Origin of the sequence: Thioalkalivibrio sp. ALE30, assembly GCF_000377465.1 — a bacterium.
Lineage (GTDB): Bacteria > Pseudomonadota > Gammaproteobacteria > Ectothiorhodospirales > Ectothiorhodospiraceae > Thioalkalivibrio.
On record NZ_KB898169.1, the window covers coordinates 162501 to 217170 of the forward strand.

General features: G+C 67.9%; 56 protein-coding genes and 1 tRNA gene (2 of these 57 only partly in view). 20 read left to right on the top strand and 37 right to left on the bottom strand.

The features are described from left to right. Positions 1-765: the 5' portion of a tyrosine--tRNA ligase gene (tyrS, locus tag D107_RS0103840; protein ID WP_018880815.1), read on the bottom strand. It extends 450 nt beyond the left edge of the window; 765 of the gene's 1215 nt are visible here — the first part of the coding sequence; its start codon is at positions 763-765; its stop codon lies beyond the left edge, outside the window. 131 nt (positions 766-896) lie between these two features. Between tyrS and D107_RS0103845 the strand changes: the two genes are divergently transcribed. Then, positions 897-2045, top strand: a complete 1149-nt coding sequence (locus D107_RS0103845) for an anhydro-N-acetylmuramic acid kinase (RefSeq protein WP_018880816.1) — start codon at positions 897-899, stop codon at positions 2043-2045. Between the two features lie 56 nt (positions 2046-2101). Here the strand turns inward: D107_RS0103845 and erpA are convergent, their stop codons facing one another. From erpA to argC, 4 genes are read right to left on the bottom strand one after another with little or no spacing between them, the layout of a single operon-like run. Then, on the bottom strand, positions 2102-2476 hold the full coding sequence (gene erpA / locus D107_RS0103850; RefSeq protein ID WP_018865815.1) for an iron-sulfur cluster insertion protein ErpA: 375 nt from the start codon (positions 2474-2476) through the stop codon (positions 2102-2104). A gap of 57 nt (positions 2477-2533) precedes the next feature. Continuing rightward, positions 2534-2968 (bottom strand): polymer-forming cytoskeletal protein, encoded by a 435-nt coding sequence (locus D107_RS0103855; RefSeq protein WP_018876065.1) that lies wholly within the window; start codon positions 2966-2968, stop codon positions 2534-2536. After that, complete coding sequence (locus D107_RS0103860; protein ID WP_018880817.1) at positions 2965-3720, bottom strand: DUF6776 family protein; 756 nt, start codon at positions 3718-3720, stop codon at positions 2965-2967. The genes D107_RS0103855 and D107_RS0103860 overlap by 4 nt, the downstream gene beginning before the upstream one ends. A gap of 28 nt (positions 3721-3748) precedes the next feature. After that, entirely contained in the window at positions 3749-4804 is a 1056-nt protein-coding gene (gene argC / locus D107_RS0103865) for an N-acetyl-gamma-glutamyl-phosphate reductase (protein WP_018880818.1), read from the bottom strand. Between the two features lie 95 nt (positions 4805-4899). Between argC and D107_RS0103870 the strand changes: the two genes are divergently transcribed. Continuing rightward, positions 4900-5415: a peroxiredoxin gene (locus D107_RS0103870; RefSeq protein WP_018865819.1), complete on the top strand. Its 516-nt coding sequence runs from the start codon at positions 4900-4902 to the stop codon at positions 5413-5415. A 30-nt stretch (positions 5416-5445) separates the two neighbouring features. Next, positions 5446-5961 (top strand): CopD family protein, encoded by a 516-nt coding sequence (locus tag D107_RS0103875; protein ID WP_018865820.1) that lies wholly within the window; start codon positions 5446-5448, stop codon positions 5959-5961. A gap of 46 nt (positions 5962-6007) precedes the next feature. On the opposite strand, the gene ptsP is transcribed toward D107_RS0103875, so the two are convergent. Both ptsP and D107_RS0103885 read right to left on the bottom strand, forming a co-directional pair. Further along, complete coding sequence (ptsP, locus tag D107_RS0103880) at positions 6008-8275, bottom strand: phosphoenolpyruvate--protein phosphotransferase (protein WP_018865821.1); 2268 nt, start codon at positions 8273-8275, stop codon at positions 6008-6010. 20 nt (positions 8276-8295) lie between these two features. Further along, positions 8296-8856: an RNA pyrophosphohydrolase gene (locus tag D107_RS0103885; RefSeq protein WP_018865822.1), complete on the bottom strand. Its 561-nt coding sequence runs from the start codon at positions 8854-8856 to the stop codon at positions 8296-8298. 164 nt (positions 8857-9020) lie between these two features. Between D107_RS0103885 and D107_RS0103890 the strand changes: the two genes are divergently transcribed. Beyond that, a complete protein-coding gene (locus tag D107_RS0103890; protein WP_018880819.1) occupies positions 9021-9698 on the top strand; it encodes an HAD family phosphatase in 678 nt (225 codons plus the stop codon). Between the two features lie 293 nt (positions 9699-9991). On the opposite strand, the gene D107_RS0103900 is transcribed toward D107_RS0103890, so the two are convergent. Further along, the gene (locus D107_RS0103900) at positions 9992-10438 is read right to left on the bottom strand and encodes a hypothetical protein (RefSeq protein ID WP_018880821.1); all 447 of its coding nucleotides are present in this window, start codon (positions 10436-10438) and stop codon (positions 9992-9994) included. Between the two features lie 83 nt (positions 10439-10521). Here D107_RS0103900 and thiD point away from each other — a divergent pair, with 83 nt between their 5' ends. From thiD to D107_RS14160, 5 genes are all read left to right on the top strand, one after another. Continuing rightward, positions 10522-11310, top strand: coding sequence for a bifunctional hydroxymethylpyrimidine kinase/phosphomethylpyrimidine kinase (thiD, locus tag D107_RS0103905; RefSeq protein WP_018876058.1), 789 nt, complete (start codon positions 10522-10524; stop codon positions 11308-11310). Continuing rightward, entirely contained in the window at positions 11300-11944 is a 645-nt protein-coding gene (gene thiE / locus D107_RS0103910; protein ID WP_018880822.1) for a thiamine phosphate synthase, read from the top strand. Before thiD ends, thiE begins: the two co-directional genes overlap by 11 nt. 75 nt (positions 11945-12019) lie before the next feature. After that, the gene (gene hemL, locus D107_RS0103915) at positions 12020-13297 is read left to right on the top strand and encodes a glutamate-1-semialdehyde 2,1-aminomutase (protein ID WP_018880823.1); all 1278 of its coding nucleotides are present in this window, start codon (positions 12020-12022) and stop codon (positions 13295-13297) included. A gap of 91 nt (positions 13298-13388) precedes the next feature. Further along, positions 13389-14207 (top strand): sulfite exporter TauE/SafE family protein, encoded by an 819-nt coding sequence (locus D107_RS0103920; RefSeq protein WP_018880824.1) that lies wholly within the window; start codon positions 13389-13391, stop codon positions 14205-14207. Between the two features lie 444 nt (positions 14208-14651). Beyond that, a complete protein-coding gene (locus D107_RS14160; RefSeq protein WP_026280736.1) occupies positions 14652-14858 on the top strand; it encodes a hypothetical protein in 207 nt (68 codons plus the stop codon). 274 nt (positions 14859-15132) lie between these two features. On the opposite strand, the gene D107_RS0103930 is transcribed toward D107_RS14160, so the two are convergent. The 13 genes from D107_RS0103930 to aceE all read right to left on the bottom strand — a co-directional run bounded on the left by D107_RS0103930 (position 15133) and on the right by aceE (position 30839). Beyond that, entirely contained in the window at positions 15133-16074 is a 942-nt protein-coding gene (locus D107_RS0103930) for an AEC family transporter (RefSeq protein WP_018880825.1), read from the bottom strand. 193 nt (positions 16075-16267) lie between these two features. After that, positions 16268-16654 carry a thioredoxin gene (gene trxA, locus D107_RS0103935; RefSeq protein ID WP_018865831.1) on the bottom strand — a complete coding sequence of 129 codons (387 nt, stop codon included), beginning with the start codon at positions 16652-16654 and terminating at the stop codon, positions 16268-16270. A 57-nt stretch (positions 16655-16711) separates the two neighbouring features. After that, positions 16712-17314, bottom strand: coding sequence for an LON peptidase substrate-binding domain-containing protein (locus tag D107_RS0103940; RefSeq protein WP_018865832.1), 603 nt, complete (start codon positions 17312-17314; stop codon positions 16712-16714). After that, positions 17311-17946: a flavin prenyltransferase UbiX gene (locus D107_RS0103945; RefSeq protein ID WP_018880826.1), complete on the bottom strand. Its 636-nt coding sequence runs from the start codon at positions 17944-17946 to the stop codon at positions 17311-17313. The genes D107_RS0103940 and D107_RS0103945 overlap by 4 nt, the downstream gene beginning before the upstream one ends. Continuing rightward, positions 17943-19331 (bottom strand): UDP-N-acetylmuramate:L-alanyl-gamma-D-glutamyl-meso-diaminopimelate ligase, encoded by a 1389-nt coding sequence (gene mpl / locus D107_RS0103950; protein ID WP_018880827.1) that lies wholly within the window; start codon positions 19329-19331, stop codon positions 17943-17945. The genes D107_RS0103945 and mpl overlap by 4 nt, the downstream gene beginning before the upstream one ends. After that, positions 19328-19852: a hypothetical protein gene (locus tag D107_RS0103955; protein ID WP_026280737.1), complete on the bottom strand. Its 525-nt coding sequence runs from the start codon at positions 19850-19852 to the stop codon at positions 19328-19330. Before D107_RS0103955 ends, mpl begins: the two co-directional genes overlap by 4 nt. Next, positions 19849-20637: a VacJ family lipoprotein gene (locus D107_RS0103960; protein WP_018880829.1), complete on the bottom strand. Its 789-nt coding sequence runs from the start codon at positions 20635-20637 to the stop codon at positions 19849-19851. The genes D107_RS0103955 and D107_RS0103960 overlap by 4 nt, the downstream gene beginning before the upstream one ends. A 92-nt stretch (positions 20638-20729) precedes the next feature. Then, positions 20730-22646 carry a diguanylate cyclase gene (locus D107_RS0103965; protein ID WP_018880830.1) on the bottom strand — a complete coding sequence of 639 codons (1917 nt, stop codon included), beginning with the start codon at positions 22644-22646 and terminating at the stop codon, positions 20730-20732. A 118-nt stretch (positions 22647-22764) separates the two neighbouring features. Continuing rightward, a complete protein-coding gene (locus tag D107_RS0103970; protein ID WP_018865838.1) occupies positions 22765-23988 on the bottom strand; it encodes an argininosuccinate synthase in 1224 nt (407 codons plus the stop codon). 57 nt (positions 23989-24045) lie between these two features. Then, positions 24046-25017 (bottom strand): OmpA family protein, encoded by a 972-nt coding sequence (locus tag D107_RS0103975; protein ID WP_018880831.1) that lies wholly within the window; start codon positions 25015-25017, stop codon positions 24046-24048. A 6-nt stretch (positions 25018-25023) separates the two neighbouring features. Then, positions 25024-26808, bottom strand: a complete 1785-nt coding sequence (gene lpdA, locus D107_RS0103980; RefSeq protein ID WP_018880832.1) for a dihydrolipoyl dehydrogenase — start codon at positions 26806-26808, stop codon at positions 25024-25026. 19 nt (positions 26809-26827) lie between these two features. Continuing rightward, positions 26828-28234, bottom strand: a complete 1407-nt coding sequence (aceF, locus tag D107_RS0103985) for a dihydrolipoyllysine-residue acetyltransferase (RefSeq protein WP_081619353.1) — start codon at positions 28232-28234, stop codon at positions 26828-26830. Further along, entirely contained in the window at positions 28176-30839 is a 2664-nt protein-coding gene (gene aceE / locus D107_RS0103990) for a pyruvate dehydrogenase (acetyl-transferring), homodimeric type (protein WP_018865842.1), read from the bottom strand. Before aceE ends, aceF begins: the two co-directional genes overlap by 59 nt. A 297-nt stretch (positions 30840-31136) precedes the next feature. Between aceE and rnt the strand changes: the two genes are divergently transcribed. Further along, positions 31137-31823 (top strand): ribonuclease T, encoded by a 687-nt coding sequence (rnt, locus tag D107_RS0103995; RefSeq protein WP_018876042.1) that lies wholly within the window; start codon positions 31137-31139, stop codon positions 31821-31823. 294 nt (positions 31824-32117) lie between these two features. Here the strand turns inward: rnt and grxD are convergent, their stop codons facing one another. From grxD to D107_RS0104045, 9 genes are all read right to left on the bottom strand, one after another. Next, on the bottom strand, positions 32118-32447 hold the full coding sequence (grxD, locus tag D107_RS0104000; protein WP_018876041.1) for a Grx4 family monothiol glutaredoxin: 330 nt from the start codon (positions 32445-32447) through the stop codon (positions 32118-32120). Positions 32448-32528: 81 nt separating this feature from the next. Further along, positions 32529-33623 (bottom strand): redox-regulated ATPase YchF, encoded by a 1095-nt coding sequence (gene ychF, locus D107_RS0104005; RefSeq protein ID WP_026280739.1) that lies wholly within the window; start codon positions 33621-33623, stop codon positions 32529-32531. Next, positions 33620-34243 (bottom strand): aminoacyl-tRNA hydrolase, encoded by a 624-nt coding sequence (pth, locus tag D107_RS0104010; protein ID WP_018880835.1) that lies wholly within the window; start codon positions 34241-34243, stop codon positions 33620-33622. Before pth ends, ychF begins: the two co-directional genes overlap by 4 nt. 25 nt (positions 34244-34268) lie before the next feature. Next, the gene (locus D107_RS0104015; protein ID WP_018877276.1) at positions 34269-34970 is read right to left on the bottom strand and encodes a 50S ribosomal protein L25/general stress protein Ctc; all 702 of its coding nucleotides are present in this window, start codon (positions 34968-34970) and stop codon (positions 34269-34271) included. Between the two features lie 123 nt (positions 34971-35093). Next, complete coding sequence (locus tag D107_RS0104020; protein ID WP_196799341.1) at positions 35094-36032, bottom strand: ribose-phosphate diphosphokinase; 939 nt, start codon at positions 36030-36032, stop codon at positions 35094-35096. Between the two features lie 298 nt (positions 36033-36330). After that, positions 36331-36405, bottom strand: a tRNA-Gln gene (locus tag D107_RS0104025). Between the two features lie 229 nt (positions 36406-36634). Continuing rightward, positions 36635-37516 carry a 4-(cytidine 5'-diphospho)-2-C-methyl-D-erythritol kinase gene (gene ispE, locus D107_RS0104035; RefSeq protein ID WP_018876038.1) on the bottom strand — a complete coding sequence of 294 codons (882 nt, stop codon included), beginning with the start codon at positions 37514-37516 and terminating at the stop codon, positions 36635-36637. Further along, a complete protein-coding gene (gene lolB, locus D107_RS0104040; protein ID WP_018876037.1) occupies positions 37513-38157 on the bottom strand; it encodes a lipoprotein insertase outer membrane protein LolB in 645 nt (214 codons plus the stop codon). The genes ispE and lolB overlap by 4 nt, the downstream gene beginning before the upstream one ends. 14 nt (positions 38158-38171) lie before the next feature. Then, positions 38172-39887: a tetratricopeptide repeat protein gene (locus tag D107_RS0104045; RefSeq protein WP_369772230.1), complete on the bottom strand. Its 1716-nt coding sequence runs from the start codon at positions 39885-39887 to the stop codon at positions 38172-38174. A gap of 158 nt (positions 39888-40045) precedes the next feature. Here D107_RS0104045 and hemA point away from each other — a divergent pair, with 158 nt between their 5' ends. From hemA to prmC, 3 genes are read left to right on the top strand one after another with little or no spacing between them, the layout of a single operon-like run. Next, positions 40046-41344, top strand: a complete 1299-nt coding sequence (gene hemA / locus D107_RS0104050; RefSeq protein WP_018876035.1) for a glutamyl-tRNA reductase — start codon at positions 40046-40048, stop codon at positions 41342-41344. Further along, entirely contained in the window at positions 41341-42426 is a 1086-nt protein-coding gene (prfA, locus tag D107_RS0104055) for a peptide chain release factor 1 (protein ID WP_018876034.1), read from the top strand. Before hemA ends, prfA begins: the two co-directional genes overlap by 4 nt. Further along, positions 42426-43280, top strand: a complete 855-nt coding sequence (gene prmC, locus D107_RS0104060; RefSeq protein ID WP_018880837.1) for a peptide chain release factor N(5)-glutamine methyltransferase — start codon at positions 42426-42428, stop codon at positions 43278-43280. Before prfA ends, prmC begins: the two co-directional genes overlap by 1 nt. A 95-nt stretch (positions 43281-43375) precedes the next feature. Here prmC and D107_RS0104065 read toward each other — a convergent pair whose 3' ends face one another. Beyond that, positions 43376-43738: a hypothetical protein gene (locus D107_RS0104065; RefSeq protein WP_018865854.1), complete on the bottom strand. Its 363-nt coding sequence runs from the start codon at positions 43736-43738 to the stop codon at positions 43376-43378. Between the two features lie 179 nt (positions 43739-43917). Here D107_RS0104065 and D107_RS0104070 point away from each other — a divergent pair, with 179 nt between their 5' ends. After that, on the top strand, positions 43918-44673 hold the full coding sequence (locus D107_RS0104070; protein WP_018865855.1) for a molybdopterin-synthase adenylyltransferase MoeB: 756 nt from the start codon (positions 43918-43920) through the stop codon (positions 44671-44673). Positions 44674-44691: 18 nt separating this feature from the next. On the opposite strand, the gene D107_RS0104075 is transcribed toward D107_RS0104070, so the two are convergent. From D107_RS0104075 to gatC, 5 genes are all read right to left on the bottom strand, one after another. Next, entirely contained in the window at positions 44692-45108 is a 417-nt protein-coding gene (locus D107_RS0104075) for a hypothetical protein (protein ID WP_018865856.1), read from the bottom strand. A 147-nt stretch (positions 45109-45255) separates the two neighbouring features. Next, the gene (gene hslO, locus D107_RS0104080; RefSeq protein WP_018877270.1) at positions 45256-46152 is read right to left on the bottom strand and encodes an Hsp33 family molecular chaperone HslO; all 897 of its coding nucleotides are present in this window, start codon (positions 46150-46152) and stop codon (positions 45256-45258) included. A gap of 18 nt (positions 46153-46170) precedes the next feature. Next, complete coding sequence (gene gatB, locus D107_RS0104085; protein WP_018876030.1) at positions 46171-47604, bottom strand: Asp-tRNA(Asn)/Glu-tRNA(Gln) amidotransferase subunit GatB; 1434 nt, start codon at positions 47602-47604, stop codon at positions 46171-46173. A 10-nt stretch (positions 47605-47614) separates the two neighbouring features. Beyond that, a complete protein-coding gene (gatA, locus tag D107_RS0104090; protein WP_018865859.1) occupies positions 47615-49069 on the bottom strand; it encodes an Asp-tRNA(Asn)/Glu-tRNA(Gln) amidotransferase subunit GatA in 1455 nt (484 codons plus the stop codon). Between the two features lie 81 nt (positions 49070-49150). After that, entirely contained in the window at positions 49151-49438 is a 288-nt protein-coding gene (gene gatC / locus D107_RS0104095; protein WP_018865860.1) for an Asp-tRNA(Asn)/Glu-tRNA(Gln) amidotransferase subunit GatC, read from the bottom strand. Positions 49439-49578: 140 nt separating this feature from the next. On the opposite strand from gatC, the gene D107_RS0104100 reads away from it, so the two are divergent. From D107_RS0104100 to rnd, 5 genes are all read left to right on the top strand, one after another. After that, positions 49579-50625, top strand: coding sequence for a rod shape-determining protein (locus tag D107_RS0104100; protein ID WP_018865861.1), 1047 nt, complete (start codon positions 49579-49581; stop codon positions 50623-50625). A 222-nt stretch (positions 50626-50847) separates the two neighbouring features. After that, positions 50848-51699, top strand: coding sequence for a rod shape-determining protein MreC (mreC, locus tag D107_RS0104105; RefSeq protein WP_018865862.1), 852 nt, complete (start codon positions 50848-50850; stop codon positions 51697-51699). After that, on the top strand, positions 51696-52187 hold the full coding sequence (gene mreD / locus D107_RS0104110) for a rod shape-determining protein MreD (protein WP_018865863.1): 492 nt from the start codon (positions 51696-51698) through the stop codon (positions 52185-52187). Before mreC ends, mreD begins: the two co-directional genes overlap by 4 nt. A 98-nt stretch (positions 52188-52285) precedes the next feature. Beyond that, entirely contained in the window at positions 52286-52588 is a 303-nt protein-coding gene (locus D107_RS0104115) for a DUF1244 domain-containing protein (RefSeq protein ID WP_018865864.1), read from the top strand. Beyond that, positions 52581-53729 (top strand): ribonuclease D, encoded by a 1149-nt coding sequence (rnd, locus tag D107_RS0104120; protein ID WP_018865865.1) that lies wholly within the window; start codon positions 52581-52583, stop codon positions 53727-53729. The genes D107_RS0104115 and rnd overlap by 8 nt, the downstream gene beginning before the upstream one ends. A 28-nt stretch (positions 53730-53757) precedes the next feature. Here rnd and D107_RS0104125 read toward each other — a convergent pair whose 3' ends face one another. Beyond that, a complete protein-coding gene (locus D107_RS0104125) occupies positions 53758-54204 on the bottom strand; it encodes a hypothetical protein (RefSeq protein WP_018876027.1) in 447 nt (148 codons plus the stop codon). A 109-nt stretch (positions 54205-54313) separates the two neighbouring features. Between D107_RS0104125 and D107_RS13615 the strand changes: the two genes are divergently transcribed. After that, positions 54314-54670: the 5' portion of a SprT-like domain-containing protein gene (locus D107_RS13615; RefSeq protein ID WP_231373766.1), read on the top strand. 207 nt of this gene lie beyond the right edge of the window; the window shows 357 of its 564 coding nt (coding positions 1-357); the start codon lies at positions 54314-54316; its stop codon lies beyond the right edge, outside the window.

The window sequence follows — 54670 nt, forward strand, 5'->3', positions numbered from 1 at the left end:
CATCAGGTCATCGGAGATCGACATCAGCTTGCCGAACATGTCGTCAGGAGAATCCTGGACGCCGATATAGTTGTTCAGGGACTTGCTCATCTTCTGGACGCCGTCGAGTCCCTCCAGGATCGGCATGGTGAGGATGACCTGGGGTGGCTGCCCTTCCTGCTTCTGCAGTTCGCGGCCCACCAGGAGATTGAACTTCTGGTCAGTCCCCCCGAGCTCCATGTCCGCCTTCAACGCCACGGAGTCGTAGCCCTGGATGAGGGGGTACAGGAACTCGTGGATCGCGATCGGCTGGTGTTCGGTGTAGCGCTTGTGGAAGTCGTCGCGCTCGAGCATGCGCGCCACGGTCTGGCGCGAGGCAAGCTGGACCATGCCTGCGGCGCCCAGCGGTTCCATCCAGGTGGAATTGAATACGACCTCCGTACGCTCGGGATCGAGGATGCGGAACACCTGCTCGCGATAGGTCGCGGCATTGCGCTCGATATCCTCGCTGGACAGCGGCGGGCGCGTGGCGTTCTTGCCCGAGGGATCGCCAATGCGGCCGGTGAAATCGCCGATCAGGAACAGGATATGGTGCCCCAGATCCTGCAGCTGGCGCAGCTTGTTGATCAGCACCGTATGGCCCAGGTGCAAGTCCGGGGCGGTGGGGTCGAATCCCGCCTTGATCCGCAAGGGGCGGCCCGTCTTGAGACGCTCGACGAGATCGTCCTCGAGCAGGATTTCATCGGCGCCGCGACGAATCACGGCCAGCTGGTCTTCGAGTTCCATGTCGCCCCTTGTTCGAGATCGGAGAACCGGCCGGGCGGGCCGGACGCGCGCAAGGATACCGCGAGGCCCGGACAGACGCGAAACACGGCCGTGGTCCAGAATGGGTCCAACACGGCCTAAGGAACACGCGCATGACACAACGCTTTATCGGATTGATGTCCGGCACCAGCCGGGACGGCGTGGACGCCGTCCTCACCGAGATCCGCGAGGACGGGGCCGTCACCGTCGTGGATCACTGCCAGCTGGACTACCCCGACGACCTGGCCCTGGAACTGGCGACCGCCGCCACCAGCGAGGCCCTGCAATACCGGCACCTCGGGATGCTGGACGCACGTCTGGGGATGCTGTTCGCCCGCGCGGTCCAGACCCTGCTCGACCAGACCGGCCTGGCACCCGGCGCTATTCGCGCGATCGGCAGTCACGGACAGACCGTTCACCACGCCCCGGACGCCGAACCGCCCTTCACCTGGCAGATCGGAGATCCGTTCCGTATTGCGGAGGCCACAGGGATCGACACCGTGGCCCAGTTTCGCCCGCGCGACATCGCCGCCGGGGGCGAGGGTGCCCCGCTGGCCTGCGGCTTTCATGCGATGCAGTTCGGCGCACCGGACGAGACGCGCGCGGTGCTGAACCTCGGAGGCATCGCCAACGTCACCTGGCTGCCACCCGGGGCACCCGTGATCGGCTTCGACTGCGGACCCGCCAATACCCTGATGGACGACTGGAACCGGCGCCACCACTCGACCCCGTTCGACCGGGATGGTGACTGGGCACGCAGCGGAACACCCGACCCCGAGCTACTGGCCCGACTGCTGGAGGACCCGTTCTTCCGGCGCCCCCCGCCCAAGAGCACGGGACCCGAGTACTTTTCCCCCGCGTGGCTGCGCCATGTCGCGGGTGACCGCCTCGACCAGCTCCGGCCCGAGGACCTCCAGGCCACCCTGGCCGAACTGACGGTGGAAGGCGTACGCCGCGCCCTGACGCATCTGGATCCGCAGCCGCCCGCCCGCCTGCTGGTGTGTGGCGGCGGCGCGCACAACCGCTACCTGATGCAGCGCCTGGCGCAGGCTCTGCCCGATACCCGCGTGGAGTCCACCGAACGCCATGGCATCCCTCCGCAACAGGTGGAAGGCGCCGCATTTGCGTGGCTGGCGGCCCGCACCCTTGCGGGGGAGCCCGGCAATCTTCCCGAGGTAACCGGTGCACGTGGGCCGCGGGTACTCGGCTGCATCATCCCCGGCCACGCCCGCCCCACCGACCCCGCGGACCAGGGGCGGTAACAAAAAAGGCCCGATCCACCGGATCGGGCCTTCGCCTGAGTCGCTTGCGGTCGGCTTCAGACCGAGAAGCTGGAGCCGCAGCCGCAGGTCGTGGTGGCGTTCGGGTTGCGGATGACGAACTGCGCGCCCTCCAGGCCCTCGGTGTAGTCGATCTCGGCGCCGGCCAGATACTGGAAGCTCATCGGATCGATCAGCAGGGTCACCCCGCCATTCTCGACCACGGTGTCGCCATCACCCACGGTTTCGTCAAAGGTGAAGCCGTACTGGAAGCCGGAGCAACCGCCGCCGCTGACGAATACGCGCAGCTTCAGGTTGTCGTTGTTCTCTTCCTCGATCAGCCCCTTCACCTTGGTGGCCGCGGCATCGGTAAAGATCAGCGGGCTGGGGATTTCGATGTCCATCTCCGCTTCGGACGTCATGGGCTCGGACATTCGGGGCCTCCTGTAATAATCATTTTCATTCACGCTACGGAAGACTGAGCCCCAGAGTCAAGAATGCCCACCTTCCGTGGGATTGGTCAGGGCCTGGGTCTCGCCGGGCCCCTCCAGTTCACCCTGGAGCGGGTGATCCACCCGCTTGAGCAGGCCGTCGATCTGCGCGCCTTCCGCCATCTGCAGCATGGTGTAGTAGAGATTGCCCACCAGACGGGCCGTCTCGCCGAGTTCCACATGCTCGCCAACATGGACATCGCCCTGCACCTCTCCGTTCATCAGCAGGTGCGGGACCGCGATATGGCCCTCGACCACGCCCCCGTCCGCCACCACCAGAACGGCGGAAGGATCGGTGGTGGCCCGGATATCGCCGATCACGCGACCCTCGATGTGCAACCCGCCCCCGAACTCGACATCGCCATGGATCACCGTATTGCGCCCAACCAGCGTGTCCACCTTGCCCGCCCGGCGGCCCTTCTTGCGTCCCATCATTGCATGCCCTCCAGCAGGCGATCCCAGTCGGCCCGTTCGGAAACCGGATCCAGTTCCTCGTCATCTTCGGCGCTCGCGCGCAACGTCAGGTGTCGCGGCTCGAAGCCCTCCGGCAGCCGGATCCGGACGCGCTGATGCCGCAGCAACCGCAGCTCTTCCAGCGTACGCCCGGAATCCAGCCCCAGCGCCTCGGCATCCAGGGTGCTCGGCTCTTCCGCGTCCGCCGCGAGGCCGTCCACCTCCAGCGACCAGCGCAGATCCACCGAGCGGCCCAGCCCCGGACGGTAAAGCTGAAAGCTGACATCGAACACACCGGACTGCCCGGTCGGCTGCAACCGGAGGGCCCGGATGCCCAGACCGTCCTCGCCCGAGCCTTCCGCGAGACGCTGATAAAACGCCAGTTCGTCGCGCAACGTCTGCAGTTCTTTCTCCTGGCGCTCGATGTCACCGGCATAGGCCGCCAGCTCGGCCTCCTTGATTGACAGGTGCTGCTCGGCGCGGCGCAGCGCCTCCTCGGCGGTCTGGCGCGCGGCGACCTCCCGCTCCAGGTCCGCCCGCAGGGCGTCGATCCCTGCCTGCGGTTCCACACCCGCCGTCCCGTCGTGTCGCTCGCTGGCCAGCCAGCCCAGTCCCCCGGCGACCGCAGCCAGGACCAGCGCGATTGCCAGCAGGCCGGCCCACCACGTTCCGCGGCGCCGTCCGGACGCCCGCCGCCGAGCCGGGATCCGCGGCCGCCGGGGCAGACGCGGCACCGGAATACTCATGCGGCCAGACCCGGCATCAGGGGAAGACCGGCAGCGCGTCCAGGCCTGCGGTTTCCGGCTGGCCAAACATCAGGTTCATGTTCTGCACGGCCTGCCCGGCCGCGCCCTTCACCAGGTTGTCGATCACCGAAAGCACCATCAGCCGACCGGAATGCGGCGGCTGCACCAGCGCCACCCGACAGACATTGGTGCCGCGCACACTGGAAGTCTGCGGATGGGCCCCGGGCGACAGCACGTCGACAAACGGCTCGTCGCGGTAGCGCTGCTCGAAACAGGCCTGCCAGTCCGCGTCCGCCGCCAGCGGGCGCAGATAGAGGGTCGCGTGAATCCCGCGCGTCATGGGCACCAGATGCGGCTGGAAGATCAGCCCCACGGACTGCCCGGCCACCCCGCTCAGCGTCTGATGGATCTCCGGCCAGTGCCGGTGCCCGCCGCTGGCGTAGGCACGAAAGTCCTCCTGCACCTCGGCGAACAACCCGCCGATCTGCGCCTTGCGCCCAGCCCCGCTGACACCGCTCTTGGCATCCGCGATCACGTCCGCCGGATCGATCAGGCCGGCCTCCAGCAGGGGCAGAACCGCAAGCGTCACGGCCGTCGGATAACAGCCCGGCACCGCGATCAGGCGGGCATCGCGGATGAGCGTCCGGTTCAGCTCGGGCAGGCCGTACACGGCCTCGCCCAGATACTCGGGCGCGCCATGGGCCTGCCCGTACCACTGCGCCCACAGATCGGGATCGCGGATGCGGAAATCCGCCGACAGATCGATGATGCGCGTGCCCCGCTCCAGCAGGGGCGCGGCCAGCGCGTGGGCCACCCCGTGCGGGGTCGCGAAAAAGACCACGTCGCACTCGCCCAGGGTCGCCTCATCCGGCGCCTGAAACACCGCGTCGACCGCGCCACGCAGGCTCGGGAACAGTTCGGCCACGGGCGTGCCCGCCTCGCCCCGCGAGGTCACCACCTGCAGATCGGCCGCCGGGTGCCGCGCCAGCAGGCGCAGCAATTCCACACCGGTATAGCCGGTGGCACCGACAACCCCGATGCGGATGGGTTTGCTGTTGGTTGCATTCGTCATGCTGCGGCATGATACCGCCTTGGCCGGGGCCACGGAACGCACGCCCGCCCTGCCAGTCCACATTTGCAGGCTATTCGATCAACGGATCACACCTCATGAGCAAAGTCAGGATCGACCGCAAGGCCATCTTCGGAGGCATCTTCATCATCGCGCTGGTCGCCATTGCCGCGACCATCTGGCTGACCGACGACGGCATGCGCCCGGCGCCCGCCTTCGCCGCCACCACACTGGATGGCGAACAGGTGTCGCTGGAGGACTACGAGGGACGGCCGGTGATGATCTCGTTCTGGGCCACCAACTGTCCCTCCTGCATTCGCGAGATCCCGGAACTGATCCACCTGCACGAGACCTACGCGGACAAGGGATTCGAGCTGCTCGCGGTCGCGCTGTCCTACGACCCGATCAACCGCGTGGAGGCCATGCGCGAGGATCGCGGGATGCCCTACAAGGTCATCCACGACAGCGACGATGCCTTTTCCCAGGCCTACGGCGGCGTACGCCTTACGCCGACCACCTTCCTGATCTCGCCGAATGGCCGCATCGTCTATCAGAAGCTGGGCGACCCGGACTTCGAACAGATCGAACGCCACCTGGAACGCTGGCTCTCGTAAGCCCGGCACCGCCCGACGAGAAGGACCTCCATGCAAGCGTACAACTGGTTCCTCAGCCTGCACGTGATCTTCATGGTCACCTGGTTCGCCGGGCTGTTCTATCTGCCCCGCCTGTTCGTCTATCACGCGATGACCGAGGACGCCCTGGGCCACGAGCGCTTCAAGATCATGGAGCGCAAGCTGTTCTACGGGATCATGACCCCCGGCGCCCTGATCACCATTGCCTTCGGCGTGGCCATGCTGGTGGATCGCTCGTTCTACCTGGCCGAGCCGTGGATGCACTTCAAGCTGACCCTGATCGCGATCCTGGTCGCCTATCACGTCTGGTGCGGCAAGATCGTGCGCGACTTCCGCGACGACCTGAACCGTCGCGATCACACCTGGTATCGCTGGTTCAACGAGGTGCCGGTCCCCATCCTGGTGGGCGCGGTGGTGTTGGTGATCAACCGCTCGATCCCCGACGCCCTGATCGCCATCGGGGTGGTGCTCGGGATCTTCCTGCTGAGCGCGCTGATCGCGCTGTGGCGGACCAGCCGCAACGGATAGCGGGTCCCCCGGACAACCGCGGGCGCCGGAACACGGACTCCCGGCGTCAGGTCTTGCCGGCGCGCACCAGGCCGCCCAGCCCCGCCTGGACCAGGGCGTTATTGAGCAGCGAGCGGATCTGGTCGGCGTTCTCCAGCAGCCGGCATTGCGCCAGCAGCGCCTCGGCGCGGTCGGTGGAGAAGCTGCGGATCACCCATTTCACCCGCGGGATCGAGGAAACGCTGACGCTCAGGCTGTCGATCCCCATCCCCAGCAGCAGGATCACCGCGGCCGGGTCGGCCGCCATCTCCCCGCACACGCTGACCGGCTTGCCGGCCCGGTGGGAGCCCTCGGTGATCGTCTCCAGCGCGTGGATACAGGCCGGGTGCAGGGTGTCGTAGAGGTGCGCCACGCGGGCGTTGTTGCGATCCACCGCCAGCAGGTACTGGACCAGGTCATTGGTGCCCACCGAAAGAAAATCCACCCGCCGGGCGAGCATCTCCGACATGTAGACCGCCGCCGGCACCTCCACCATGACGCCGATCCGCGGCATCGGGATGCGGAAGCCCTCGTCCAGCAGTTCCTCACGCGCCCGGTTGAGCAGGCTCATCGACCCCTTCAGCTCGTCCAGCGCCGAGATCATCGGGAACAGGATCTGCAGGTTGTCGTGCGACCGGCTCGCCTTGAGCATCGCCCGCAGTTGGGTCAGGAAGATCTCCGGGTGGTCCAGCGAGATGCGGATGCCGCGCCAGCCGAGGAACGGGTTGTCCTCCTTGACCGGGAAGTACGGCAGGGCCTTGTCGCCGCCGATATCCAGGGTCCGCAGGGTCACCGGCATGGGATCGAAGGAGGCGAGCACCTGCTCGTACAGCTGGACCTGCTCCTCCTCGCCGGGGAAGCGGTCGCGGATCATGAACGGGACCTCGGTGCGGTACAGCCCCACCCCCTCGGCCCCGGATTCCAGCGACGGCTTGATATCCGCCAGCAGCCCGGAGTTCGCCAGCACCGGCACGGCGACCCCGTCCCGGGTCTCGGCCGCGTCCTTGGCCAGCGCACGCAGGTCCTCCGCCAGCTCGCGCTCCTCGCGCACCAGACGCTCGAACTCCGCGCGCAACTCGGCGTTGGGGTTCACGAACAGCCGGCCGCGATAGCCGTCGACCAGGATCTCGCGCCCCTCCAGCCGGCCCACAGGGAGCTCGGACACCCCCATGACCGCCGGGATGTTCAGCGCGCGCGCGAGGATCGCGATATGCGAGGAACCGGTCCCCTTGGCCGAGACCATCGCCCCCAGCCGCTCGATCGGCACCTCCGCCAGGTGCGACGCGGTCAGGTCGTCCCCGACCAGGATGCCGCCCTCGGGAAATTCGTCCTGGCTGCGATCCGCCGGCAGCAGATGCGACAGCACGCGCCGACCGAGGTCCCGCACGTCGGCCGCGCGCTCACGCAGGTACGGGTCCTCCATGTCCTCGAACACCCGCACGCTCTCGCGCACCGTGTCGCGCAGCGCGGCGGGCGCCCACTGGCCGTTGCGGATGCGCGCCTCGGTCTTGTGCACCAGCGAGTCGGACCCCAGCAGCATCAGGTAGGCATCGAACAGCACCTGCTCGTCCGGCCCCAGGGCCTCGCCCATACGCTGCTTCAGGTCCTCGATCTCGGTGCGCGTCTCCGCGACCGCCTGCTTGAAGTGCTCCAGCTCGCCGTCCACCCCGGCACTCTCGCGATCCGGGATGGAATCGAGATCGGCCAGCCGGTAGGCCACCACGGCGCGCCCGATGGCTACGCCGGGCGAGCCGGCGATGCCGGTGGCCTCGACGTTCACATGACCGATCAGCGGGGTCTCGGAGGAGATCTCGTCGTTGAACTCGGCGTAGGCGATCGCCCCGGCCAGCTGCGCGGCCAGGGTGATCAGGAAGGAGACGTGTTCGTCATCGAACTTGCGCGCCTGGTGCTGCTGCACCACCAGCACGCCCAGCAGGCTGCGCTGATGGATGATCGGCACGCCCAGGAACGCGAGGAAGTGCTCCTCGCCGGTCTCCGGGAAGTAGCGAAAGCGCGGGTGATCCTGGGCGCTGTCGAGGTTGACCGGCTCGGCGCGCGAGGCGACCAGACCGACCAGGCCTTCCGACGGGTCCATCTCGACCTGCCCCACCGATTCCGAACGCAGACCTTCCGAGGCCATCAGCACCAGGCGCCCGGACTGTGGCGACTTCAGGTAAATCGAGCAGACATCGATCTCCAGCGCCGCCTTCACCCGCGTGACGATGATGTGCAGTGCTTCGAAGAAATCGGCCGCACCATTGACCTCCTGCACCACGCGGCGCAGGACCTCGAGCATCGAGGGCTGCTTCGGGACCGTCAACGCGACGACACCGACGGGCGGTTCAGCGAGGGTTCCGGGGTGCGGCTATCGGAACCGCGGGCGCGCCCCTGATCCAGCTCGGGGAACATCAGCGGCACCAGTTCGCACAGCGCCCGGCGGTAGACCTGGCGCTTGAAGTGCACGACCTCGCGCGCCGGGCGCCAGTAGTCGATCCAGCGCCAGTCATCGAATTCCGGGGTTTCCATCGCATCCAGCACCACGTCGTTCTCGTCTCCGACCATGCGCAACAGGAACCAGCGCTGCTTCTGGCCGATACAGACCGGGCGCTGATGACGCCGGACCATGCGCTCCGGCAGGCGATAGCGCAACCAATGGCGGGTAGCGCCCAGCACCTCGACGTGCCGGGGGAACAGGCCGGTCTCCTCGCGCAACTCGCGGTACATCGCCTCTTCCGGCGTTTCTTCCGCGTGCACGCCCCCCTGGGGGAATTGCCAGGCCTCCTGACCGACCCGCTTGCCCCAGAACAGCTGTCTTTCCGCGTTGCACAGGATGATGCCTACGTTTGCGCGATACCCGTCACAATCAATCACTTGCATCAGCCAGACGCTTTTCTATTACTGGCATTGTTCCACAGCCGACGCCCTGGCGGCAAAGCCCCTACCCGGCCTCCGGTGCCGGCCCGACAGGGGATGCGAGGCTGCAGGCTGCCACGCCCGCCGGTACACTTTCGCCCGACTCATGCCAACCCGAGAATCACCTCATGGCCCTGGCCCTGTTCGACCTCGACAACACCCTTCTTGCCGGCGACAGCGATCACGCCTGGAACCAGTTCCTGGCCGAGGTAGGCGCCGTGCACCCGACCTGCCACGCCGAGACCAATGACCGCTTCTACCAGGAGTATGTCGCGGGCGTGCTCGATATCCACGAGTTCTGCCGCTTCGCGTTCAGCCCGCTGGCCGAGCACCCGCGCGCGCAGCTGGAACAATGGCGCGAGCAGTTCATCGAGACGCTGATCCGGCCGATGATCGCCCCCGGCGCCCAGCGTCTGCTGGACAAGCACCGCGAGGCCGGAGACGAGCTGGTCATCATCACCGCGACCAACCAGTTCGTGACCCAGCCGATTGCCGACCTCCTCGGCGTGGACCACCTGATCGCCACCCTGGCGGAGGAACGCGAGGACGGGGAGTTCACCGGCGAACTGACCGGCGTGCCCTGCTTTCAGGAGGGCAAGATCGAGCGCCTGCGCCAGCACCTCGCCGATCACCCGGATCCCGAGGGCACCATCACGCAGGCCAGCTTCTACAGCGACTCACGCAACGACATCCCCCTACTGGAGCAGGTCGGCCGCCCGGTGGCCGTGGATCCGGACCCCACCCTCGCGGAACATGCCCGCAACAAGGGCTGGCCGGTCATCTCGCTGCGCGACACCACGGCTTAAGGCGACACCCGAGCCACTGGCTCGGGTGAGTTGATTGCACCACGAAGCCCACGAAGGCACGAAGAAAGGCAAGGTCAAGGGCGTTTTCACCACGGAGGGCACAGAGATCACGAAGAAAGACAGGGGGGGGTTCGGGATGATTGTTCAGGATGACCCGTAGGCTGGAACCAAGCCATTCGGCGCCAGCAAGGCTTGCAACAAAAGGATTTTCTTCGAGCCTTCGTGCGCTTCGTGGTGCAACCGCCCTTGACCTTTACAGTGCTGACGCCGCCTGGCGCGTAGAGCGATCCGCGTTACTCAAAGACCGCCGCGATCTGCGCCAGGCGCTGGCCGGCCGGGGTATCACCCTTGCCGGCGGCCACGACCGCATCGCGGTAGCCGGTCACCAGCTCCGGCACCACGGCCGTCACCTGCTTGCGGCGCAGACGCCCGGCGCCGGTGACCGGCCAGGTCGCGCGGAAGTCGCAGTTGTCGAGCGCATCGCAGACCCACAGGCTCCACTCATGCCGCGTCACGTCGATCTCGTGCTGGCGGATCACCAGGCGATAGACATGCTGGGCATTCATGTCCGCCATGCCCACCCCGGGACCCACGTGCTCCACCTGCAGCTCGGCGGCGATCCGGTTGATCTCCTGCTCCAGCGCGGCCAGGGCCTGGTCGACCTCCGCATTCAGCGTACCGCCGGCCTTCGCGGCGGCGACCAGGGGACGGATGGACTCGACTTCGAACTCGTGGCTCATGCTGCGTACACTCCCGGGATTCGGAACAGGAACGCCCCGGGGGTGCCGGGGCGCGCGCAACCTTAGCACGGGAGCCCCCATTCATGAATCATCCCCCGATCGCGCTGACCATTGCCGGCTCCGACCCCGGTGGCGGCGCGGGTCTGCAGGCCGACCTGACCACCTTCACCCGCCTCGGCGTACACGGGGCCACGGCGGTGACCGCGATCACCGTGCAGGACACCCGCAACGTGGTGGACTTCACCGTGCTCCCGCCGGAGCAGCTGCGCGGCCAGATCGAGGTCACGCTCGCCGATCTCGAGGTCGCGGCGATCAAGATCGGCATGCTGGGCTCGGTGGAGAACGTGACCGTCGTCTCTGCGCTGCTCGGCGCTCATCCGCACATCCCGGTGGTACTGGACCCCGTGATGGTCGCCGGCGGTGGCGGGGCGCTGGCCACCGAGGCGGTGGTCGACGCCACGCGCGAGGCCCTGCTGCCGCGGGCCACGCTGATCACCCCGAACGGCCCGGAGGCCGCGCGCCTGGCCCGCAGCGAGGACCCCGCGCAGTGGGGCCACCAGCTGCGCCAACTCGGCGCGCGCAACGTGCTGGTCACCGGCGGGCACGAGGGCACCGAACAAGACCCGATCATCAATCGCCTCTACCGCGAGGACGACCACGTGCGCCCGTTCGAGCTGCCACGCCACCCGGCCGGCTTCCACGGCTCCGGCTGCACCCTGGCCGCGGCGATCGCCGCCTTCCTCGCCCGTGGCCGCGATATCGAGCCAGCCGTAATCGAGGCCCAGGCCTTCATGAACGATGCCATCGCCCGTGGCTACGCCCCCGGTCACGGCCAGCACATCCCCAACCGCCTGTGCCCGCATGACGACTGACAGCCGAGCGCCCCTGCGCGGGCTTTACTTCATCACCCCTGCGGTACCGGAGGGCGCGGACCCGCGCGCGACCCACCTCGCCCATGCCACAGCCGCGCTGCGCGGCGGCGCCAGCCTGATCCAGTTCCGCGACAAGCAACTCGCGGGCGACGCGCGCGAGGCGATCGCCCGCGAGCTGGTCGCCCTTGCCCACACGCACGGTGCGCGCTGCATCATCAACGACGACACCGAGCTGGCCGCGCGTATTCAGGCCGATGGCGTGCATCTGGGCCGCGACGATCCGGACCCGACCGCGGCCCGCACGCTCCTGGGGCCGGACGCAGTCATCGGGGTCTCCTGCTACAACGAACTGGCACGCGCCGAAGCTGCCGCCCGGGCCGGTGCGAGCTATGTCGCCTTCGGCACCATGTTCGCCTCCCCGACCAAGCCAGAGGCCGCCTTCGCCGGGCCGGAGCTGATCCGCCAGGCGCGCGCGGCCCTGGACCTCCCGATCTGTGGCATCGGCGGCATCACCCCGGACAACGCGGCGGAAGTGGTCGCGGCTGGAGCAGACCTGGTCGCCGTGATCCAGGGCATCAGCGCCGCACCCAACCCGGAAGCCGCCGCCCGACGCATCAGCACACTGTTCGACTGACCACTTTGCACCGCCCGGCGGCCGCCGCTATGGTTGCCGGGCCTACCGATTTCATTGAACTACAGGGACACCGTCATGCAGGAAACCGAGCGTCTGTTCGAGGCCGCCAAGCAGCACATCCCCGGGGGCGTGAACTCCCCGGTCCGCGCGTTCAAGGGCGTGGGCGGCACCCCGATCTTCATGGACCGCGCCAACGGCGCCTACATGTGGGACGCCGACGGCCAGCGCTATATCGACTACATCGGCTCCTGGGGCCCGATGGTCGCCGGCCACGCCCACCCCGAGGTGATCGAGGCGGTGCGCGAGGCCTGCAACAACGGCCTGTCCTTCGGCTGCCCGACCCGGCTGGAGAACGACATGGCCGCGAAGGTCTGCGAGCTGGTGCCGTCGATGGACCTGGTACGCATGACCAACTCGGGCTCCGAGGCCACGATGAGCGCGATCCGGCTGGCGCGCGGCTACACCGGGCGCGACCGCATCGTGAAGTTCGAGGGCAACTACCACGGCCATGGCGACTCGCTGCTGGTGAAGGCCGGCTCCGGCGCCCTGACCCTCGGCCAGCCGAGCTCCCCCGGCGTGCCGAAGGAGCTGGCCGCGCTGACCAGCACCCTCACCTACAACGACCCGGACGGCGTGCGCGCCTTCTTCGCCGAGAAGGGCGACGAGGTCGCCTGCATCATCGTCGAGCCGATCGCCGGCAACATGAACTGCATCCCGCCGGAACCGGGCTTTCTCGAGACGTTGCGCGAGGTCTGCGACCAGCACGGCGCGGTGCTGATCTTCGACGAGGTGATGACCGGCTTCCGCGTCTCGAAAAACTGTGCCCAGGGCTATCTCGGCGTCACCCCGGACCTGACCACGCTGGGCAAGATCATCGGCGGCGGCATGCCGGTGGGGGCCTTCGGCGGCAAGCGCGCGATCATGGAACACCTCTCGCCGCTGGGCCCGGTCTACCAGGCCGGCACCCTGTCCGGGAACCCGATCGCGATGACCGCCGGGCTCAAGACCCTGGAGATTCTGTCCCGTCCGGGCTTCCACGACGAACTGGAGCAGCGCACGAAGAAGGTCGTGGCGGGCTTCGAGGACGCCGCGCGCGTGGCCGGGGTCGCCCTGACCACCAACCAGGTGCCGGGCATGTTCGGCCTGTTCTTCTCGGACCAGAAGGTCACCGACTTCGCCGGCGCCACGGCCTGCGATACCGCCGCCTTCGGCCGCTTCTTCCACGCGATGCTGGGCGAGGGCATCTACCTGGCCCCCAGTGCCTTCGAGGCCGGCTTCATGTCCAACGCCCACTCGGACGCGGACCTCGATGCCACCATCGAGGCCGCCCGCAAGTGCTTCAAGGCGCTCTGAGCGCACTCCCTCCCCCCTGAGCAGTGGGCCGGCAACCCCAGCGGCTTGCCGGCCCACTGTGTCCTGACTCACGACCCGGCACCACGCACGAATGATCGATACGCTGATCCAGTCACCGTTGGCGCTGGGGTTGCTATTTGTGCTTCTGGGACTGGTCGCCGGTATCCCGGCCGGGATGTTCGGCATCGGCGGCGGGCTGATCCTGGTGCCGGTATTTGTCGCCATCTTCAGCCTGCTGGCCTTCGACTCGGCCAGCTTGGTGCAGCTCGCGGTCGGCTCCTCGCTGGGCGCGATCATCCCCACCGCGATCCTGTCGGCCCGCGCCCATCACCGCCGCGGCGGGGTGGACGGCACGGCCGTGCGGCGCCTGCTGCCCGGCATCATCGTCGGGGCCCTGCTCGGGGCCTGGCTGGCCACGCGCATCGACTCCGACCACCTGGGGCGCATCTTCGGCGCCTTCGAGGTCGCGATCGGCATCTGGATGCTGCTGAACGTTCAGCCGCCGAAGGCGCCCGTGCCGAGGCGCAGCGTCTGGCTGGGCGGCGGCACCGTGATCGGGGCCGTCTCCTCGCTGATCGGCATCGGCGGCGGCACGCTGACCACGCCGTTCCTGGTCAGCCAGGGGCTGGAACTGCGCCGGGCGATCGGCTCGGCCGCGGCCCTCGGCGTGCCGATCTCCATCGGCGCGAGCCTGGTGTTCGCCCTGCCGCAGTGGACCGATCCAACCTACCAGGCGCCGGAGTGGGCGCTGGGCTATCTCTATCTGCCGGCCATCCTCGGCGTGGTGATCGGCACAGCCATCAGCGTACGTGCAGGTGTCTGGCTCACGCATCACCTGCCCGTCGCCATCCTCCGCCGCGGCTTCGCCGGCGTGCTGATCCTCGCCGGCATCCTGATGCTCCTGCGCTAGCCCCCACGGGTCAGCGCTCCCCTGTGCGTGAACGGGCGGTTGCGCCATGGCGGTGGCAGCGACTGTTTCGCCATTCGGTGTTTACGGCGCCTTCGGTCCACCGCCTGCCTGATGGTGGCTGGCCCTGGAGTGGCATCCGGTGTTTACGGTGGCTCCGGTCCACATACTGCCAGGCGCTGACTCGCCAGCGCGCCGCGAGGTACTTCTTTGCTCGTGCAAAGAAGTACCCAAGAAACACGCCCGACTGCCGCGACCCCGGCCCGCTGTGCGGGCCGGGGTTTCCCTCGCTCCGAGGGTTTTCGCGGGCGGCGCTGAACTCGCTGCGCCTGCGGCTCCGCTCAGACATCCAGCGCCTCTGATCCCGCGAAAACCCTCTCCACTCGGCGCGACGACAACGGGGGGTCAAGGTCAAGACAACAGCCGTCCCGACGGTCTTGCCAGTGGATGAAGGCTGGGTTTTCGAACACCCTGGGCACGCTTGGCCCTCGGCCGTTGCGTGCCGCGCCCGCAGGGCGGGCGCCAGGGGCTTTCGAGCGGCGTTGCCTTTGGTTAGGCGCAAACATGGGGATGCGTTCGGTTTTGACCTTCGCTTCCCGTATGGAGCCCCTCGTGGAGGGCGTGATGGGCCGGGAGAAGGCGCTGGATGTCTGAGCGAAGCCGAAGGCGCAGCGAGTTCAGCGCCGCCGGCCCAGCACGCCCGGAGCGAGGTTCCCGGGCGAAATCCGGGTGCCCTTCTTTGGGTCCTTTCTTGGGCAAGCAAGAAAGGACCTCGCGGCGCGCTGGCGAGTCAGCGCACGGCAGTACGTGGACCGGAGGCATCGTAAACACCGGAGGACGAACCAGGACCAGCCACCACGAGGCGGGCGCCGGACCGGAGGCACCGTAAACACCGGGAGACGAACCGGGACCAGCCACAAACCGAAGATCAGGCGATGAGATGAGTGGCGAGGGCAAACCACAGCGGCAGGGTGATCAGCGACAGCGCCGTCGTCAGCGTCACCGCCGCCGCATAGAGCCCGGTATCCAGCCGGAAGCGATCACAGAACACCAGCCCCAGCACCATCGCCGGCATCGCCGCCTCCAGTACCGACCCGACACCGGGCACCCCCTCGAGCCCCGTCCACAACACCAGCCCGAGGGCAAAGACGGGAGCCAGGACCAGCTGGACCACGGCCACCACCGCCAGCGGCCGGGCATCGTGCCCGCGAAAGCGGTTGAACACCAGCGCCAGCCCCAGCGAGAACAGCATCAAGGGCGCCACACTGTCGGCCAGAAACCCGAGAAAGACATCCAGCCAGTCGACCAGCGGGACACCGGCAAGATTCAGCACCACGCCGACCACCGCCGCCCAGATGGACGGCACCGCCGCCAGGGCCCGGAGCGGGCTGCCGCCCCCGTACAGGCGCACGGCCTCGGGATCCCCGTAGCGCCGCGCCAGCAGCACCCCCAGGGTCAGTACCAGCGGCAGACAGGCGAACAGGTCGTACTGGATCGCCACCGCACGCCCGGCCTCGCCAAACAGGCTGTCGAGTACCGGCAGGCCCAGATAGGTCGCGTTGGGCCAGGCCGCCGCCAGCAGCATCGCGCCAATGGCAGCCCGTTCGGCCATGCACACGCGGCAGGCCAGCAACGTGACCCCGACCATCGCCAGGACCGTAAGGCCCGCCACCAGCGCGATCCGCAGGGAGTCGAGGCCCAGCGGCGCGACCCACAGCACCTGCAGGACGAGCGCCGGCAGCAGCAGGTAGTAAACCAGGGTGGTCAGGACCCGGCGGGTGTTGTCGGCGTCCAGGCCGCCGGGCTGCAGTGCGCGCCATACCACGCCGGCGACGATCAGCGCCCCCATCTGGGTCATCACGCTCAGCATGAGGGGCCGGCATCCTGGGGAGAGGAGGGCATGGTGAAGGCATCCTTTCGCGCCTGAAGGCGGGGTCGGGGCTGTCAGCGCCCATTCTACGGCGCCAGCACACGCCCCACACGAAAAAACCCGGCGGGGCGGGCACCCGGCCGGGTTCGGTCCTGCGGGCCAGCGCCCGCTGGAGACAGTCGTCCGGGACGGTTTACGCGCCGCCGGCCTGCTGCTGTTCCTGCTGCTGGCGCTCGACGTCGGCGCGCACCTGTTCCATGTCCAGCTCGCGGACCTTGCCCAGAACCTCGTCCAGCTGGCCGGCGGAGAGCACGCCCGGCTGCGAGAACACGATGATCTGCTCGCGGAAGATCATCAGGGTCGGGATGGATCGGATCTGGAAGGCGCCGGCGATGCCCTGCTCCTCGTCGGTGTTCACCTTGGCGAAGACCACATCGGAATGCTTGCCGGAGGCCTCTTCGAAGGTCGGGGCGAACTGCTGGCACGGGCCGCACCACGGGGCCCAGAAGTCCAGGATGACGATGTCATTCCCGGTGATGGTGGATTCGAAATTGTCCTGCGTGAGTTCCTGAACGGCCATGGAAGAGGCTCCGGTTAAGAATTTGATCCGAAACCTTAACAGCCCCGCCGCCGGGTTTCAGGATTTCGACGCTGCGAGCATGGCCGCTCGCAGGCGCTCCAGGCGTTCGATGGGGTCGTCCGCCTCCAGCAACTGCTGCTTGATCTCGAGATCGATCGGCAGCAGCTCGGTCAGGCGGGCGGCGACCCAGGTGGAATCGTCAAAGCGCCGTTCCAGGTGGGACCAGGGCGTCCCCAGCTGGTCCAGCAGGCGCTCCAGGAGGTCCGCCAGCGAGGCATAATCGACCGGGAGGCTCACCTCGGGGTATTCCGGCAGCGACTCCACCTCGCCCAGCCACAGGCCGTCGTCGGCGCGGCGGGGGTTGTGGATCACGCGGCGACCCTCGCCCTTCACCAGGATGCCCAGCAGGCCATCCGGCCGCTGATCCCAGTCCACGATGGCCGCCTCGGTCCCCACGCCGTAGAAACCCGCGGAGGGATCGGTCTCGGCCGGGAGCGCCCCGGATTCCGGGGCGGGCTCCGTCGCGACGATCACGAAGCGGCCATCGTCGCGCAGGCAGCGGCGCACCATGTCGAGATAGCGGGTCTCGAAGATGCGCAGCGGCAGCAACCCCTCGGGGAACAGCACCGTGTTCAGCGGAAACAGCGGCAGCGTGGTCATGCATCCTCTCCCGGCGGGACGGCGGCGCCCCAGCGCGGCACCAGGGCATGTTCGACATCGAGATGGTCCAGCACGCGGGCCACCATGAAGTCGATCAGGTCGTCGATGGACTGGGGCCGGTGATAGAAGGCCGGGTTGGCCGGCATCACCACCGCGCCCATGCGCGCCAGACGCAGCATGTTTTCCAGATGGATCTCGGAGAACGGGGTCTCGCGCACCACCAGCAGCAGCCGGCGCCGCTCCTTGAGGACCACGTCGGCGGCGCGCTCGATCAGGCCGCGCGAGGCCCCGGTCGCGATCGCCGATACGGTCGCCGTAGTACAGGGGCAGACCACCATCGCCTCCGGGACGGCGGAGCCGCTGGCCACCGGTGCGGTCCACTGCTCGGCCCCGTAGCAGTGGATCTGGTCCGGGGCCGCGCCGTAGAGTTCGGTGAAGTAGCGCGCGATCTCCACCGGACGGCCCGGCACGTCCAGGTCCGTCTCCAGACCGAGGACGACCTGGGCCGGCTTCGACAGCATCAGATGCACCTGAACCCCGGACTCCACCAGACACTGCAGCAGGCGCAGGCCATAGGGGGCCCCGGAGGCACCGGTCAGGGCCAGAGAGATGCTGCGCGGGCGTTCACTCATGCGGGCGTTCCCTGCAGGGCTTCGATCAGGCGCAGGTGCAGCCCGTCGAAGCCTCCGTTGCTCATGATGACCAGCGTATCGCCGGCGCGCGCCGTGGCAAGAATCCCCTGCAGCAGGGACTCGATATCGCGCGCCACGGACAGCCGCTCGCCGAGTTGCCGCTGCAGCCCCTCGGTGGACCAGTCGATCTCCGGGGCATGGTACAGGTGCACCGCATCGGCCTTTTCCAGCGCGGTGCCCAGGGCCTCCGCGTGCACCCCCATGCGCATGGTATTGGAGCGCGGCTCGAGGATCGCCACCAGGCGCCCGCCCGGGGCCACCTGTCCGCGCAGCCCCTCGAGGGTCAGGCGGATCGCGGTGGGGTGATGGGCGAAGTCGTCGATCACCCGGATGCCGTCGATCTCGGCGCGGACTTCCTGGCGCCGCCGCACCCCCCGAAACTCCGGAAGCGCTTCAATCCCGGCGGCCAGGGGCACACCGGCATGGCGCGCCGCGCCCAGGGCGGCCAGGGCATTGGCGAGGTTGTGCCGGCCGCTCATGGACCAGGCGACCCGCCCGATCACGGCGCCATCCGCCAGCACCTCGAACTCCGATGCATCGGCCTTCAGCGGGCGCGCGGCCAGCGCGGCGGACACCCCCGAATCGGGATGGGTGCTCAGGTACTCCACCGGGGTCCAGCAGCCCATCTCCAGCACCCGTTCCAGCGCGGCATCGCCGGCCGGCAGCAGGATGCGCCCCTGGCCCGGCACGGTGCGCACCAGATGATGGAACTGCCGCTCGATCGCGGCCAGATCCGGATAGATGTCGGCGTGATCGAATTCGAGATTGTTCAGCACCAGGGTCCGCGGGCGGTAGTGGACAAACTTGGCGCGCTTGTCGAAGAAGGCGCTGTCGTACTCGTCCGCCTCGATCACGAAGAACGGCGCATCCCCCAGGCGCGCGCTGACCCCGAAATTGCCCGGCACCCCGCCGATCAGGAAACCCGGGGCCATGCCGGCGTATTCCAGAATCCAGGCCAGCAGGCTGGCGGTGGTGGTCTTGCCGTGGGTACCGGCCACCGCCAGCACCCAGCGGTCGCGCAGCAGGTGTTCGGCCAGCCACTGCGGCCCCGAGGTGTAGTCCAGCCCGCGCTCCAACAGCGCCTCGACCACGGGCATGCCCCGCCGCATCACATTGCCGACCACCACCGGGCCCCGGTCGGGCAGCGTGTCCGGATCATGGCCCTCGCGCCAGGTGATCCCCGCCTGCGCCAGCTGGTCACTCATGGGCGGATACAGCTTCTGGTCGGAGCCGGTGACGGTGTAGCCACGGGCCCGGGCGAGCTGGGCCAGCCCGCCCATGAAGGTCCCGCCGATGCCCAGGATGTGCAGGTGCCCGGCGCTCACTGGAACAGCCCGATCGCGGTCTGGGTGAGCACACTGGAGATCACGATGTAGCCCAGCGCAATGAGCATACCCACCAGTCGCATGCCCAGCCCGAGCGCCTGCTGCAGGATGTGGCCGAACACCAGCAACAGCCAGGCGAAGAGCACCAGCATCCCGAGCACGATGCCGGTGGCCACGTCCTCGGGCTCGCGCGCCGGATCAGGGCCGCCCGCCAGCAGCATCAGCAGCGCCATCAACAGCCCCAGCACCGCGCCCGCTCCTGCCATGGCGGTGAAGGTCTGGCGCCAGCGGTCCGGCACCCCGCGCAGACTGAGCACGATGACGACAAAGGCGTACAGGACCACCAGGTCCATCACGTTCAGCGCCAGCGCCTGGCCGAAGCCGTACAGCGGGATGCCGATCACCATCCCGGCGATCAGCGCGATGCCGACCCAGAAGATCAGGGTGCCGTTATCCGCCGGCAGGTCCTGCGGTCCGCTGTGCAGGCGCAGGATGTTCAGCATCGGAGTCAGACCGTTCAACGCCCCTGCTCCTCGGCCTCCATGGCCTCCAGCGCCTCGAGCTCTTCCAGCTCGTCCAGCATCGCATCGGCCTCCTCATCGCCCATACCGCCGCGCACCAGGAAGTCGCGGCGCTGCAGGTAGCCCTGGCGCATCGCGATATAGGGGTCATCGGACAACTGCGCCAGCATGCGCTCGGTGGAGATCAGACCGGCGCGCATGTCGACCACGTCCAGCGCGATCAGGCCGATCCACCACCCCGTGTGATCGTCGCGCAGGTTAGTGTGATAGAGCGGGCTGGTGTAGCCATCCACCAGCCGCGCCGGGGCATCCCGCGCCGTGCTCGGTCCGAGGAAGGGCAGTTGCAGGTAGGGGCCACGGGCCACGCCCCAGGCGCCCAGAGTCTGGCCGAAGTCCTCGTTGTTCTTGTCCAGCCCCATTGGCGACGCCACGTCGATCAGTCCGAACAGCCCAAAGGTCGTGTTGAACATGATGCGCCCGGTGTCCGACGCGGCATTCTCCAGGTTGCCCTGCAACAGGTTGTTGAACAGGACCGTGAAGTCGTTGAGATTGGAAAAGAAGTTGCCAACCCCGGTCTGTACCGGTTGCGGAAGGCGCCGGTACTGTACCGCCGCGGGCCGCAGCAGGGACTCGTCGAAGTCCTGGTTGAACTCGAACACGGCGCGGTTGTAGGACTCCCAGGGATCATCCGGGTGACGGTCCTCGCTGGGCACCGTGGCGCAGCCGGTCAGGCCAAGAAACATCAGGGCCAGCAGGCCCGGTCGCAAGCGGGAGACAATGGACATGTAATTCCTTTCTTTCGAACCGGCGCCGCACCGGTGTCGCATGGACCGTGCCGGCACGAAGCCGTTCCGCGCAGGCCGGGGACCGGATCGCCTCAGGATCCGGCAATCGGATGGATATCCGCCTTGCGCGCGAGCCCGACCTGGCCGCGACCCTGGTCCTTGGCGTGGTAGCAGGCCCGGTCGGCGGCGACGAACGCCTCGTCCACGCCGGGGATATCGGGCCCCAGCTCGACCACGCCTACCGATGCGCCAATGGTGACGTCACGTGCTTCGACCTGCAACGGCCGGTCACCGAGGGCCGAGCAGATGCGCTGACCAAGAATACGCCCATACTCGGCGTTGGTGTCACGGGCAATGATCGCAAATTCGTCGCCCCCGATCCGGGCCACGGCGTCATGGCCGCGGGTCAACTGGCGCAGGACATGGGCCACCTGACGCAGCAGGTCGTCGCCCACGCGGTGTCCATGACGGTCGTTGACCTCCTTGAAGTAGTCGAGGTCCACCAGCAACAGGCTGGCCACCGCGCGATTCTCGCGGGCCGCGTGCATCGCGATCTCCAGTTCGCGCTCGAAGGCGCGCCGGTTCAGCAGGCCGGTCAGTCCGTCGTGGCTGGCCTCGTGCACGAGGCGGTCGACCAGCCGACGCTCCTCGGACACGTCCGTCAGCACCAGCAGGGTACGGACCGAACTGCCGGCCACCGGATCCAGGGCCGTACGGGCGATGCGCACGATCAGTTCGTGCCCGTCGCGCCGGACCAGGCGCGCATCCGAGCGCTCGCCCAGGACCTGGTCGAGCCGTTCGCCCCGGGCATTGTCCGGTAACAGCGGGCGGCCCGTCCCGAGCTCGCGCAGGTCGAGGAGCTGGTCCAGCGAGCAGCCCAGGACCTGATCGCGGGTCAGTCCGGCCAGATCCCGGGCCGCCGGGTTCACGTAGGAGATGCCGCCATGCGCATCGAGGGTGATCACCGCATCGGGGATCGCGTCCATGCTGCGTTCCAGGTTGTGCCCGGAGCGCCGCACCCGGGCATGGACCCGGGACACATACAGCAGTGCCACCAGCGCAACCGCCGCCAGCACCGACACCAGCCACAGGAGATGGCCGCGCAGCCAGGCCAGGACATCAAACGGCTGCGGGGCGTACAAACCCACCCCCAGTTCGTACATCAGGCCGTGCACGTCCTCGTAGGAACGCGGCGCGGCCCAGCCTCCGATACCGGCCGCCCGGCTGGCCGGATGCCCCTCGTCCAGCGAGAGGGTCGCCAGCAGGATCGCGTGGGCGAGCCCGGCGTCCAGGTCACCGCGCATGGCCAGCGGCCACTCGGGATACAGTCGCGTGCTGGCGCGGTAGGTGAACGAGGGAAAGGCGCGTTCGCCGACCACACGGACCTGGTCCACCCGCGGATCCCCGCGGGCCGCGAGATCTTCCAGGATGCCGGTGCGAAAGGTCGCGGCATCGACCTCGCCCTGCAGCACCCAGTCGAGCCCGCGACCGACCGGGAAGCCGGTGAACACCAGCGCCGCCAGGTCGCTTTCGACATCCAGACCGGCCGCCTGCAACTCGCGCCAGGTCATCCACCAGCCCCCGAAGGCGTCGGGGTGCACGGCCGACAGTCGCTGCCCCCGCAGGTCGTCCAGCTCTACCAGATCCTCGCGATCGGCCCGCGTGATCACCACCGCACCGAAACGATCCTCGTCACGGCCAACCTGGCGCGGCTGCATGGTGGCGATGCGGGAGATGCCGTGCTGCTGCTCCAGCATCACGTAGGAACCGCTGTTGGTCAGGATCAGATCGAAGCGACCTTCCGCCACGGCCGCCTGCAACCCATCGTTGTCCACGGGTTCAAGTTCGAAGGACGCGCCGTCCACCTGTTCCGACAGGTACTCGGCGAACGGGGTCCAGCGGCTGCGCGCGACCTCGTCCCCACGGTGCGCGAGGACCCCCAGCACCAGCCGCTTTTCGGCGGGGGCGTCGGCGTCGCCCGCTCCCGCGGCCGGCAGCGCACCGGGCATCCACCACCCGAGCAGTACAAGAAGCAGCAGGCCCGCCCCTCCCAGCCCCCACGCCACGCCGGTGCGCCCTTCCAGGGTACATCGGGACCGCGGAGGCTGGTGGTCGCGGTCCGTCATCTCATGTGGGCTTCCGATTGCGGCTGGCGGCGATGCGCAGGCGCAGTGCGTTCAGGCGAATGAAGCCCTCGGCATCCTTCTGGTCGTAGGCGCCGGCATCGTCCTCGAAGGTGGCGATCGCGTCGTCGAACAGGGTGTCCTCGGAGCGGCGACCGGCGACGATCACGTTGCCCTTGTACAGGCGCAGGCGCACCTCGCCGTTGACCACGCCCTGGGTGTCGTCGATCGCGGCCTGCAGCATGCGCCGCTCGGGGCTCCACCAGTAGCCGTTGTAGATCAGGCTGGCGTAGCGCGGCATCAGCTCGTCCTTCAGGTGCGCGGCCTCGCGGTCCAGGGTGATCGACTCCAGCGCGCGGCGCGCCTTGAGCAGGATGGTGCCGCCCGGGGTCTCGTAGCAGCCGCGCGACTTCATGCCGACATAGCGATTCTCGACAATATCCAGACGCCCAACACCGTGGGCCCCGCCACGCTCGTTCAGCTTCGCGAGCAGTTCCGCCGCACTCAGGCGCTCGCCGTTGATCGAGACCGGATCGCCCTTCTCGAAGCCGATCGTCAGCGTCTCGGATGCATCCGGCGCGGCCTCCGGCGAGACCGACCAGCGCCACATGTCTTCCTCGGCCTCGGTCCACGGGTCTTCCAGCGGCCCGCCCTCGTAGGAGATGTGCAGCAGGTTGGCATCCATCGAATACGGCGACTTGGTGCCCTTCTTGGCGTAGTCCACCGGGATACTGTGCTGTTCGGCATAGGCCATCAGGCGCTCGCGGGAGTTCAGGTCCCACTCGCGCCAGGGGGCGATCACCTGGATGCCCGGCTTCAGCGCATAGGCCCCGAGCTCGAAGCGGACCTGGTCGTTGCCCTTGCCGGTGGCGCCGTGGGCGATGGCGTCGGCGCCGGTCTCCTCGGCGATCTCCACCATCCGGCGCGCGATCAGCGGTCGCGCAATCGAGGTGCCCAGCAGGTACTCGCCCTCGTAGATGGTGTTCGCGCGGAACATCGGGAACACGTAGTCGCGCACGAAGGTCTCGCGCAGGTCCTCGATGTAGATCTGCTTGACCCCCAGGGCCTCGGCCTTGGCGCGGGCCGGCTCGACCTCCTCGCCCTGGCCCAGGTCGGCGGTGAAGGTGATCACCTCGCAGCCATAGGTCTCTTCCAGCCACTTGAGGATGACCGAGGTATCCAGACCGCCGGAATAGGCGAGGACGACGCGATTGATCGAGGAGCTCATAAAAATGCCAATCCTTGTCTTAACGTGAAGATATAGTCGTTTTGGTGAACGGCGTCACTACCACGCCGGGGTACCGGAGGGCGCCGACGGCGCGGATACCGGGCGTTCGACCGGTGCTGGGGCCGCCTCCGCCGAGGACCCCTCCAGGCCCTGGCCCGGCTCCTGGGGCACGCGATCTCGGTCCAGCCACCAGATATCGCTGCGCCGCGACGCCGGGCGGGCACCCTCGGCGGCCGGATCCACACCGGCCGCTTCGATCTCGATTCCCCGGGCCGGCACACCCGCTTCCACCAGGGCGTCCCGCACGGCCTCGGCCCGGCTGCGGCTAAGGCGACGGTTGAGCGCCAGCGGCCCCGTGGCATCGGTCCAGCCCACGACCCGAACCCGGGGATTCTCTTCCGCCGCGAGGGCACGCGCGGCCGCCTCCAGCTCCGCGCGTGCCTCGGCATTCAGGCGATCACTGGCGGTCTCGAAGTAGACGCGCCAGCGATCCAGCGCAGCCATTTCGGGGGCGGCGGCCGGGTCGGCCTGCCCCGCGCGGCAGGCGCGAAAGTCCTGTGCGCGCAGGGCAAACCGGATGCCGCGGAAGTGGACCGACCCGTCACCATCGGGAAAATCGATACGGACGTCGTGCCCCGCCAGCAAGCGTGCCTTCAGGGGCTGGACCATGCCCTGAGGGACCCGGAACAGCCGGGCTCCCCGGGCCTGCAGACGCAGATCCAGCGGGGCATGTGTAGCCGGCCGCAGCCATTCCGGAGCACCCGTGCGCAGACGCGGCGCGGCATCCTCCGGCATCGCATACGGGGCCTGCCAGAAGGCCGCGGTCACCAGCCCGGGGCGCTGATCGAGACGCAGCACCCCTCCGTGGCGCACGGTCTGCTCGATACGACAGGTGGCATCGTCCTCGACGAGTTGCCAGTCACTGCGCTCCAGCGGATCGCTGTAGGGTTCGGCGCCGGCCGTCGCCACGCCGACACCCAGCACCAGGATGGGGAGTGCACGACGCAGCCACTGGCTCGGGCCGGCCATGAAGGTCTAGCGCTTCTTCGGCGGCAGGATATCGGTGATCGAGCCGTGCGCGACCTCGGCGGCGAAGGCCACCGTCTCGCTGAGGGTCGGGTGCGGATGCACGGTCAGGCCGATATCTTCCATCTCCGCCCCCATCTCCAGCGCCAGCATCGCCTCGCCGATCAGATCGCCGGCGGAGGGCCCAACCAGGCCGGCACCGATCACCCGACCCTCGGCGTCGAACAGCAGCTTGGTCATGCCGTCCTCGGCGCCCAGCGCGATCGCGCGACCGGAGGCGGCCCAGGGGAACACGCCCTTGGTGTATTCGATGCCGTCGGCCTTCGCCTGTTCCTCGGTCACGCCCATCCAGGCGACCTCCGGATGGGTATAGGCCACCGACGGGATCGCGCGCGCGTCGAAGTGCACCTTGTGCCCGGCGATCACCTCGGCCGCCACCTTGCCCTCGTGGGTGGCCTTGTGCGCCAGCATCGGCTGGCCGACCACGTCACCGATGGCGAAGATGTGCTCGACATTGGTGCGCTGCTGGCTGTCGACCTCGATAAAGCCGCGGTCGGTTACCTGCACGCCCGCCGCCTCGGCCTTGATCTTCGCACCGTTCGGGCTGCGCCCCACGGCGACCAGCACGCGGTCGAAGGTATCCTCTTCCGGCAGGCCCTTGGCCTCGCCCTCGAACTGGCAGACGATGCCGGCCTTGGTGGCCTTGGCCTCGGTCACCTTGCTCTTGAGGAAGATGTTCTCGAAACGCTTCTTCGCGCGCTTCTCGAACGGACGCACGATGTCGCGATCCGCCCCCGGCATCAGGGTGTCGGACAGCTCGACCACAGTCACCTTGCTGCCCAGCGCCTCGTACACGCAGGCCATCTCCAGACCAATGATGCCGCCGCCGACCACCAGCATGCGCTCGGGGATCTCCGCGAGATCCAGGGCGTCGGTGGAGTCCATCACCCGCTCGTCGTCCCAGGGGAAGCCGGGCAGCTTGATCGCCTGTGAACCGACCGCGATGATCGCGTGCTCGAAACCGATCACCTCGCGACCGTCATCGCCCTCAACCGCGATGCTGTTGGCGCCGACAAACTCGCCGACACCCTGCACCACGCGCACCTTGCGCTGCTTGCACAGCTGCTTGAGCCCGCCGGTCAGCTTCTTGACCGCGTTGCCCTTGTAGCCACGCAGTCCGTCGAGGTCGATCTCCGGTTCGCCGAACTTGATGCCCAGCGCGGCAAAGCGCTCGGCCTCGTGCAGCACCTCGCCGGCATGCAGCAGCGCCTTGGACGGGATACAGCCCACGTTCAGGCAGACCCCACCGATCTGCGGGTAGCGTTCGACCATCACCACGTCCAGCCCCAGGTCCGCGGCGCGGAAGGCGGCGGTGTAGCCACCGGGGCCGGAGCCCAGCACCAGCACCTGGCACTGGCTGTCGGTGTTCGGGTCAGCGGCCGCCTTGGGTGCGGCCTTCTGCGACTCGCTCGCGGCGCCCGATTCCGCCTTGGCGGATTCGGCCTTGTCGCCACCGGCTGCGGGGGCGTCCTCGCTTCCGCTCGCGGCCTCGCCACTGGCCTCAAGATCCAGGAGCTTGCTGCCCTTGGAGACCTTGTCGCCGACCTTCACATGCAGCTTCTTCACCGTACCGGCCTCGGGGGCGGGTACGTCGATGGTCGCCTTGTCGGACTCCAGCGTGATCAGCGGGTCCTCCGGTGCGATCTCGCTGCCCGGCTGTACCAGGACCTCGATGATCTCGACGTCCTTGAAATCCCCGATATCCGGGACCTCGATGGTCTTGGTCTGGCTCATCCAGTCACTCCGGTTGCGATTACAGAAGCATGCGGCGCATGTCGGACAGCAATGCGCTCAGCGTGGTGGCGAAGCGGGCGCCCAGGGCGCCGTCGATCACCCGGTGATCGTACGACAGCGCCAGCGGCAGGATCAGGCGCGGCTCGAACTCCTTGCCATTCCACACCGGCTTCATGCTGGAGCGCGACACACCGAGGATCGCCACCTCGGGGGCGTTCACGATCGGAGTGAACTGGGTGCCGCCGATCCCGCCGAGGCTGGAGATGGTCAGGCAGCCGCCCTGCATGTCCGCGGGCTTGAGCTTCTTGTCGCGGGCGCGCTGGGACAGGTCCATCAGCTCAGCGGCGATGTCGACCAGGCTCTTGCGGTCGACGTCGCGCACCACCGGGACGACCAGGCCGTCCGGCGTGTCCACCGCGATGCCGAGGTTGTAGTACTGCTTCAGGATCAGGTTCTCGCCGGTCGCATCCAGCGAGGCATTGAAACGCGGGTACTGCTTGAGCGCGGAGACCACCGCCTTCATCAAAAACGGCAGGAAGGTGACCTTCACGCCCTTCTTCTCGTACTCGGCCTTCAGCGACTTGCGGAAGTCCTCGAGCTCGGTGATGTCGGCCTCGTCGAACTGGGTCACGTGCGGGACAGTGACCCAGTTGCGGTGCAGGTTCTTGCCGGTGAGCTTGTTGATCTTCGACAGCGGCTGGGTCTCGATCGGGCCGAACTCGGAGAAGTCGATCTCCGGCATCGGCTCGACCCCCAGGCCGCCGCCGGCACCCTGACTCAGCGCGCGCTTGACGAAGCCCTGCACGTCCTCGCGCAGGATGCGCCCCTTGCGCCCGGAACCCTCGACCTTGCTCAGGTCCACGCCCAGCTCGCGCGCGAACTTGCGCACCACCGGCGAGGCATGGGCCTTGCGGAAGGCCGACTCGTCACGGATGTGTTCGGTCGGCGACGGCCGCGGATCGGCCCGGTCGGCGGCCTTCGGGGCAGGCTGCGACTTCTCGGCCTCGGGGGCCGGCTCGGCCGGGGCCTCCGCGGAAGACGGCGCTTCCTGCTTCGGTGCCTCGTCCTTGGCGGAGGTGTCCTCGGCGGCACCCTCGTCGGAGGGCTCCAGTTCCAGGATCGGGTCGCCCTCGTTCACGCGGTCGCCGGCCTTTACCTTCAGCGCCTTCACGGTGCCGCCCTGCGGGGCGGGGATCTCGATGGAGGCCTTGTCGGATTCCAGCGTGATCAGCGGGTCCTCGGGGGAAACGGTGTCCCCCGGGCTGACGATGACCTCGATGATCTCGACGTCCTTGAAGTCGCCGATATCCGGGACGTGCACAGTAGTCGTGTTGCTCATGTCTGCTCCTGCCTCGGGTCCGGCGGCCTCAGGCCTGCAACGGGTTGGGCCGTTCGACGTCGATCTTGTACTTCTTGATCGCGTCACTCACGGTCTTGACCTCGACGGTCCCGGCATCGGCCAGGGCCTTCAGGGCCGTGACCGCGATGTGGTAGCGATCCACCTCGAAGTGGCGGCGCAGCGCGGCGCGGGTATCCGAACGGCCGAAGCCGTCGGTCCCCAGCACACGGTAGTCGGCCGGCACAAAGGCACGGATCTGGTCGGCATAGGCCTGCACGTAGTCGGTCGCGGCGACCACCGGCGCATCCGAATCACCCAGGCATTCCTCCACCCAGGATGTGCGCGGTTTGGCGTCCGGGTGCAGGCGCGCATGGCGCTCGGCATCGCGGCCGTCGCGGGCCAGTTCGTTGAAGCTGGTCGCGCTCCAGACCTCGGCGGCCACGCCGAAGTCCTGGTCCAGCAGTTCGGCGGCGGCAATGGCCTCGCGCAGGATGGTACCGGAGCCCAGCAGGCGCACCTTCTTTTTCTTGCGCCCGCCGGCCTGCAGCCGGTACAGGCCGCGGCGGATGCCTTCCTCGGCGCCCTTCGGCATGGCCGGCTGCGGGTAGTTCTCGTTCATCACGGTGATGTAGTAGAAGACGCTTTGCTGCTCCGCGTACATGCGGCGCATGCCGTCCTGCACGATCACCGCCAGCTCAAAGGCGAAGGTCGGGTCGTAGGCGATGCAGTTGGGCACGTTGGCGGCCATCATCAGGCTGTGGCCGTCATCGTGCTGCAGGCCCTCGCCGGCCAGCGTGGTGCGCCCGGCAGTCGCCCCCATCAGGAAGCCGCGGGCACGCATGTCGCCGGCGGCCCAGATCAGGTCGCCGACGCGCTGGAAGCCGAACATCGAATAGAAGATGTAGAACGGCACCATCGCCACGCCATGCGTGGAATAGGAGGTGGCCGCCGCGATCCAGGAGGACATGGAGCCGGCCTCGTTGATCCCCTCTTCCAGGATCTGGCCCTTCTTGTCCTCCTTGTAATACATCACCTGGTCCTTGTCCTGCGGCTCGTAGAGCTGGCCGACCGAGGAGTAGATCCCCAGCTGACGGAACAGCCCTTCCATGCCGAAGGTGCGCGCCTCGTCGGGCACGATCGGGACGATGTTCTTGCCGATCTTCTTGTCGCGCGCGAGCAGGGTCAGCAGACGCACGAAGGCCATGGTGGTGGACATCTCGCGCTCGCCGGAGGCCTCCAGCAGACCATTGAAGGCATCCAGCCCCGGGATCTCCAGCGGGGTGGCCAGCGGGCGGCGCACCGGCAGGTAGCCACCGAGGTCCTTGCGCCGCTCGTGCATGTACTTCATCTCGTCGGAGTCGGGGTCCGGCTTGATGTACTCGGCCTTCTCCACCTGCTCGTCCGACAGCGGGATATTGAAGCGGTCGCGGAACTGCTTCATGTCGTCCGCGTCCATCTTCTTCTGGCTGTGGGTGCGGTTCTGCGCCTCGCCCGCCGCGCCCATGCCGTAACCCTTAACCGTGTGCGCGAGGATCACGGTCGGCTGGCCCTTGTGCTCGGCCGCCGCCTTGTAGGCCGCATAGACCTTGACCGGGTCATGGCCGCCGCGATTCAGGCGCCAGATGTCCTCGTCGGACATGTTGGCCACCATGCGCTTGAGCTCGGGGTACTTGCCGAAGAAGTGCTCGCGCACGTAGGCGCCGTCGCGCGACTTGTAGTTCTGGTAGTCGCCGTCGACCGCCTCCATCATGCGTTTCTGCAGCAACCCGTCGGTATCCTTGGCCAGCAGCGGGTCCCAGTAGCGACCCCACAGCACCTTGACCACGTTCCAGCCGGCACCGCGGAAGATCGCCTCCAGCTCCTGCACGATCTTGCCATTGCCACGCACCGGGCCGTCCAGACGTTGCAGGTTGCAGTTCACCACCCAGGTCAGGTTGTCCAGCTTCTCGCGCGAGGCCAGCGTGATCGCGCCCAGGGTCTCCGGCTCGTCCACCTCGCCGTCACCGACAAAGCTCCAGACGCGACGGTTCTCGGTCTGGGCCAGGCCGCGATCCTGCAGATAGCGCATGAAGCGCGCCTGGTAGATGCTCATGATTGGTCCCAGACCCATGGACACGGTCGGGAACTGCCAGAAGTCCGGCATCAGCCACGGATGCGGGTAGGAGGACAGGCCCTTGCCATCGACCTCGCGACGGAAGTGGTCCAGCTGCTCCTCGCTCAGGCGGCCCTCCATGAACGCGCGGGCATAGATCCCCGGCGAGGAATGCCCCTGGGCAAACAGCAGGTCGCCACCATGATCGTGCGACGGGGCATGCCAGAAGTGGTTGAAGCCGACGTCATACAGCGTGGCGGCGGACGCGAAGGTCGCGATATGCCCGCCCAGCTCGGCCGAGGCGCGGTTGGCCTTGACCACCATGGCCATCGCGTTCCAGCGGATGTAGGAACGGATGCGGTGCTCCACCGCGCCGTCGCCCGGATACTCGGGCTCCAGGTGGGTGGGGATGGTGTTCACATAGGCGGTATTGGCGGAGTACGGCAGGTAAGCCCCGCTGCGGCGCGCCTTGTCGACCAGCCGTTCGAGGAGGGCATGCGCCCGCTCGGGGCCATCCGTCTCCAGCACGGAGGCCAGGGCGTCGATCCACTCCTGGGTCTCCTGCGGGTCGATATCGTGTTCGGTCGCGTTCGGGTCCATGCGCTCTACCCCTGAAAACGGGTTGGAAATCGGGTTGCCACTAAAGGGCCGGGCCACCGGGCGGTCGGGCATTTGCTACCATGCGCCGGTGTCGGGCGGGCATAAAAGGCGCAAGTATCCCGACTGTGCCGCCAACAGGTCAAGCGAAAGCCTTCTATGGCGCCGATCGTCGGGGAAAACTGAGGGAACGTGCGCAATCCGCACCCATTCCGCCCGAACCTATGGAAGCTGGACCCGCACCCGACCCGGCACCGTCCACATCCCGAACCAACGCCCCGCGCGAAACCGAGTACCCCAATGCCCGAATCCCTGCAGCTGGACCCCAACCACCGCCCGATGGCGAACCGCTTCCGCGGCTTTCTTCCGGTGGTCGTCGACGTGGAAACCGGTGGTTTCGACTGCCGCCGGCATGCCCTGCTGCAAATCGCCGCGGTATTCCTGCGTCGCGACGCGAACGACCACCTGGTGCGCGATCGCACGGTGAGCCTGCATGTGCGCCCGTTCGAGGGCTCGGAACTGGACCCGAAGTCACTGGAAGTAAACGGGATCGACCCCTACCACCCGCTGCGGGCGGCCTGGCCGGAGGATCAGGCCATGGGCAAGCTGTTCAGCGAGGTACGCCGGGAGGTCAAGGTGAACCACTGCAAGCGCGCGGTCCTGGTGGGGCACAATGCCCACTTCGACCTGGGCTTCGTGCACGCGACGGCGGAACGCTGCGGCATCAAGCGCAACCCGTTCCACCCGTTCTCCAGCCTGGACACGGTATCGCTGGCGGCCCTGGCCTTCGGCCAGACCGTACTCGCGCGCGCGGCCGATGCCGCGGGGCTGGGATGGGATACGGAGGCCGCCCACAGCGCCTCCTTCGACGCGGAAAAGACGGCGGACATCTTCTGCCAGATCGCGAACCGCTGGCAGGACGGGGTCGGCGTACCGGCGAACGCCCTGCGCCTGCCCGATCCGGAAGAACTGCCACCAGGCAGCTGAGCCCGACGTCGCCCCCGTCATGACGAGGCGCCGCAGGGTCGGTGGCACAAAAGCGCGAAGGGCATTGAAAGGCCGCGGGGGCCACCCACGGAGATCGCCACGCCGCTGCGCGGCTCGCGATGACACAACCGCAACCCCGTCATTGCGAACCCCGCAGGGGTGAAGCAATCTCCCGGCGCGCGGGCACGAAGCGGGAGCAGGTGGCCACGTCAGGAGATCACCATGGCCCCGGACGGGGCCTCGCGACGACGGATCTCGGGTGTGCCGCAGCCAGCGGCTGCGGCACAAGCCGCTTTAGCTCGCGGCGCGCTTGGCGTGGGCCTCGTCGACCATCTTCTTCAACTCGCCGCTCTCGAACATCTCGAGGGTGATGTCGCAGCCGCCAATCAGTTCGCCGTCGATATAGACCTGGGGGAAGGTCGGCCAGTCGGCGAAACGCGGCAGGTTCTGCATAACCTCCTGGTCCGCGATCACGTTCACGTAGCCGAATTCCTGGTCGCAGCGCTTCAGCGCCTCCACTGCACGGCTGGAGAAGCCGCACATGGGGAACTGCGGGGTGCCCTTCATGAAGATCACCACCGGGTTTTCTTCCACCTGCTGGCGGATACGATCCATTACGTCCATTACTGTACTCCGAGATTGGGTGCCGAACAGGGCGCCAGGCGGCAGGGCCCGACGCCCCCGGGTCAATTCCTAGTATAACGCTCAGACATTGAAGCGGAAATGTACCACGTCGCCTTCCTTGAGCACGTATTCCTTGCCCTCGAGGCGCCATTTCCCCGCGTCCTTCGCGCCCTGCTCGCCGTTGTGGGCCACGAAGTCGTCGTAACCGACCACCTCGGCACGGATGAAACCGCGCTCGAAATCGGTGTGGATCACCCCGGCCCCCTGCGGCGCGCTGGAGCCCTGGCGCACGGTCCAGGCGCGGACCTCCTTCTCGCCGGCGGTGAAAAATGTCTGCAGGCTCAGCAGGCGATAGGCGGTGCGGATCACCCGGTCCAGCCCCGGCTCTTCCAGCCCCAGATCGGCCAGAAATTCCGCGCGCTCCTCCGGGTCGAGCACCGCGATCTCCGCCTCGATGGCAGCGCAGACACTGACCACCTCGGCGCCCTCCTCGGCCGCTCGAGCCCGCACCGCCTCCACCATCGCGTTGCCCGCGGCCAGCGAGGCCTCGTCGACATTGGCGATGTACATCAGCGGCTTGAGGGTCAAAAGATGCAGATCGTACAGAGCCCGGCGCTCGTCCTCGTCCAGATCCTGGGCCCGCGCGGGAACCCCCTGATCCAGGCCGGCCCCGACCTTCTCGGCGGCCTTGAGCTGGGCGATCGCGGTCTTGTCCTGCGACTTGGCCGCCCGTTCCAGACGCTTCAGCGCCTTGTTCACGGTCTCCAGATCCGCCAGCATCAACTCGGTGCTGATGGTCTCGATGTCGGCGATCGGATCGACCTTGCCGGCGACATGCACAATGTCGTCGTCCTCGAAGCAGCGCACCACCTGCGCGATGGCGTCGGTCTCGCGGATATGCGCCAGGAACTGGTTGCCCAGCCCCTCGCCCTGGGCCGCCCCGGCTACCAGCCCGGCAATGTCCACGAACTCGACCGTGGTGGGAAGCGTGCGCTGGGGCTTCACGATCTCGCTCAGCCGGGTCAGGCGCGGATCCGGGACCTCCACCACGCCCACGTTCGGATCGATCGTGCAGAAGGGATAGTTCTCCGCGGCGATCTCCGCACGCGTGAGGGCATTGAACAGGGTGGACTTGCCGACGTTCGGCAGACCCACGATCCCGCATTTAAGACTCATCGGGTTTCCTCGGAATTCGTGGCCGGCTTCGAGTTGCCGCCATGCAGATTGCGCACCGCCTCGTCCCAGCGTCCAGCCACCAGCGCAGGCACCTGATCCAGGGCCTTGTCGATGGCCTCCTCGATCGCCTGGGTATCGGCCTTGCCGGGACGGTCCAGCACGAAGGGCACCACATCATCGCGATGCCCCGGGTGGCCGATGCCGACCCGCAGCCGAGCGTAGTTCGGGCCGCCCAGGTGTCGGTGCAGATCCCGCAGGCCATTGTGGCCGCCATGCCCGCCACCCATCTTCAGCCGCACCACGCCCGGATCAAGGTCCAGTTCGTCATGGACGACCAGGATGCCCTCGGGGGGTATACGGTAGAAATCGGCGCACTTGCGCACCGGCAGGCCGCTCTTGTTCATGAAGCTCATGGGCTTGAGCAGCCAGCAGTCGCCCGCGGGCAGATTGAGGCGGGCCGCCTCGCCATCGAAGCGGCTCTCGGGGCGAAAGTCCGCGCCATGCCGGCGGGCCAGGGTGTCCACAAACCAGAAACCCGCGTTATGCCGGGTTTCGGCATAACGCGGGCCCGGGTTGCCCAGCCCGACCACCAGACGAATCGGTTCGGGTTGGATCGCCATCGTTCAGGCGGCAAGCCGCAGGGGCTTACTCCTTGTCCCCGGACTCCGACTCGTCGCCGGAGGCCTCTTCGCCACCCGCGGCTTCCTCGCCACCTTCGGCCTCGGCAGCCTCGCCTTCCCCGACCTCTTCTTCCTCGGTCTTGGCGGCGCGCGGCAGCAGGACGCTGACCACGGCGTAGTCGTATTCCTCGCCATGCATCAGCGCGACACTCTGCACGCCTTCCGGCAGCTTCAGCTCGGAGATATGCAGGGTGTCGCCGACATCCATCTCGACGACATCGATATCGATGGACTCGGGCAGATCGCCCGGCAGGCACTCGACCTCGAGCTCGTTGATCATGCGGCTGACCATGCCGCCGCCCAGCTTCACGCCCTTGGCCTCTTCCTCGTTATGGAAGTGCAGCGGCACGCTGACGCGGATCGGCTGGTTGGCGCTCACGCGCATCAGGTCGACGTGGTAGATGGTCGGCTTGAACGGATGGCGCTGCACGTCGCGCAGGATCGCCTTCTCGGTCTTGCCGTCCAGCTTCACGCTGAGGATGTGCGAGTAGAACGCGTCTTCCTTCAGGTTATGGACCATCGCGTTGTGATCCAGCGTGATGGCCACGGCGTCCTTGTCCGCCCCGTACAGGATGGCGGGCAGCTTGCCGGCGCGACGCAGGCGGCGGCTCGCACTCGAACCCTGTTCGTCACGCTTCTCGGCTTCAATGGTAAAGCTCATGCTCATTGCTACGGTCTCCAAAATGAAAGGCGCTTCACCCGAAGCGCCCTGAACACACCCCGCCCGCGACCAGGCGGGGCGCTGAAGGGAGGCGAACCTCCCGAAATCGTTTTCGGCCCGACGCTCTCGCTAGTCCATGAACAGCGAACTGACGGATTCCTCGCGGTTGATGCGGCGGATGGTCTCGGCCAGCATCTCCGCCACCGACAACTGCCGGATCTTGTCGCAGCTCTGCGCGTTGGGCTGCAGGGCCAGCGTGTCGGTCACCACAAGCTCGTCAAGCGCCGAACCGTTTATGTTATCAATTGCCGCGCCAGAAAGCACGGGGTGCGTGGCGTAGGCCATCACCGAGTGCGCCCCGTGTTCTTTCAGGGCCTTTGCGGCCTGGCACAGCGTGCCGGCGGTATCCACCAGGTCATCGATGATGATGCAGGACTTGCCGCGCACGTCACCGATGATGTGCATCACCTCCGACTCGTTCGCGCGCGGGCGGCGCTTGTCGATGATCGCCAGGTCGGCGTCGTCCAGCCGCTTGGCGATCGCGCGGGCGCGCACCACCCCGCCGACATCCGGCGACACCACGGTCAGATCGCCCGAGACATGCCGCCAGACATCGCCCAGCAGGACCGGCGAGGCATAGATGTTGTCTACCGGGACGTTGAAGAAGCCCTGCACCTGGTCGGCGTGCACGTCAATCGTCAGCACGCGGTCCGCGCCGACCGCCTCGATCATGTTCGCGACCACCTTGGCCGAGATCGGCACCCGCGCCGAGCGCACGCGCCGATCCTGGCGCGCGTACCCGAAATACGGGATCACCGTGGTAATGCGGCCGGCCGAGGCGCGGCGCAGCGCATCCACCATGATCACCAGCTCCATGATGTTCTCGTTGGTTGGCTGGCCGGTCGGCTGGATCAGGAACACGTCGCGACCGCGGACGTTCTCCAGCAGCTCGACCTGCACCTCGCCATCACTGAAACGTCCGACGATGGCCTTGCCCATGGGCAGCCCCAGGTGCTCGGCAACGGCCTGGGCGAGACGCGGGTTCGCATTGCCCGCGAAGATCATCATGCGATTCTTGTCGACCACGGTTCGTCCCGGTCTGGATGGAGTGGGGCGGGCTGCGATATCGCCCGGGCCCCAGTATAGACCCCGGTGCTGGGCCGGGGTCTTGATGGTTGTGCCTCGCGCCTTTCTGGCGCGAGGCGGGAAATGGCTGGGCCGGCAGGATGATGGCGCTACGCGCCACCCTTCGGGCGCCACCTGCGGTGGCGTGCGCTCGCGGCTACGCCGCTCGAGTCGAACCCGGTTCTCACCCTGTCGGCCCTTTGGCCGGCGCCGCGGCGCCATGCGCCGCGGTTTCGTTGTATGGCTGGGCCGGCAGGATTCGAACCTGCGCATGGCGGGATCAAAACCCGCTGCCTTACCGCTTGGCTACGGCCCAATAACTCACTGGACTCTATTGTACTGCCCGGCCGGCGTCGTGCCCGGCACATCCCGCGGATCGGCGGCGCCGATCCGGGCCGGCAGGATGATGGCGCTGCGCGCCACCCTTACGGGCCGTCACCTTCGGCGACGGTCGGTCGCGGCTGCGCCGCTCGCGTCGAACCTGGCGCTTAGCGGGATCAAAACCCGCTGCCTTACCGCTTGGCTACGGCCCAATAACTCTGGACTTACTCTGTCTCGACACCGCCTGGCGGCAGCCAGGCCCGCAGGGGCGACACGTTTACCAGCGGTGTCACCCAGCTGCGCCACGGAGCCGGCTGCGCGGACTGCGCCGCCCCAGCGGCCGCTTCGTCGGGGAACACCCCGAACACGCAACCGCCACTCCCGCTCAGGCGCGCCCGCGGCGTCTGCTCCGCCAGCCAGTGCAGCGCTCGATCCACCTCCGGATAACGAGCCCGCACCACCGGTTCGAACACGTTGACGAACCGGCTGGCGTCGACGGCGGACGAAATTGTCTCGGTGGGGCAGTCGCGTGTCAATTCCGCACACCCGAACATCGCCCCGGTGGCGACCGAAACCCCGGGGTCGATCAGCAGGATCCAGCCGGTATCCGGGGCCACGGCCGTGAGCCGCTCGCCCACACCCTCGGCCCAGGCTGCCTGGCCGACCACGAACACCGGTACGTCGGCACCCAGCTCCAGGCCGATCCCCACCAGCTGCTCGACATCACACCCCAGCTCGAACAGGGCATTCAAGGCCACCAGCGTGGTGGCGGCATCGGAACTGCCGCCCCCCAGGCCACCGCCCACCGGGATCCGCTTGTCGAGATGGATACGCACGCCAAATGGGGTCTTCGCCACCCGGGCCAGGCGCCGGGCCGCGCGCAGGCACAGGTTGTCGGCCCCGTCGATGGCCGCGCCCGCCATCTCGAAGCGCCCCGCCGGCAGGGGCTCGAAGCGCAGGCGATCCTCCAGCCCGAGGAACTGGAACACCGTCTGCAGCTCGTGATATCCGTCCGCCCGCCGGCCGGTGATATGCAGGAATCGATTGATCTTGGCGGGCGCGGGAAAAGTGGTGTCGAAGGCCCCGCCCGCGACGGCAGCGGTCATGACGGATCACCACCAAGCTGCCAGCGACCGATGCGGGCCCGCAATTCCACCCCTTCGCGCTCCAGCACCATGGTGACCGGCATCGCCAGGCCGTCGATTTCCTCGAACTCGTTGTACTCGATGGTCCAGCCGGACTGGTGGATCTCCAGTGGCCGGCCGTCCGCGTCGACATCCAGCTGGTACGAGGCCTCGGGGTGGAGCAGGCCACGCACCCAGTAGACCATGCCGCTGACCGGGATCGACTCGCCCAGGACCCGCGCGACGAGCGCATCCGGGTCCTGCGCCTGGAAACGCTCGCCGGACCGGGTCACCAGCAGCGCGCGGCCGTTCTCCGACAGCGTCAGCCGGCCACCACCGCGCCCCATCGGGCCGGACAGGTCCAGCACGTGCTGACCTTCCTGCACCCGCCAGTTGAGCTGGGCGGACCAGTATTCCTCACCGGAGGCCAGCCCCAGGCGCGCGACCAGTCGCCAGCTGTCCAGCGCCTCCAGCTGTGCGGTGCGGGCCTCGAAGGCGGCCTCGGCGGCCGGCGAGGTATCCGCCTCCGGCAGGGGCGCGGCACAGCCACCCAGCAGAAGACCCAGGCCGACCAGCAGACCGGCCAGCCTCGCCCCGCCCGCAAGATCCCCGGGCTTCCGCATCCCCGCAGCCCGACTCATTCGATCAGGTCGTTGCGTACGCGCTGCAGGCGTTCATGATCGGGCTCGCGCTCCAGCGCAGCCTCGAGGATCTCCCGCGCCTCGTCGCGCGCACCTCGCTCCCAGAGGACGACGGCCAGATTGCTGGCGATCTCGCCGTCGTCCGACAGCGAGTACGCGCGGCGAAGCTGCGTCTCGGCCTCCTCCAGCCGGCCCAGGCGATACAGCACCCAGCCGTAGCTGTCGATGATGGCGGCATCGTCCGGCTCCTGCTCGTAGGCACGCAGGATCAGGTCATAGGCCTCGTCATACCGCTCGGTGCGATCCGCCAGGGTGTACCCCAGCGCGTTCAGGGCCGCGACGTTCTCGGGATCGGACTCGAGGATCGTGCGGAAATCGGCCTCGGCGGCCGCGATGTCGTCTTCGCGCTCGTGGACCAGACCCCGCAGGTACAGCAGCCGGGTATCCCCGGGGAACTGCACCAGCCCGCGATTCAACCGGGCGCGTGCCTCGGCATAGTCGCCGATCTCGCGCAGTGCGTTCGCCTCCGCCAGATAGGCGCGCCGGGCCAGATCGTCGTCCACGCCCTGCTGCATCGGCGCAAACAAGTCGCGCGCCGCTTCTTGGCCGTCGTGCCGCAGCGTCAGGCGCGCACTGCGCAGGCGTGCATCATCGGCGTGATCGCCCCCCTCTACGCGGCCATAGGCGGCCAGGGCGGCGTCCGGCTCGTCGGCCATCTCGTGCAGCCGACCGAGGTAGTAGGCGACATCGTTCTCGCGCTCCCCCAGTGCGTCCAGGCGCTCCAGATAATCCCGGGCCGGCCCCAACTGCTCCGCCTCCAGGTTCATCAGGGCCAGCGCCAGCAGGAGCTGGGTATCCTCCGGCGCCAGCTCCACCAGGCGATCCATCTCCTCGCGGGCGAAGGCGTCATCCTCCATTTCGGTCAGGACGCGCGCGTAGCCCAGCCGGGCCTCGCGGCTCTCCGGATGCGCCTCCACCGTCGCGCGCAGGGTCTCGATCGCGGCGTCCTCCTGCCCGGCCTCGCTCTGGGCTCGCGCATGCAGCAGCTGCAGCGGCACCGAATCCGGGAAGCGCTCGCTGGCCGGCCCGGTCACCGCCAGCACCTCCTCGCCCGGCTCGCCGAAGCGCAGCGCGGCCTCGGCCAGTACACGGTGGACACCGACATCGTCGCTGCGCCGCTCGGCGAGCAGCCGCATGGTCTCCAGGGCGGCGGCCTGGTCCTGGGCCTGGCCGATCACACCGCCCAGCGTGGCGTTGGGGTCGCCACCCTGCACCACCACCCGATTCATCAGCGAATCCAGCTGCTCGGCCGCCTGTTCGGCATCCCCCGCATTGATCCGCAGCACCGTCGAGACCTGGCTGGCCTCCATGCTCTCCGGCGCGAGCCGCAGCCAGCGGTCGGCCGACCGCTGGGCCTGCTCGTGATCGCGCGCGAACAGCGCGATGCGCGTGGCGCGTTCGGCAATGGCGGGATCGTCACTCAGCAGGGCCGCCGCCCCGTAGTAGCGCGCGGCCTCGGCATGCTCGCCGGAACGCACCGCGATCTCGGCGGCCAGCACGCTGAACATCAGCGCGGCCTCCGGATCCTCGGTCTGCATCAGCGGGAGCACCTCGGGGCGATCCGACTCCGGCGGTTCCGAGGCATCCAGTTGGGTGTGCGCGCAGCCCGCCAGGGAGAACACGGCGGTCAGCGCGAGCAGGCTTCGAATCATCTTGTATCCAGTCGGCATCAGCACAGGCATACCGGGTGGGACGGGGCAGGCACCTGCGGGGTTCCATCCCCGCCGCAATCCACCGCAAGCCTACAGCACAGTACACTATCGGGAAATTCGGCCACGCGCCCGCGTTTTCCGGCACAATACGCGCCAGCATGCTGTTCACTCTCGGGATCAATCACAAGACGGCACCGGTCGCCATTCGCGAGCGGCTTTCCGTCAACGAGCACGAGCTCGGCGAGGCCCTGCACTCGCTGCGCTCCGGCGTGCTGCTGCCGGAAACCGCGATCCTGTCGACCTGCAACCGCACCGAGGTCTACTTCCGCGAGGGCGACCCCCACAGCGAACAGCGCGTGCTCGACTGGATCGGCGGCTACCACGGCATCGACCGCGACGAACTGAAGCCCTACCTCTATCTGCACCACGACGGCTCCGCCGTGCGCCACACCCTGCGCGTGGCCAGCGGGCTGGACTCCATGGTCCTGGGCGAGCCGCAGATCCTGGGACAGATGAAGACCGCCTACCAGCATGCCCACGACGCCGGCACGCTGGGGCGTTCGCTGGAACGGCTGTTCCAGCACGCCTTCGCCACCGCCAAGGATGTACGCACCCAGACTGCCATCGGCCAGAGCGCCGTTTCGGTGGCCTTTGCAGCCGTTTCGCTGGCGCGCCAGATCTTCGGTGACCTGAAGCCCCTGACGGCCATGGTCATTGGCGCCGGCGAGACCATCGAACTGGCCCTGCAGCACCTCTCCGGTGGCGGCATTGGCAACGTGATCGTGGCCAACCGCACGGTCGAGCGCGCCCGCGCGGTGGCCGGGCGTTTCGACGCCGAGGCCATCAGCCTCGACCAGCTCCCGGACCGCCTGGCCGATGCCGATATCGTGATCTCCTCCACCGCCGCGCCGTTGCCCATCCTGGGCAAGGGGGCGGTGGAACGCGCCCTGCGCAAGCGGCGCCACAAGCCGATGTTCATGGTGGACATCGCCGTGCCGCGCGACATCGAGCCCGAAGTGGGCCAGCTCGAGGACGTCTACCTCTACACCGTCGACGACCTGCAGGAGGTCATCGACGAGAACATGGCCTCGCGCCAGGCCGCGGCCGAACAGGCCGAAGAGATCATCACCCAGCGCGCCGGCGAATTCATGCGCTGGCTGCGGGCCCGCGACTCGGTGGACAGCATCCGCCAGCTGCGCCAGCGCGCCGACAGCGTGAAGGCGGAAGCCCTGGCGAAAGCCGAGGCGATGCTGCGCGCCGGCAAGTCGCCGGAGGAGGCGATGCAGCTCCTGGCGCACAACCTGACCAACAAGCTGATGCACGCCCCCTGCAAATCGCTGAACACCGCGGCCCACGAGGGCGACGCCCGCCTGCTGGAGGCCGCGCACCGCCTGTTCCAGCTACCGGCCCCGGAAGACGACCCCGGCAACGATCCCGACTCCGGCACCCATTCGTGAAGGCCTCGTTCCGCACCAAGCTCGAGGGCCTGGCCGAGCGCCACGCCGAGATCGCGCAACTGCTGGCCACCCCGGATGCCGCCGAGGACCCGGACCAGCTGCGTCGTCTGTCCCAGGAATACAGCCAGTTGGAGCCGGTCGCCGAGGCCTGGAAGGCCTGGCACGAAAACCACGCCGCACTGGACGAGGCGCGCGCGATGCTCGCGGAGGACGACCCCGAACTGCGTGCGATGGCCGAGGCCGAGATCGAGGCCCTGACCGAACAGACCGAGGCCCTGGAGGCCGAGCTCTACCGCCACCTGATCCCGAAGGACCCGCACGACAACGCCAACGTGTTCCTCGAGATCCGCGCCGGCACCGGCGGTGACGAGGCCGCGCTGTTCGCCGGCGACCTGCTGCGCATGTACACCCGCTACGCCGAGCAGAAGAACTGGAAGCTGGAGATCCTCAGCGCCAGCGAAGGCGAGCATGGCGGCTACCGCGAGGTGATCGGGCGCCTGGCCGGTCAGGGCGCCTACTCGCGACTCAAGTTCGAATCCGGGGCCCATCGCGTGCAGCGCGTCCCCGAGACCGAATCCCAGGGCCGCATCCACACCTCCGCGGCCACGGTCGCCATCCTGCCGGAACTGGAGGAGGTCGAGATGCCGGAGATCAACCCGGCCGACCTGCGCGTGGACACCTTCCGCGCCTCCGGCGCCGGTGGCCAGCACGTGAACAAGACCGACTCCGCGGTGCGCCTGACCCACTTGCCCACCGGCATCGTGGTCGAATGCCAGGAAGAACGCTCGCAGCACAAGAACCGCGCAAAGGCCATGACCTATCTGGCCGCACGCATGTTCGAGGCCGAACGCGAGGCCCAGGCCGCCGCGCAGAGTGCCGAACGCAAGGGGCTGGTCGGCAGCGGCGACCGCTCCGAGCGCATCCGCACCTACAACTTCCCGCAGGGCCGCGTGACCGACCACCGCATCAACCTGACCCTGTACAAGCTGGAACAGGTGATGGCCGGTGATCTCGACCCGGTCATCGACCCGCTGATCCACGAATACCAGGCCGAGCAGCTCGCCACCCTCTCCGAAACGTAATGGAAACCCCGGCCACGCTGGACAGCCTGCTGCGGGACCTGCGTGCCCGCCTGGAGGCCGCCGGGATCGAGGCGCCCGGACTCGAGGCCCGCATGCTGCTGGGCGCCGCCACCGGCCTGGACACCGCGCAGCTGATCGCCCACGGCACCGACCCCGCCACGGCCGAACAGGCCGCCCGCGCCGACACGCTCTGCCAGCGCCGCTGCGCCGGCGAACCGATGGCCCACATCCTCGGCCGACGCAGCTTCTGGACACTGGACCTGGGCATCTCCCCCGCCTGCCTGATCCCGCGCCCCGAAACCGAGCTGCTGGTGGAACAGGCCCTCCTGGCCATCGACACGCTCGCAACCGACACCCCCTGGGTGCTGGACCTCGGCACCGGCCCCGGTACCATCATCCTGGCACTGAAAAGCGAACGCCCGCGCATCCGGGCCTTCGCCAGCGACCGCAGTCATGCGGCGCTGCAACAGGCGCAGACCAACGCGCGCGACCTGGGGCTGCCGGTCGGGCTGTGGCAGGGCGACTGGCTGGACGCGCTGACGCCAACGGCAGGGCTGGACATCATCACCTGCAACCCGCCGTACATCGACCCGGATGATCCGCACCTGACCCGTGGCGACCTGCGCTTCGAACCGCGCTCGGCCCTGGCGGCGGACGCCCATGGCCTGGCCGACCTGTACCGGGTGATCGATACCGCCCGGCCCCACCTGAATCGCGGCGGATGGCTGCTGCTGGAACACGGCTTCGATCAGGGCCCGGCCGTGCGGGACCGCCTGCAACAGGCGGGCTACCGGGCGATCCGGACCTTGAGGGACCCCGCCGGCCAGGAACGGACCACGCTGGGGATGCACTGACCTTGGGCGACCACTGAATCAGTTGGCGCTTGCAACCATCACGAAAAAGCCCCGGCCAGGGGCCGGGGCTCGCGTTGCATCAGGCTGCGTCCGGATCAGAGCGGCAGGCGCAGGTGCAGGTTGACCGAGCCGCTGGGCGAAGAACGGTGGCGGTAGCGGCTCGAGCGGTTGTCATAGTAGTGGTAGTGATGATGCTCGTAGCTGCGCGAGTGCTTGTGGTGGCCGCGGCCGCGGTGTTTCGCGCGCTTGGCCTGCTTGTGGCCGTGGGCACCCGGGTGGCCGCGGTAGTGCTTGTACCCCCGAGAATGTCCATGCCGCACAGGCTGCAGCGCGGCGGCATCGAAGCTGGCGGCACCCGCCGCCTGCATCGGGCCGGTGACCGGATGGGCCGCATGGGTGGGGGCGGCCAGGGCAAGCGCCAGCAAAGCCGCAGGTACCAGAATCGTGAGTCGCTTCATAAGTGATCCCTCCTTCCATTCGGGTCGTCCGCGCGCTCCTCAGGAGCGTCGACCGACCCGTGGTTGTGGCAGGATTGCCAGGATTCAGCCTATTCCGCGTTCCTGAACGGTACCCAACTGAGGCCGCCGGCGAGCGTGACGCCGGTTACAATTTCGGCCTTTCTCCGGAGACCTGCTCCATGGATGACGACCAGCTCCTGCGGTACAGCCGCCAGATCATGCTCCCCGGCGTGGGGGTGGAGGGTCAGGAGGCCCTGCAGCAGGCGCATGCGGTGATCATGGGACTGGGCGGGCTGGGCTCTCCGGTCGCCGCCTATCTGGCGGCGGCCGGCGTGGGCCGCCTGACCCTTGTGGACCCGGACCACGTCGAGGTGACCAACCTGCAGCGCCAGATCCTGCATACCGATGCCGACATCGGCCGCGACAAGGTCGCCTCGGCGACCGACCGCATCGCCGCGATGAACCCCGCCTGCCGGGTGGAGGCGCGCGCCGAACGTCTCGACGACGCGGCCATGCGCCGGCTGTTCGCCGACGCCGACGCGGTCCTGGACGGCACGGACAACTTCGCCGCCCGCGGGGCCATCAACCGGGCCGCGCTGGCAGCCGGCACGCCACTGGTCTCCGGCGCCGTGATCCGTTTCGAGGGGCAGCTGACCACCTTCGACTACCGCGATCCCGAGGCGGCCTGCTACCACTGTCTCTACGGCGAAGGGGGCGGCGACGAGGACACCTGCGCCGCAAACGGGGTGCTGGCCAGTCTGCCCGGCGTGGTCGGCAGCCTGCAGGCCACCGAGGCGCTGAAGCTGCTGATGGGCCTGCCGACCCTGAGCGGCCGGCTGCTGATCCTCGACGGACTGGCCATGCAGTTCCGGGAGATTCGCCTGCGGCGCGACCCCGGCTGCCCCGCGTGTGGCCACCGCCACGCCCCGTCCTGAACCCGGGGCAACCCCGATTCAGGCGCAGGAGCGCGGATTAAACGGCAGGACCTTGCCGGAGGCCGCCGGCGGCCCGGCCTCGGCCAGTGCGGCCGCGAGCTCCGGCTCCATCGCCGACAGGGTGCGGTTCATCACCATGCTGGCCATGGCGTGGAACAGCAGCAGTTCGCAGGCCACTGGGCGATGCAGGCTGCGCCGCCCCCGGGAGTGAAAGGCGGTCCAGGCGACCACCGGCATATCGTTCAGCACCCGGTCGACCACAATCCACGCATCGCGCTGGAGGATCAGGTCGAGATGCTTCAGCCCCGGCGGCGACAGGCGCACCTCCGGCCCCAGACGGGCCAGGGCACGCCGCACCTGGTTGAAGTAACGCGCCTCCACCAGCCAGCCGGGGCGGACATCCAGGGTCGGGATTTCGGTATGCCGGGAATACATTGCGCCCCCGTCTGCGAACGCTGCTAGATCAGTCCTGCTTCTATAGCAAGACCACGGGCGCTCGGGGGCTCGGCCCGCGCCCGGCCGGCGACCGGGGGTCACGGCGGGCTAACGAGAGGGTGCGGCGGGAGGGCCGCAAAGGGCTGACTACTGACGGGTGTCCGGGGTCGGGGGCTGGGTACCCTCGGCGGCGCAGAGGGCCTCGGCATCGACCGGGTCGAAGTGGTAGTGGGCGTTGCAGAATTCGCAGGTCACATCCACCGCGCCCTGCTCCTCGATGATGCCGCGGATCTCGTCACGGCCGAGGCTGCGCAGGGTCTCGCCGATACGCTCGCGGGAACACGGGCAGTGAAAACTGACGCCCGTGCCGTCGAACAGGCGCACGCGCTCTTCGGCGAACAGCCGGCCCAGCAGCGTGCCGGCATCCAGCTCCAGCAACTCCTCGGCGGTGGTGGTCTCGGCCAGGATCGTCGCGCGGTTCCATGCCTCCGAGTCCCGCGTGACCGCATCGCCGCCCTCGCCCGGGAGCGCCTGCAACAGCATGCCGGCCGCGGACTCCGACCCGCTGGCCAGCCACAGCCGGGTCGGCAGCTGCTCCGAACGCTCGAAGTAGACATTCATGGCATCCGCGAGGGTCTCGCCCTCCAGCTCGACCACACCCTGGTAGCGCTCGCCACCGTCGCCGGGGTCCAGCGTCAGCATCAGCCGCGCGTCCTCTCCGGCGCACTCGGCCAGTGTGGCGCCCTCGGGCGGCGTCTCGCGAAAGCGGGCGAGCCCGCGCAGCCGGCCCTGGCCATCGGCCTGGGCCACGATCATGTGCACGGGGCCGGGACCGGTCACCTGCAGGATCAACGAGCCATTGAACTTGAGCGTGGCCGCGGTCAGGGCCACGGCCGCATAGGCCTGGCCCAGCAGATCGCGCACCAAGGGCGGGTACTCGTGGCGCTGCAGCAGGGCCTGCCAGGCGGCGTCGAGGTGCACCCATTCACCACGCACCCCGGCCTCCTCCAGCATGAAGCGATGCAGGGTGTCGGCCTCACGCATGGGATCGCGGTCCGCGCATCAACCGTCCAGCTTCGCCTTCAGGCGCTCGTTGACCTGGGCCGGGTTGGCCTTGCCCTGGGTGGCCTTCATCACCTGGCCGACGAAGAAGCCGAACAGCTTGTCCTTGCCGCCGCGGTACTGCTCGAGCTGCTGCGGGTTGTTGGCCATGACCTCGTCGATGATGGCGTCGATCGCGCCGGTGTCGGTGATCTGCTTGAGGCCCTTGGCCTCGATCACCGCGTCGGCGTCGCCCTCGCCGTTCCACATCGCCTCGAAGACCTCCTTGGCGATCTTGCCGGAGATGGTCTCGTCCTGGATGCGCGCGATCAGTCCGGCCAGGCCGTCGGCGTTGACCGGGGCCTCCCCCAGTTCCACCTCGGAGCGGTTGAGCGCGGCGGAGAATTCGCCCATCACCCAGTTGGCGGCCAGCTTGGGTGCATCGCAGCCGGCGGCCACGGCCTCGTAGAAGTCGCCCATCTCGCGGGTCGCGGTCAGCACGCCGGCGTCGTAGTCCGACAGGCCGTACTGCTCGACGAAGCGCGCGCGCTTGGCGTCCGGCAGCTCCGGGAGCTTTTCGCGCACGGTCTCGATGAAGGCGCTGTCCACGACCAGTGGCAGCAGATCCGGATCGGGGAAGTAGCGGTAGTCGTTGGCCTCTTCCTTGCTGCGCATGGAACGCGTCTCGTCGCGGTCCGGGTCGTACAGGCGGGTCTCCTGGACCACCGTGCCGCCACTCTCGATCACGTCGATCTGGCGTTCGACCTCGAAGTTGATCGCGCGCTCGACGAAGCGGAAGGAGTTCAGATTCTTCAGTTCCGCGCGGGTACCGAACTCGGTCTGTCCCTTCGGTCGGATCGAGACGTTCGCGTCACAGCGGAAGCTGCCTTCCTGCATGTTGCCGTCGCAGATATCGAGATAGCGCACCAGCGAGTGCAGCTTCTTCATGTAGGCGACGGCTTCCTTCGCGGAGCGCAGCTCCGGCTCGGAGACGATCTCGATCAGCGGGGTACCGGCGCGGTTGAGGTCGATACCGGTCATCGCCTCGAAGCCCTCGTGCAGGCTCTTGCCGGCGTCCTCCTCGAGGTGCGCGCGGGTCACCCCGATGCGCTTGGTCGTGCCGTCTTCCAGCTCGATATCCAGGTGCCCCAGGCCCACGATCGGCAGCTCGAACTGCGAGATCTGGTAGCCCTTGGGGAGATCCGGATAAAAGTAGTTCTTGCGCGCGAACACCGAGCGCGGGGTGATCTCGGCGTTGATCGCCAGCCCCAGCATCACGGCCCGTTCGACCGCGCCCTGGTTCAGCACCGGCAGCACGCCCGGCATGCCCAGATCCACCGGGCAGGCCTGGCGGTTGGGCTCGGCGCCGTAGGCGGTGGGCGCCCCGGAAAAGATCTTGGAGACGGTATTGAGCTGGGCATGAATCTCCAGCCCGATGACGGTTTCCCATTCCATGCGGCGATCCTCAGGCGAAGGCCGCCGGCACACGCGTGTGCCAGTCGGTCTCTTGCTGATACTGATGGGCGACGCCCAGAAGGCGCGCCTCGTCGAAGTAGTTGCCGATCAGTTGTAGCCCCACCGGCAGGCCGTCGATCTCGCCGGCCGGCAGCGACATCGCCGGCAGCCCGGCGAGGTTCGCGGCGATGGTGTAGATGTCGGACAGATACATGCTGACCGGGTCGGCCTTGGCACCGAGTGCGAACGGCAGTTCCGGGGTGGTCGGGGCCAGCAGCACGTCCACGTCCGCAAACGCGCGGCGGAAGTCGTCGGCGATGATACGGCGGACCTTCTGCGCCTTCAGGTAGTAGGCGTCGTAGTAGCCGGCGGACAGCACGTAGGTGCCGACCATGATGCGGCGCTTCACCTCGTCGCCGAAGCCCTCCCCGCGCGAGCGGGTGTAGAGGTCCATCAGGTCCTCGGGGTTCTCGCAGCGATAGCCATAGCGCACGCCGTCGAAACGCGCGAGGTTGGAGGAGCATTCGGCCGGGGCGACCACGTAATAGGCCGGCACCGACAGGTGGCTGTTGGGCAGGCCGACCTCGCGCACCTCGGCACCGCGGCCCTTGAGCACCTCGATGGCCGCGTCGATTACGCCGCGCACGCGCTCGTCGAGGCCCGCCTCGCCGAAGAACTCGGTCGGCAGCCCGATGCGCAGGCCCTTGAGGTCCTGGTTCAGACCGGCGGTGAAGTCCTCAGCCGGGCGTTCGACGCTGGTGGAGTCGCGCTCGTCGAAGCCCGCCATCGCGTTCAGCATCCGGCCGCAGTCCTCGGCGGTCGCGGCCATCGGCCCGCCCTGGTCGAGACTGGAGGCGAAGGCGATCATCCCGTAGCGCGAGACGCGGCCGTAGGTCGGCTTAAGCCCGGTAATGCCGCAGAACGCGGCCGGCTGGCGGATCGAGCCGCCGGTGTCGGTGCCGGTGGCCCCCGGCACCAGGCGCGCGCCCACCGCGGCGGCGGAGCCCCCGGAGGAACCACCCGGGACCCGCCCGGTATCCCAGGGATTGCGCACGGGCCCGTAGAAACTGGTCTCGTTGGACGAACCCATCGCGAATTCGTCCATGTTGGTCTTGCCCAGCATCACCGCCCCGGCGGCATTCATGCGCTCGACCACGGTGGCGTTATAGGGCGAGACGAACGGATCCAGCATGCGCGAGCCGCAGGAGGTGCGCACGCCCTCGGTGCAGAAGATGTCCTTCTGCGCGATCGGCACCCCCAGCAACGGCGCTTGCTCGCCCTGGGCCAGACGCGCATCGGCGGCGTCGGCCTGCGCCAGCGCCTGCTCGGCGGTCACGGTGATAAAGCTGTTCAGTTCCGGATCGAGGCGCTCGATCCGGTCCAGATACAGCTGGGTCAGTTCGCGCGAACTGATCTCGCGGGCCTGGAGCTTGCGCACCCAGCCGGACAGGGTTTCCTGGGCCATGGTTTCGGGGACTCTTGCTGGCTAGAAGCGTGACGGATTCAACAGAACGGTGACAACGTGGAGTGGATCACGCGCGGGGGATCACTCGATCACGCGCGGGACCAGATACAGTCCGCCCTCGACGGCCGGGGCGATCGCCTGGTAGGCCTCGCGCCGGTCCGGCTCGGTGACCGCATCCGGACGCAGACGCTGCTCGGCATCCAGCGGGTGGGCCATCGGCTCGACACCCTCGATGGCCGCGCCATCCAGTTGTTCGACAAAGGCAAAGATATCGCTCAGCCCTCCCGCAAAATCCCGGGCCTGATCGTCATTCATGGCCAGACGGGAGAGATGGGCGATGCGCCGGACTTCGGAGGTATCGACGGACATGGCGGGAAGGGTCCTGTTGCGTTCAGTTCAACGGGCAAAACGGAGCGCAAACTTACCACAAAGCCGTTGTTGCCCAAACCCCGGGCGCTTGCTAGAGTCGACGGCTTTCCCGCCCGCCCACTCAAGCAGGTTTCTTCTTCATGTTCAAACGCCTCCTGGGGTTGTTCTCCAACGACATCTCCATCGACCTCGGCACCGCCAACACCCTTATCTATATGCGCGGCCAGGGCATCGTCCTGAACGAACCCTCCGTGGTCGCCATTCGTCAGGACCGCGGCCCGGGCGGCCCGCGCTCCATCGAGGCCGTGGGGATCGAGGCGAAGAAGATGCTCGGCCGCACGCCGGAGCACGTGGTAACGGTGCGCCCGATGAAGGACGGCGTGATCGCCGACTTCACCACCACTGAGAAGATGCTGCAGTACTTCATCAAGAAGGTGCACGAACGCCGGATCTTCCGGCCCAGCCCGCGCGTGCTGGTCTGCGTGCCCTGCGGCGCGACCCAGGTGGAACGCCGCGCGATCCGCGAATCGGCCTTCGGCGCCGGGGCGCGCAAGGTCTACCTGCTGCAGGAACCGGTGGCCGCGGCCATTGGCGCCGGCATCCCGCTGGACGAGGCGGTGGGCTCGATGGTGCTGGATATCGGCGGTGGCACCTCCGAGGTCGCCGTGCTGTCGATGAACGGCATCGTCTACTCGGAATCCGTGCGCATCGGCGGTGACACCTTCGACGAGGCCATCATGGCCTACGTGCGCCGCAACTACGGCGTGCTGATCGGCGAGGCCACCGCCGAGCGCATCAAGCACGCGGTGGGCTCCGCCTACCCGGGCAAGGAACTGCTGGAGATCGAGGTCAAGGGCCGCAACCTGGCCGAGGGCGTGCCGCGCTCGTTTACCCTGAACTCCAACGAGATCCTCGAGGCCCTGCAGGACCCGCTGTACGGCATCGTCTCCGCCGTGCGTACCGCGCTGGAACAGACCCCGCCGGAACTGGGCGCGGACGTTGCCGAGCGCGGCATCGTGCTGACCGGCGGCTCCGCCCTGCTGCAGCAGCTGGACCGCCTGCTGATGGAGGAAACCGGCATTCCGGTGGTCATCGCCGACGACCCGCTGACCTGCGTCGCCCGCGGCGGCGGCCGCGTGCTCGAGATGCTCGACGAAAAGCGGGTCGACTTCCTGGCAATGGAATAACCCCCACTCCGGCCACGGGAGCCCTGACTCTCCCGCGGCCGGTGACTCGGGTTACACTCCGGACCGCAACTGGTCGGCAGGATCGCGGGTACAACACGCCGCAACCCTGCCTCGTCGACGCGATCCGCAACCGGAGGTCACGCCATCAGCAAGCCGCTGTTCAGACTGGGTGTCTCGCCCACTCTGCGCCTGCTCGCGGTCATCCTGCTGGGCCTGGCGCTGATGGCGCTGGACCACCGCGTCAATGAACTGCAGTTTGTCCGCAGCACCCTGGCCACCGTGACCTACCCGCTGCAAGTCGCAGTGGACACACCGGTCCGTGCGGTCAGCCGGGTGTTCGAGTCGTTCACCCGCCGCGAGGACCTGATCACCGAGAACCGCATCCTGCGCAGCGAGAACGCGGAACTGCGCGCCCGCCAGCTGCGTTTCGAGGCCCTACAGCAGGAGAACGACCGTCTGCGGGCCCTGCTCAATACCGCGCAGCAGGCCGAGGAACGCGTCGAGATCGCCAAGCTGCTGGCCGTGGACCTAGACCCCTTCCGCCAGCAGATCGTGCTCAACAAGGGGCGCGCGGACGACGTCTACGCGGGCCAGCCGGTCATCAATGCCGACGGCGTGATCGGGCAGGTCCTGTCCACCCGCCTGACCAGTTCCGTGGCCCTGCTGATCTCCGATCCCAGCCATGCCCTGCCGGTGCTCAGCGCGCGCACGGGCCTGCGGGGGCTGGTGGTCGGGACCGGCAACCCGCAGCGCCTCGAGATGCGCCACGTCCCGCTGCAGGAAGACGTCGAACCCGGCGACCTGCTGCTGACCTCCGGGCTGGGCGGCCGTTTCCCGGCCGACTATCCAGTCGCCCGGGTCACCTCCGTCGAGCGCCCGCAGGGCCAGCCCTTTCTGAGCATCCAGGCCGAGCCGCTGGCGGCGCTGGACCGTTCCCGCGAGGTCCTGCTGCTGTGGACCGAGGGCATCATGCCGGGCATCGCCCCCCTTGAACTGGATGAGGATGCGGAGGCAAGGCCGGGCGCATTCACGCCGGAACCCGAGCCGGACGACAACGCGCCGGCAACGCCATGACCCGCGCCATCGGCATCCCCTGGCCGGTGGCGCTGACCCTGCTGGCGGCCCTGGCCCTGGCCATCGTGCCAATCCCCGAGACCCTGCGCCCCGCGCGGCCGGAGTGGCTGGCACTGGTCCTGATCTACTGGGCCATGGCGTTTCCGACCCGCGTGGGCATCCTGACCGCCTTTGTCGCCGGCTTGCTGCTGGATACCCTGATGGGGCAACTGCTGGGGCAGAATGCCATCGCCCTGGCGGTGATCATCTACATCGTGCTGCAGATCCATCCGCGCCTGCGGGTGTACCCGGTCTGGCAGCAGATGATGGTGGTCGCGATCCTGATCGCCCTGTACAAGCTGCTGGCCCTGTGGCCCCAGGGGATTACCGGTTTTCCACCGGACCGGATTACGTACTGGGCCCCGGTGATCACCAGCGCCTTGCTCTGGCCGCTGATCTTTTTCCTGCTGCGCGACGTGCGCCGGCGCTGGCTCCTGCACCTGACCTGAGGGAGGCGGCGATTCGTGCACATACCCGCGCCCGGCTCGAAGCAGCGTGAACGGTCACGCATACTGTGCCCCGCCAACCCGAAACAAGGAGCCCTGCCATGGACACGAACAAGCAAACCGAGATCGAGGCCGCCGTATTCCGCCGCCTGCTGCAGCATCTGGACGAGCGCAAGGACGTGCAGAACATCGACTTGATGAACCTGGCCGGCTTCTGCCGCAACTGCCTGTCCAAATGGTACGTGGCCGCCGCCGAGGAACGCGGCGAGTCGATCGACTACGAAGGGGCGCGCGAGATCGTCTACGGCATGCCCTACAGCGAATGGAAGGCGCGCTACCAGCAAGAAGCGACCCCCGAGCAGAAGGCGGCATTCGAGGCCAGCCAGAAATCGCACGATGCATGATCATGGCCTGATCGAGACCCCGGAGGCCCTGCAGGGCTTTCTGGACACCATCGCCGGGACCGACTGGATCGCGCTGGACACCGAGTTCATGCGCGAGAAGACCTACTACCCGCGCCTGTGCCTGATCCAGCTGGCCACCCTCGACCAGATCGCCTGCGTCGACCCGCTACGGCTGGATATGGGCCTGCTCGAGCCCCTGCTGTTCGATGCCGGCGTGACCAAGGTCTTCCATTCGGCATCGCAGGATCTCGAGGTCCTGTATCGCGAGCTCGGGCGCGTCCCCGCCCCGGTATTCGATACCCAGATCGCCGCCAGCATGCTCGGCTACGGCGAGCAGATCGGCTATGCCAACCTGGTCAAGGCGATCCTCGACCGCGACCTCGACAAGAGCCAGACCCGCACCGACTGGTCACGCCGCCCGCTGAGCGAACAGCAGATCCACTACGCCGCGGACGACGTGCGCTTTCTGGCCACGGTGTTCATGCGCCTGCTGCATGAACTGGAGAGCCACGACCGCATGCACTGGCTGCGCCCGGAGATGGAGGCGCTGAGCAACCCCGCCCTGTACGAACCGGATCCCGACGGTGCCTGGCAGCGCGTCTCTGGCGTCAAGCGGCTCAAGCCGCGCGAGCGCGGCGTGCTGAAGGCCGTGGCGGCCTGGCGCGAACGCGCCGCACAGGCGAGTGATCGCCCGCGACGCTGGATCCTGGCCGACGATATCCTGATCGACATCGCCCGGCGCACCCCTCAGGACACCGCGGCCCTGCACCAGCTGCGGGGCTTTCCCGACGGCATGAAGCCGCCGCGTCAGGAAGAACTGCTGGAGGCGATCCGCGAGGGCCAGGCCCTGCCGCGTGAGGAATGGCCACAGCTCCCGGAGAAGGCGAAGCTCACCGAGGCCGAGGAGGTCCTGGCCGACATCGGCATGGCCCTGCTGCGCGAATGCGCGCGACGCAACCAGATCACCGCCGCCGCGATCGCCCAGCGCAAGGATGTCATCGAGTTGCTGAAGGGGGACGGCACAACCGGCCGCCTGGGCAGCGGCTGGCGCCACGAGATCGCCGGAAAGACCATCGCCCGCTGGTTTGCGGGCGATGGCGAACTGGCACGTACGGAGGAGGGCTTGCAGATCCGCCCGTGAGCATCGAACGGGCGGATCTGCGGGGCGGTCAGGCCGCCTTGTAGATCCCGCGACGCGGCGAGCTCAGCCGGCCCTGGCGCTTCAGGTAGGCCAGGGTCTGGCTGATGTTCTTGGTATCCAGGCCGATCTTCTCGGCCTCGGCCTTGATCTCCTTGATACCCATCTCCGGCTTTTTCGCGACAATCTCGCACAGCTTCTGGCTGATCGACTCGCCTCCGGCGCGCCGCCCGCGACGACCACCGCCGGTGCTGGCGGCTCGGCCCACACGGCCGCCCAGTTCGCGGATCTGGCGCTCCAGCTCGTTGAGCTCCTTGCGGTGGCGCGCCAGCATCTCCTTGCGCTTTTCCATCAGCTTCTCGCGCTTCTGGCGGCGCTCGGCCTCCTTGCGCTCGGCCTCTTCCTTTTCCCGCTGGCGCGCGAGGGCGTAGAGTTCTTCGGCTGAAAGATCGGAGGCCTTCTTGTTATCCATGCTCATACAGAACTCCCGGATGCTGAAAATCGATTCAATGACAGGTTTGGACGACAGGGGTTCGCGCCCCCTTACCATTCTCTAATACTTAGCCACGGCAGAATAATACGAACCCATGGAACGATGCCAGAAAGATTATAAGAATGCGCAGGAAATACAAGCGTCCGCTCGCACTCTTTCTCCTCAAAAGAGAAAGCAGATATGTGACGAGGTGGCACGGCTGTATCATTTGATCGAAGGCACACCGGACAAAGACCTCCCGGCCATTCGATTTGATCTGAAAGGCCGGGCAGCCGGGCAATGGCGCCTGAGAAAGAATGCGGAAACCCTGCGCTTCAATCCGGAAGCCTTCAGCCTGGAATGGGATCAGCATTTTCCCGAAACGGTGGCGCACGAGGTGGCCCACTCGCTGGTCTACCGCGCCCACGGCATACGAAGGGTTCGGCCCCATGGCCCCGAATGGAAAGGTCTG

What these genes read in the sequence shown, in the direction of transcription:
- D107_RS0103845 (WP_018880816.1), top strand. Translation starts at nt 897, where the DNA reads ATGACACAACGCTTTATCGGATTGATGTCCGGCACCAGCCGGGACGGC.
- erpA (WP_018865815.1), bottom strand. Translation starts at nt 2,476, where the DNA reads ATGTCCGAGCCCATGACGTCCGAAGCGGAGATGGACATCGAAATCCCC.
- D107_RS0103855 (WP_018876065.1), bottom strand. Translation starts at nt 2,968, where the DNA reads ATGATGGGACGCAAGAAGGGCCGCCGGGCGGGCAAGGTGGACACGCTG.
- argC (WP_018880818.1), bottom strand. Translation starts at nt 4,804, where the DNA reads ATGACGAATGCAACCAACAGCAAACCCATCCGCATCGGGGTTGTCGGT.
- D107_RS0103870 (WP_018865819.1), top strand. Translation starts at nt 4,900, where the DNA reads ATGAGCAAAGTCAGGATCGACCGCAAGGCCATCTTCGGAGGCATCTTC.
- D107_RS0103875 (WP_018865820.1), top strand. Translation starts at nt 5,446, where the DNA reads ATGCAAGCGTACAACTGGTTCCTCAGCCTGCACGTGATCTTCATGGTC.
- ptsP (WP_018865821.1), bottom strand. Translation starts at nt 8,275, where the DNA reads ATGCTCGAGGTCCTGCGCCGCGTGGTGCAGGAGGTCAATGGTGCGGCC.
- D107_RS0103885 (WP_018865822.1), bottom strand. Translation starts at nt 8,856, where the DNA reads ATGCAAGTGATTGATTGTGACGGGTATCGCGCAAACGTAGGCATCATC.
- D107_RS0103890 (WP_018880819.1), top strand. Translation starts at nt 9,021, where the DNA reads ATGGCCCTGGCCCTGTTCGACCTCGACAACACCCTTCTTGCCGGCGAC.
- D107_RS0103900 (WP_018880821.1), bottom strand. Translation starts at nt 10,438, where the DNA reads ATGAGCCACGAGTTCGAAGTCGAGTCCATCCGTCCCCTGGTCGCCGCC.
- thiD (WP_018876058.1), top strand. Translation starts at nt 10,522, where the DNA reads ATGAATCATCCCCCGATCGCGCTGACCATTGCCGGCTCCGACCCCGGT.
- thiE (WP_018880822.1), top strand. Translation starts at nt 11,300, where the DNA reads ATGACGACTGACAGCCGAGCGCCCCTGCGCGGGCTTTACTTCATCACC.
- hemL (WP_018880823.1), top strand. Translation starts at nt 12,020, where the DNA reads ATGCAGGAAACCGAGCGTCTGTTCGAGGCCGCCAAGCAGCACATCCCC.
- D107_RS0103920 (WP_018880824.1), top strand. Translation starts at nt 13,389, where the DNA reads ATGATCGATACGCTGATCCAGTCACCGTTGGCGCTGGGGTTGCTATTT.
- D107_RS14160 (WP_026280736.1), top strand. Translation starts at nt 14,652, where the DNA reads ATGAAGGCTGGGTTTTCGAACACCCTGGGCACGCTTGGCCCTCGGCCG.
- D107_RS0103930 (WP_018880825.1), bottom strand. Translation starts at nt 16,074, where the DNA reads ATGCTGAGCGTGATGACCCAGATGGGGGCGCTGATCGTCGCCGGCGTG.
- trxA (WP_018865831.1), bottom strand. Translation starts at nt 16,654, where the DNA reads ATGGCCGTTCAGGAACTCACGCAGGACAATTTCGAATCCACCATCACC.
- D107_RS0103940 (WP_018865832.1), bottom strand. Translation starts at nt 17,314, where the DNA reads ATGACCACGCTGCCGCTGTTTCCGCTGAACACGGTGCTGTTCCCCGAG.
- D107_RS0103945 (WP_018880826.1), bottom strand. Translation starts at nt 17,946, where the DNA reads ATGAGTGAACGCCCGCGCAGCATCTCTCTGGCCCTGACCGGTGCCTCC.
- D107_RS0103960 (WP_018880829.1), bottom strand. Translation starts at nt 20,637, where the DNA reads ATGTCCATTGTCTCCCGCTTGCGACCGGGCCTGCTGGCCCTGATGTTT.
- D107_RS0103965 (WP_018880830.1), bottom strand. Translation starts at nt 22,646, where the DNA reads ATGCCCGGTGCGCTGCCGGCCGCGGGAGCGGGCGACGCCGACGCCCCC.
- D107_RS0103970 (WP_018865838.1), bottom strand. Translation starts at nt 23,988, where the DNA reads ATGAGCTCCTCGATCAATCGCGTCGTCCTCGCCTATTCCGGCGGTCTG.
- D107_RS0103975 (WP_018880831.1), bottom strand. Translation starts at nt 25,017, where the DNA reads ATGGCCGGCCCGAGCCAGTGGCTGCGTCGTGCACTCCCCATCCTGGTG.
- lpdA (WP_018880832.1), bottom strand. Translation starts at nt 26,808, where the DNA reads ATGAGCCAGACCAAGACCATCGAGGTCCCGGATATCGGGGATTTCAAG.
- aceE (WP_018865842.1), bottom strand. Translation starts at nt 30,839, where the DNA reads ATGGACCCGAACGCGACCGAACACGATATCGACCCGCAGGAGACCCAG.
- rnt (WP_018876042.1), top strand. Translation starts at nt 31,137, where the DNA reads ATGCCCGAATCCCTGCAGCTGGACCCCAACCACCGCCCGATGGCGAAC.
- grxD (WP_018876041.1), bottom strand. Translation starts at nt 32,447, where the DNA reads ATGGACGTAATGGATCGTATCCGCCAGCAGGTGGAAGAAAACCCGGTG.
- ychF (WP_026280739.1), bottom strand. Translation starts at nt 33,623, where the DNA reads ATGAGTCTTAAATGCGGGATCGTGGGTCTGCCGAACGTCGGCAAGTCC.
- pth (WP_018880835.1), bottom strand. Translation starts at nt 34,243, where the DNA reads ATGGCGATCCAACCCGAACCGATTCGTCTGGTGGTCGGGCTGGGCAAC.
- D107_RS0104015 (WP_018877276.1), bottom strand. Translation starts at nt 34,970, where the DNA reads ATGAGCATGAGCTTTACCATTGAAGCCGAGAAGCGTGACGAACAGGGT.
- D107_RS0104020 (WP_196799341.1), bottom strand. Translation starts at nt 36,032, where the DNA reads ATGATGATCTTCGCGGGCAATGCGAACCCGCGTCTCGCCCAGGCCGTT.
- ispE (WP_018876038.1), bottom strand. Translation starts at nt 37,516, where the DNA reads ATGACCGCTGCCGTCGCGGGCGGGGCCTTCGACACCACTTTTCCCGCG.
- lolB (WP_018876037.1), bottom strand. Translation starts at nt 38,157, where the DNA reads ATGCGGAAGCCCGGGGATCTTGCGGGCGGGGCGAGGCTGGCCGGTCTG.
- D107_RS0104045 (WP_369772230.1), bottom strand. Translation starts at nt 39,887, where the DNA reads ATGATTCGAAGCCTGCTCGCGCTGACCGCCGTGTTCTCCCTGGCGGGC.
- hemA (WP_018876035.1), top strand. Translation starts at nt 40,046, where the DNA reads ATGCTGTTCACTCTCGGGATCAATCACAAGACGGCACCGGTCGCCATT.
- prmC (WP_018880837.1), top strand. Translation starts at nt 42,426, where the DNA reads ATGGAAACCCCGGCCACGCTGGACAGCCTGCTGCGGGACCTGCGTGCC.
- D107_RS0104065 (WP_018865854.1), bottom strand. Translation starts at nt 43,738, where the DNA reads ATGAAGCGACTCACGATTCTGGTACCTGCGGCTTTGCTGGCGCTTGCC.
- D107_RS0104070 (WP_018865855.1), top strand. Translation starts at nt 43,918, where the DNA reads ATGGATGACGACCAGCTCCTGCGGTACAGCCGCCAGATCATGCTCCCC.
- D107_RS0104075 (WP_018865856.1), bottom strand. Translation starts at nt 45,108, where the DNA reads ATGTATTCCCGGCATACCGAAATCCCGACCCTGGATGTCCGCCCCGGC.
- hslO (WP_018877270.1), bottom strand. Translation starts at nt 46,152, where the DNA reads ATGCGTGAGGCCGACACCCTGCATCGCTTCATGCTGGAGGAGGCCGGG.
- gatB (WP_018876030.1), bottom strand. Translation starts at nt 47,604, where the DNA reads ATGGAATGGGAAACCGTCATCGGGCTGGAGATTCATGCCCAGCTCAAT.
- gatA (WP_018865859.1), bottom strand. Translation starts at nt 49,069, where the DNA reads ATGGCCCAGGAAACCCTGTCCGGCTGGGTGCGCAAGCTCCAGGCCCGC.
- gatC (WP_018865860.1), bottom strand. Translation starts at nt 49,438, where the DNA reads ATGTCCGTCGATACCTCCGAAGTCCGGCGCATCGCCCATCTCTCCCGT.
- D107_RS0104100 (WP_018865861.1), top strand. Translation starts at nt 49,579, where the DNA reads ATGTTCAAACGCCTCCTGGGGTTGTTCTCCAACGACATCTCCATCGAC.
- mreC (WP_018865862.1), top strand. Translation starts at nt 50,848, where the DNA reads ATGGCGCTGGACCACCGCGTCAATGAACTGCAGTTTGTCCGCAGCACC.
- mreD (WP_018865863.1), top strand. Translation starts at nt 51,696, where the DNA reads ATGACCCGCGCCATCGGCATCCCCTGGCCGGTGGCGCTGACCCTGCTG.
- D107_RS0104115 (WP_018865864.1), top strand. Translation starts at nt 52,286, where the DNA reads ATGGACACGAACAAGCAAACCGAGATCGAGGCCGCCGTATTCCGCCGC.
- rnd (WP_018865865.1), top strand. Translation starts at nt 52,581, where the DNA reads ATGCATGATCATGGCCTGATCGAGACCCCGGAGGCCCTGCAGGGCTTT.
- D107_RS0104125 (WP_018876027.1), bottom strand. Translation starts at nt 54,204, where the DNA reads ATGAGCATGGATAACAAGAAGGCCTCCGATCTTTCAGCCGAAGAACTC.